Raw genomic sequence first — 57,671 nt, 5'->3', positions numbered from 1 at the left:
CGGTTCCTCGGGAATACGTTTATTCTCGTAAGCTTGCCTTTCTTTTAGGCTCCAAGTAAGATCCTGACTTCCGAGTTCATGTTGTCCAGCAGCAAGCTCAGGGTTGTCCTCTAATAACTTCCTGATTCGTTCCTTGCGGCGCCCTTTAATATTTGAATTCTGATCCATCGCTGCATCCCTCCGCGGGCTTGTTTTACTTCATTTTATGAGACAGGCAACTCTCTTTAGAACAAGCTCCCGCGGGGGTTAAACTACTTAGTGAAATAACGGGTATTAAAAAACCGCCCTATGGATAGACCATAGGACGGTTTATAACAGGGTTCTTAGCACGCTGTGTTTAGCTCATGCCGAAAAATTTCCTGAATTTCGTAAATGCTCCGGACTTCCGGTTCAATTGCATCAGCGGAACGGAATCTCCGAGAATCCGGCGGGCAATATTGCGGTAGGCAATAGCTGCAGACGAATCGGGATTCATGACGGTGGGTTCTCCTGCGTTAGCAGCCTTGATCACCAGTTCATCGTCTGGGACAATGCCAATAAGATCGATGTTGAGCACCTGCAGAATATCCTCGATATCAAGCATGTCTCCTGATTTCACCAGATTAGGCCGGATCCGATTTACAATAAGTTTTGGAGATTCAACCTGGGATTGCTCCAGCAGGCCGATAATGCGGTCGGCATCACGCACAGCAGCGTTCTCCGGTGTCGTAACCACGATCGCTTTGTCAGCACCGGCGATGGCATTCCTGAAACCATGCTCAATACCGGCGGGACAGTCTATCAAAATATACTCAAATTCTTTCTTGAGCTCGAGAATAATATCCTTTACCTGCTCGGGAGTGACGGATGTCTTATCCTTCGTCTGCGCAGCGGGCAGCATGAACAACTCATCGAAACGCTTATCCTTGACAAGCGCCTGATTCAGGCGGCATCTTCCTTCCGCGACATCCACCAGATCATAAATAATCCGATTTTCAAGTCCCATTACAACATCTAAATTACGCAGTCCGATATCCGTATCGACGAGACATACTTTTTTGCCCTGCAACGCAAGTGCGGTCCCAATATTGGCTGTTGTGGTCGTTTTGCCAACTCCGCCTTTACCCGAGGTAACGACTATCGCTTCTCCCATGAAGGCTACACCCCTTTAAACACATTTAAATCCTGGCGAAACTTAACGATATTGTGCATCTTATCAATCTGCATGGCGCCATTCAGTAAGTAGGCAAACTCCATGCTGCTCTCCCGGGTTCCCCATTCATCCGGAGGGCGGCTTATGATCTCTGCGATTCGCAGTTGGGTTGGAGACAAGAATGAAGCTGCAATAATGGCACCTTCTTCTCCTTCGACTCCCGCATGGGCCATCCCCCGGAGTGCTCCGAGAATATAAATATCCCCTGTGCAGGTAATCGTCCCCCCAGGATTAACATCACCCAAGAATAACAAATCCCCCTGATGGTGAAGCACTTGGCCGGAGCGGACGATACCACTCATCAATGAAAGCGGACTCCCTGTTTCATTCTTCGGAGCTTCCAGCGATTCAAAAGAACGGATGAGCAGATTGCCTTGGCCCTTCAGAATGCTTAGCACAGCTTCTTTCTCCTCAGGCGTCACTGACCGGCTGCCCAGCTTGACATCGACATGAACAATAGGTCCAGTCAAAATATTTTGATGGCTGTGTTCCAGCTTGAATCGGAGCTCGTTCAAAAGTTCTTCAAAGGGACATTTATCGTCTAGAAGGAATACAAGGCCGTCTTTCACGCCTTTTATCCTTACGTATTTGGATTTCACTGTCATATGTCTGTCCCCCTATCCTCATTCATTCGTGCCTGGGTCCTTAAGTTCCTGCTTTCCATGGAAGAAAATAGGCCGGCTCATGTTGTTTCTTCCTTCCGCTCCTCCTTTTTCAGTAATGCAAGCTGGCGGCGGAGTGGAATATACAAGATCAAGGCAACTGCAAAATGAAAAAGCATGGTGGGCAGCATATAATTCAGCAAAGCCCAATTATACGGTTGTTGATTAAGATTAAATACACTTTGAATCCCGAATAACATGCTATTCTCCAACAGGTTCCCGAGCAGAACTACAGTCATCATAAGCGGCAGCGGCGCACGGGGAATCTGAAAAATCAGTCCTATCAAATAAACTGACAAGCCCATGGCAAAAGAGTGAGCGCCTAAAATTCTGCCATAAAAAACGATGTCATGGATCATTCCAAAGGATAGGCCCAGCACTAGAGCCGTATGCCGGTGATGATAGATTGTAACAAATAAAAGAATAACTAGAACAAGATCGGGAATAATCCTAGTCTGCCAGGCGTCCGGAATGATCCACGGCAAAGCCGTTCCCTGCAGAATAAAGATCAGAAACAGCGACAGGATAAGCACGGATCGACGCATACTCACTCTCCGGCCGCCTCCGATGTGAACACTACAATTAATTCCTTCCAATCCTGAAACCCGGCTGCTGGTTTAATAATCGCAGTGCGCGTCAAACCGAATTCTCCCACTTCCACGCTTTGGACCGTACCGATCATCAGCGCGCGGGGATATAATCCGCCAATACCGGAAGAAATGATCACATCGTTCTCTTTGATTGGATCTTCCGGAGCGATCTTATTCATCTTGAGCATTTTGGTCTCCGGATCATAGCTTTCAATCATACCAAAGGTCTGGTTCTCTTTACCTTTGGCCGTCGCCGCAATAGCCGGCTGGGAGTTGGGATCGTTAACATTCAGCATCGTCATCAGCTTAACTGTTGAAGTGAAGTTACTGACCTCGCTGACTACGCCCACCAAACCATCTACGGAAATGACCGACATGTTAGGTTTCACACCGTTTTTGGCCCCCAGATTGATGACCAGCGTGCTGTTATTCGGCTCTGTACTCAAGCTGACAACTTGGGCAATATGATATTCATATTTGTACATTGCCTGTTGTTCTTTTGTAAATTTAAGTTCCTTCATTAGCTCTTCGTTGTGCGCCTGTATGAAATTATACTGGGCTTGCTCACGCGTATATTGGGCTACGGTGATTTTGAGTTGCTCATTCTCTTCGGCCAGCTTATTCAGATTGCCGATATCTTCAAAGAAGCCCGCTATATAACCAGCGGGCTTATAAATTAGATTTTGCACAAAACCTGTAGTATCCCGAAGAAAGTTCTCAGGCCAGGATAAAGACTTTCGTGGTCCCAGACTAAAGCCCATGACCACAATAAAGAGCACCAGCGTAATGAGCAGAATGAACAGACGTTTATTGCTTAACAGCTTAAACACTTTCAACACCCTCTAACAAGCATATTTCTCCCACATCAGGGGTTGACGTTCAGTAAGAACAGGTCAGTTATTACCGTTTGGCACGAAACGAGGAATTGCCACGGCTCTTGAACAAATGGATATTCTCCAATGCTTTTCCTGTACCGATAACCACACAGTCAAGCGGATTCTCAGCGACAATAACAGGCATTCCGGTTTCACGGGCCAGCAATTTGTCAAGGTTGCGCAGAAGCGCCCCGCCGCCGGTCAGTACAATACCACGGTCCATAATGTCTGCCGCAAGCTCAGGAGGACATTTCTCAAGGGTAACCTTCACGGCTTCAATCATTGCATTGACAGTATCACCCAGTGCCTCGCATACTTCGTCGGAAGTAATGGTGAGCGTTTTAGGGAGTCCAGTCACAAGGTCGCGGCCGCGGATTTCCATGGTTTCCGCTTTGTCCAGTGGCAAAGCCGAACCGAGCTCCAGCTTAAGTTGCTCCGAAGTACGTTCCCCGATCATCAAATTGTATTGGCGTTTGATGTACTGGATAATCGCTTCATCCATCTCGTCGCCGGCCACGCGCACAGAACGGCTTGTGACAATACCGCCGAGCGAAATAACAGCCACTTCGGTAGTACCTCCGCCAATATCAACTACCATGCTGCCTGTAGGTTCCCACACCGGCAGATCCGCACCGATCGCAGCTGCAAACGGCTCTTCGATAATATAGGCTTCACGAGCACCCGCCTGTTTGGTAGCATCTTCAACAGCCCGTTGTTCAACGGCAGTAATTCCGGACGGGACACATACCATCACGTTCGGATGACGCTGGAACATGGAGCGCTGCTTCTGAGCTTGGCGGATAAAATATTTAATCATGGTTGCTGTTGTGTCAAAATCAGCAATGACGCCATCCTTCATCGGACGAATTGCCCGGATATTCCCCGGTGTACGGCCGATCATTTTTTTGGCAGACTCTCCAACTGCTTCAATGGATTTAGTCTCTGTATTTATGGCTACCACGGAAGGTTCTCTTACTACAATCCCCTTGCCGCGAACATAGACGAGCGTATTTGCCGTCCCCAAGTCAATTCCCAAATCTTTCGTGAAACCACCTAACATGCTTGTATTCTCCTTTTCTTAAGTAAATCTAGGGCAGTTATATTACATAAATCCTTTTTCCTTCATACTTATAAAGCTGCTGTCTCCGATAATTAAATGATCCAGCACATCGATGCCTACGATCTCCCCCGCCTGTATCAGCCTCGTAGTCAATGCAATATCTTCCCGGCTGGGCGTAGGATCGCCGCTTGGATGGTTATGGGCGCATACGATGGAGGCACTGCTATTCTTAATGGCGGCCCTAAAGACCTCCCGCGGATGCACAATTGATGCGTTAAGACTTCCCATAGACAACGTTTCCTGCGCTATGACATGATTCTTAGTATTCAGAAAAAGACAGACAAAATGTTCCTTCTGCAAATAGCGGAGCTGCTCGGTCAGTATATCCGCCGCATCATGCGGACTGCGGATGATTACAGGCTCATTCAGCCGCGAATTGGCCATGCGTCTTCCAAGCTCTATACCAGCCTTTAATTGAACGGCCTTTGCAGGTCCGATTCCTTTAATGGAAGTCAGTTCTTTAATACTAAGATCTGCCAGTTGACGGATACCGCCTGACTGGCTCAGTATACGCTGCGCTATGCCGATTGCAGATTCCCTGCGTGTTCCTGTCCGCAGCAGAATGGCAAGCAACTCGGCTTGACTTAATGATTCAGCCCCATATTGCATCATGCGCTCTCTTGGTCGTTCATCATGGGGGAGGTCCCGCAGCATCAACAATCGCGACTCCATCCCGATCCCTCTTCTCTTTACTCCCCGCGGGCATTTAACACCTGGATGCCAAACCGTGAGAGCATATCTCCAAGCAGCGCCAAAGGCAAGCCAACCACATTGAAATAGCAGCCTTCAATCTTCTCCACCAAAGTGGAGCCAAGTCCTTGTATAGCATAAGAACCAGCTTTGTCCGCGGGCTCTCCGGTAGCCACATAGGCTTTAATCTCTTCAGGGCTTAACCCTCTCATTGTTACATTCGTGACCCGGTGCTCCACCGATATTATACCCTCAGGCATCCGGATACAAGCCACCCCGGTGTATACCTTGTGGGTGTTGCCTTGCAGTGCTGTGAGCGTGGCGATACTATCCTGCTCGTCCACCGGTTTACCGAGAATAAGATTATCATGGACCACTATAGTGTCGCTCCCGATAATAACGGCATTCCGTTCAGCATTCAAAGTCATTGTCGCTTCCGCCTTGCGCTGTGCAAGGACAGAGACAATCCGCTCCGGTGTCCATCCCGGCGGTGTGCTTTCGTCTGTATCTGTGACTGCCACTTCAAAGGGCAGACCCAGCAGAGATAACAGCTCTCTGCGACGAGGTGAACCTGAGGCTAGGATCAGAATGGGTGAGTTCGCATCATTCACGGGTTTAAACGCCCTTTCCTGGCTACAGCCTGCGGTACATCCATACGGCAGCAATAATACCGATCAGACTAAGCAGACATAACTTCATTTGAATGGTGATGTCATAAGTGAAAATATCCAAATCCGCTTGGGGTGACCACTTGATCATGGTCGATTTCGTTAAAAAGGAGAGAGCTTTTACGGGCTCCAGCAGCTTGGCGATCCACGCCCCGGCTAGCCAGCCCAGAATCAGAAATAACAGCAGTGTTCCTACATTTTTCTTCTTCATCTCAGTCTTCCCTCGCCATTTTTTGACACCCATATTATTATACGGTGAAACGGAGTTCAATACAAACGCAAAATCCGACCCCAAAAGTGGTAATCATTACCGGGTCGGATTTATTATTGATTTAATAGTCGGTAAGACCTATGTGTTATTGAAGGGCGGCAAGCAATTTTTTCTGGCCCGCCAGATAGTCCATCATTGAACCTTGAACCTCCCACAGCAGACCGTCCGATTTATTCTTGTTGTATTCATTTAGTGCGGAAATTCCCTGAGCCATCGACTTTTTAAGGTTAGCAGAAATCTCGAGCGCCGCCATCGGCAGCCCGCTTTCCAGCGCCTTGATCGCCTCGCTCCATTCCAGATGAAGATTGCTGACATCAGCAGTTTGGACCGTTGAGGTTCTGCTTAATAAAGAAGCGGATAAGGAACTAAGTTCTCCTAGTAATCTACCGCTAACGTCAAAATAATGATCAACACTCTCCGCAGTTCCATTATAATTCAGCTCTGCAGCAGCAGGTAGAGTGACCTCCCTGACATACAATTCGATCCCCTGCGCTTTCAGCCCATTGCTGAGCAGCTTGGCCTGCTCGCGGTCCGGGGAAATCCCAGCATATACCCGGTTACTCTCTGTCTGGTCCAGCCCGGCAGCAAGTCCGGCTGTCAGCAACTCCTCCTGTGCCTGAACCGCTCCCTCTGGTGTACTAAAAACACCATACTGCAGCAAATAGTAACTTTGACCTGCAACCTGTACAGAAATCAGGACTTTGCTCCCGCTGCCACTATCTGCAATCGGCAAGCCGGATGTTCCGGTTCCGGCGGGTTCCTGGGCAGCATTACCATTCTGTGCCCCGGCTTTGGCAGAGTTCACAGATTCATCAGCCAGTCCCCCCGGTAATCCGCCTCCATGAAAAAAAGAGAGTGCCACATATCCAAACAACAGCCCTATACCGATTGCTGCGACAACCGACGCCACAAATTTCCATAAATGCGAAGGACGGCGGGAGTGATAAGCACCATTGTTTTTTCCGTCAGTCAAACCAGGTTGTGGATCTACCTGCCACGGGTTTTCTTCGTCCTGATGAATCGAAGAGTCCTCCCACAGCTCAGGATAAACCTCAGTTTGAAAGAAGTTCTGCTGCACATCACGGCTATCCAGATACGCATAATAAGGGTCCTCAGTATCCTGACGTTGTTGTGCAGGATCAAATTCAACCACATTGTTATACCTTGCATCCGGCTTGTGATCCTCCAACGTATGCTTATCCTTCCCGGTATCGAAACGAAAAGTCATTTTTCCGTTACTCACAATACACACCTCACCTTGTCTCATCTATAAAGAAATATATGATAGACAATAGAGAGCTATGCAGCGTTGAGACAATATCCCTTTAGACAAGACTCAGCACCTTCTCCTTGACGCTTCCAGCTTCATAATGGGTCATCAACGTCTGCATGGCATGTCCGGCTACATGAACATTCAATTCGTAATCCTGAAACAGCCTGACCACTTTGTCTGCAAATTCCGCAGCATTATCAGCAATCATAATATCATAGGCATCTTCATACAGAAGTCCTTCGGCTCCCACAGAAGTCGAGACCACCGGGGTGTTCAGCGCCCAAGACTCCAATATTTTCAACCTGGTACCGCTTCCTTCCAGCAGAGGCGCGATGACAACCTTAGATCGTCGTATATAGTCAGCCACACTACTCACGTAACCTGTAATCACTATAGAGTCATCCAGTGCCGCCAGAGCTTCAACCTCCGGATGCACATCACGGCCTACGATATACCACTTCACTTCCGGGATCCGTGCTTTAACTAAGGGATAAATCTCCCTATAAAAATACTGCGCCGCATTCACATTGGGAAAATAGTTCATATTGCCCGGGAGTATAATCCAATTTTCTTTCACCGCTGGCTCCCCGCTGGTATACGCCGAAATAGAGATGAAATTAGGAATCACGTGCACCTTGCCGGAATTCCTTGGTGATAATCTTTTAAATGAAAGACCATCATTCTCGGAAGTTGTGAGCAGCAGATCGGTCTTATTCATCAGCTTTAGTTCATCTCTGCGGGTCCAAAGCACATTCAGCTTAAAATAAAGCCGCTGTATCCCCTTCTTCTTTCCGGCCAACTGCGCAGATAAGCCGCTTTCGTAATTATGGGCATCTGTGATGATATTCGCCTTTGGCAGCGCCGACTTCACAATATCAATGCAACTGCCTAGCAGACTATGGGAGATAAATACATTCCGGTATTTTTTGCTGCGGCAGAGCTCCCAGATTTTATTCTTCATATCCACATCGATGTGGCTCATGTAAGAGCAGTTACGCAGCTTGTAGAGTGAGCGCAGCATGGCTTTCCTATAGGTCATTGTCCGCTCTACCTCATGAACTATTGCCTTATCGACAGGGGCTGCAGGGGCAGCCGGCTTATCCCTCCTGTATGTAACCAGATCCACATCATACTTCGCTAGCAGTATATTCAAAATATTGCCTGTTCTCAGCTTCCCTCCACTATCCTGGGGAAAAGGATTCTCCGCAGAAATAAATAGCAGCTTCTCTTTCATTTCTCTTCTCCTCACCCGTGCGTATATTTCTATATTTATAGTTATATACCCAATTATCAGGTGATTATTGTAGATTTATGGATTTATCTAAAGAAAATTACAAATTATGCTTAAATAAAAAAAAGGCCATCCGATGATCGGAGGCCTGAAGGATATAGAAGATGCACTGGGGGAGCATCCTCTTATTCGAGATTGCTCTTTTACTAATATATTTAGCTTGTGTTAAGAGAGTAATAGACTAAGTTATATTCAGTGTTAAAGAATACATCAGTATTCCCGTAAAGAGATCTCTTGTTTCACGGTATCTGAGGGAACATGCTTTCCGAGGTAATAATCCGTATCGGCAGCCTTGATGAACTGGGGTCCAAGCAGCGGGTTGCATTCCACTGCCAGATTGAGCTTCCCGGCAATCATCGCTATTCCAATCAATCCCCGCCCTGTTCTTCGGAAGACGGCCGATATAAATATTCTCCGCCACCGTCAGATTGGCACAAAGATTAATCTCCTGATACACCGTGCTGATACCGGCATCCTGTGCATCCTGAGGGGAGCTGATTTGCAGTCTTTGCCCTGCCAGATAGGCACTTCCCTCATCCATCTCATATACACCGGTCAACACCTTAATCAGCGTAGACTTTCCTGCCCCGTTCTCTCCCATCAAGGCATGAATTTCACCCCGTCGCAGCGTGAAGCTCACCTCTCTAAGAGCCTTTACTACGGGAAAGGATTTACTGACATTCTCCATCCGCAGCAGTACTTCCTCACTCATGAACAGCACCTTCTTTCAATCCGTGGCGGCCTTTCAAAGACCGCAGAAATAGCCGTTGGTTCTGGCCTTCTTCTATATTGTAGGGTGCTGCTTGCTGATCGTATTTAGAGAGAAAAGCTTATTTTTGCGAAATTCGGACATTTAATAAGAAGCAACGGCTGCGGCGTCCTTACAGTGACGGCACCCGTTGCTCGTAAAAACACAAGGTAAAGGATAATGTGAACTACTACTTTCTTGTATTCTAAAAAAAGCCGCAAGCCTCCGGGCGATTCCCGAGACTTGCGGCTTTGCAATCATGCTAGTACTGCACCATGACTCTCATTACACAATTTCTGCCGTGCTTTTTGGCTTGATAAAGTGCCTTGTCGCATATTTTAAAAAGGGTATTTAGAGAAATCCGCTCTGTTGGGATTACAGTAACCACACCAATACTGACCGTATAGTTTATCTGCATTCCGTTAACATCCGCCTCTAGAATGGAGGTTCTCAGCCGCTCGGCAATCTCACCGCTGGCGGCTTCACCCGCGCGCGGCAAAAGCACGGCGAATTCCTCTCCGCCAAATCTGCCGAACAGATCCTCCCGGCCCAATACACGCTCCATGGCCGCCGTGAAATTACGCAGCACCTTATCTCCTGCATCATGTCCGTATGTGTCATTAACATTCTTGAAGTGGTCGATATCCAGCAGCAGAAAAGAATACGGCTGGCCCTCACCGGCGACTTCAGCAATTAAGGACCGCGAGCGCAGCATAAAGGACCTGCGATTTAAAATACCTGTGAGCTCATCATATGTAGCCACTCGTTCCAGCTCTATATAGGATTGTTCTCGGAGCAGCAGCATAAAGCCCGCAGAGCCCAGAAAGATGAACAGATAGGCCGCGATGTAAAACAGCGCGATTATCCTTTCAATAATAACCCTCTCCAGATTGTGCTCCGAAATGAACACCCCTGCCCGGATCATAAACACAACAATGATAAACATGTACATAAGCCCCATCAGTTTCTGGAGCGGAGATCCAATCCGATTCATCCAGAGCACATATGCCGGATACAGGAAAAACAGTACTCCTTGAAGAGAGAGGAACGCAAGCAGAAACCTCAGGTCGCTGCCAAAGAGATTCAGAATCACAGCCCCGGCACAACTAAATCCTGCCATGATGATATAGTTGACCTTCACTCTGTTGCTGTACATCCCTAAAATAAGGAGCTGTGAAACAGCTTCTAAAGCTCCGCCAGCACTAAAAATCACAATAGATAGCGTAAAGAGGTTCCGGTGATCCAAAATATGCGGATATATCAGCAGCAGCCAGAATACGGTTTGCAATCCTTTTGCCGCCACGAATACCATTGAAGTCATATCCTTGGGATAACGGGAACGGTAAGCAATGACCAGCAGTACTGTTAACAGATTACCCAGCATAAACGTGAGCAGCAGTGTTGGAACATCAAGAACAAAGTAAATAGTTTCACCACCCTAGTACATTAACGCAATATGTTTCACTATACTATTTTTACCTGGCAGGCGGAAGTTTTTATTTCCCATATTTCAAAAAATACTCCTGCCCGCCCAAGTAGCGTCAGGAGTATTCAGAGAGCTTTGATTCACATGTTCCCTACAGCCACCGGCCCCGTACGACACGGTTCCGCCCTTCCAGCTTCGCCCGGTAAAGCGCCTTGTCGCTGAGTTTATACAGCATGTCCAGCGGGGTTCGCCGATTGGGAACAAGCGTGACAACTCCAATACTGACAGTAACCTTCAGTGAAATGCCCGGAAAGACTACATCCATGACGGCCTTCCTCAGAAGCTCCGCCTTACGGTCGCACTCCACCTCATCCACAGCACCCAGCAGGATCGTAAATTCCTCGCCGCCGAACCTGCCGAACAAATCTCCCTGATCCAGATTCTGCTGTATTACCCTGGCAAAGTTGGTCAGCACCTTATCACCGGTATCATGACCATAGGTATCGTTCACCTGTTTGAAATGATCGATATCCAGAACCATCAGGGAGACACGCTCCATATTCTTGACCGCCGTCGTAATCTTCTGCTGCGCCTGGATAATGAACGATCTGCGGTTAAGGATACCCGTCAGCTCGTCATAGGTAGCCACTTTTTTCAAATCCTCATAGGACTGCTCTTTGGAGAGAAGAATGAAACCAGCCGTTCCAAGGATTAAGAACATGTACATGCCTATGTAATAGAGCTGTTGAACCACATTCGGAGTAAATACCGTCATCAGTCCGGAAGCTGTCAGCGCGGCGATTCCCCTCCCCAGCATGCTGAAGGCGATAATATAGTAAAGGCTGCCCATGATCTTTTGCAGAGGAGTTCCATGTTTGTCAGCACTTAAATGATAAGCCGGATACACAATAAATAGGGCTGTCCAAAACGAAGCAGAAGCAATCCTCAGGTTGGATTCGTTATTGAAGATAAAGATAATCCCATAAGTTAAGGTGCTGGCTGCAGCCAGGAATACATAATAGTGCTTGACCCTGCGCGTGAACATTCCCATCATCATTAACAGGGCAATAAGCTCAAGGCATCCCCCGGCAAGCATCAGTAAATTGACGAGTGGCAGGGACAGCCAGGAGGGCACCCCGGTGAGCAGAGTCAGACCGCTCCATGAAGCCGCTTGCAGCCATTTCGAGAGTACGAAAAATGAAGAGGCGGAGTCCTTAGGATAACGGAGGCGGTACGCAGAAATGAGAAGTACTATAAACAGATTTCCAAATATAAGCGAAAATAGCATGGTTCTGATATCGAAAGCAGGGTTCACCTTTACACCACCATAATATGCGCAGGAATTCCCGGCAATGGAATTGTCCTTATCCAACTATCAACAGTACCGTTTCTGCCCGAAATATACAAGAGCAACCTTATCCTGTATAAAAAAAGCGTGCTCCCGTTCGGTATCCGAAAACGGGAACACGCTTTCTATTTCTAATCCAAAGTGGTCCTATGGTAGCCTATCGTTTCTTTAAAATATCAGCAAGTGTGTGGCTTACTTTCCAGATATCGCCCGCACCCATAGTAATCACCAGATCGCCTGGAGCAATCCGGTCCTCCAAATCAGCCAGCACATCTTCCTTTTTAGGCAGATAACGCGCACCAGCATTGCTATTCTGCACGATGAGCTCGACAAGCTTCGCCGAGGTTACCCCCTCAATCTGCTTCTCGCCGGCAGGTGAATAAATATCCGTGATGATAACCTCGTCGGCCTCCGAGAAGGCACGACTAAATGCATCCAGCAGAAAAAAGGTCCGTGTGTAGCGCTGAGGCTGGAACACGGCAATAATTCGTTTGCCTGTTGCCTTCGCAGCGCTAATCGTCGCCTGGATTTCAGTTGGGTGATGAGCATAGTCATCAATAACAAGAATATCATTCACTTCACCAAGCACTTGAAACCGCCGCTTGGCACCATTAAATTTCACTATAGCCTCAGCAATTGAAGAGAAAGGAATGCCTGCTTTCAAACAAGCAATTACTGTAGCCATCGCGTTGTAGAGGTTATGCTGTCCGGGAACAGACAACTCAATCCGGCCCAGAGTCTCACCGTAACCACTCATGGTGAATGACAATTGGCGGTCTCCGAGCACAATATCGGAAGCCAGATAATCCGCTGACTGGGATTGAATGCCGTAAGTAATGACCTTGCCCTTAACTTCCGGCAGCAGGGAGATAACATTCTCATCATCCACACACACGATTGCGGTTCCGTCTTCCGCAAGATGATTCATAAATTGCACATAAGCTGCTTTTAAACGATTGAAATCACCACCATAATTCTCCAGGTGATCCGCTTCAATATTAGTCACAATGCCAAGCCAAGGGTGATACTGGAGGAAAGAGCCGTCGCTTTCATCGGCCTCGGCTACAACAAACTCCCCTTTTCCCGCTTTGGCGTTGGTACCTACGTTCATGATCTCTCCGCCGATAATGTATGTGGGATCCACACCACACTCTTCCATTACAAGTGCGATCATCGATGAGGTTGTTGTCTTGCCATGTGCACCAGCTACAGCTACCCCTTTACGCTCATTCAGCAAACGCGCCAGCATCTGCGAACGATGGATGATCGGGATATTAAGCCGCTCCGCTTCCACCCATTCTACATTGTCATTGGACAATGCCGTAGAATAGACAACAAGATCCGCACCTTTAACCTGCTCTGCCGTGTGCCCGATATACACCTTGGCACCTTTGGCAATTAATTTCTCCGTCAGTTCCTGAGCAGCCACGTCCGAGCCTGTGACGGTATAACCCATCTCCAGCATCACACGGGCAATAGCGCTCATCCCGTAACCGCCAATCCCTATAAAATGAACACGTTCCGTATTATCCAACAGTTGTCACCAGCCTTTTTCAGAATCGGGTTGCTGCAAAATTGCGCCGCGCACATCTGCGATTAAATACAGCGTTCCGGAAACGACCGCCAAATCGTCCTCTGACGTCCGCGCCTTCAGCAGTTGCAGCGCCTTACCCCAATCATGCTCTACTATAATTTCCAAATGCTCTTTTGCATATTTCTTCCGCAGACTCTCCACGATTCCACGCAGGTTCTCCGCGTCCATTTTCTTCCGGAAATCCGGTTCGGTCAGGATGAGCGTATCCACTATAGGCAGTATATGCTTCAAATATGATTCATGATGCTTGTTTGAGAGCATGCCCATAAGCAAATTTAATTTGCGGTACGTGTAGAACTGTGGAAGACTTCTGGCCAGGCTTTCGGCGCCTTCCGGATTATGAGCCCCGTCCAGCACAATTCTTGGAGAAGTACTGACCTCTTCCAGTCTTCCCGCCCAGAACGTATCACGAAAGCCCTTCAATACATCTTCATCATCAAGAATAAACGCCATATACTGGCGGAGTACCTCCAGTGCCATCATGGCTCCGGCGGCATTCGCGATTTGATGGTCGCCTTTCATGGCAATTTCTATATTGATGCTGCGGAACGGCCCCTTAAAGGTGAAAGCTTGTACGCCGCTGCCGATGCCATTGCTTTCATAGGTGAAATCTTCTCCTGCCAGATATAGCGTACTCCGGCATTCAGCCGCTTTGTTCTTTAGCACGGCTAAAGCTTCCGGTTGGTTCACACAACTGACCACAGGTACTCCTGGTTTGATAATACCCGCTTTCTCCGTTGCAATCAGCTCCAGTGTATCGCCAAGCACATCTGTATGGTCGTAACCCACATTAGTAATCACCGACACAATTGGCGTAACAATATTCGTTACATCCAGCCTTCCCCCAAGCCCTGTCTCCCATACGACCACATCAGGATAACATTCCTGCGCGTAATACAGAAGAGCAAGCACTGTTGCCACCTCGAACATGGTAGGGGAACCAAGTTCAGTCGCTGCTATTTCTTCCACCAGCGGAAGAAGAATATTAGCCAGTTTAGTCAGTATCTCCTCCGGTATATCCTCACCATTATACTGAAACCGGTTCGTGAATTTCGTAATATAGGGGGACGTAAATGTCCCCACGGTATACCCGCTTTGCAGCAGAACACTTGTCAAAAAAGCACAGGTCGAGCCTTTGCCGTTCGTCCCGGCTACATGAATGAACTTCAGTCTACGCTCGGGATGTCCCAGACGCTCCATCAGCAAGTCAACCCGTTCGAGACCTGGACGGATGCCAAACGGGATGAGGCTGTTGATCCAGTCTACAGCCTCACTATAAGTCCCTAAAGGGGCGGTTCTGCCGCCCCCAAGTATATCTTCCATGTTCTTTATCCTCTCAGCTCTGCGATGCGGGCAAGAACTTTCTCTCGTTTGGCGGAGTAATCCGCCTGCTTGGACCGTTCCTCTTCGATGACTTTGGCCGGTGCCTTGGCTACAAAGCCCTCGTTGCCCAGCTTCTTATCCACACGCTCCACTTCACTGTTCAGAACCTGTACTTCCTTCTCCAGACGGGCAATTTCCTGATCGATGTCGATCAGACCCGATAATGGTAAAAGAAGCTCAGCTCCTGTAACGACAGCGGACATAACCTTCTCCGGCGTTTCCGGATTTAGTCCCGCCGCGAAGGACGATGTGTTGCAGAAACGGCTGATATAGCTGTCATTGCGGGTGATGATACCCAAAGTAGCTTCATCCGCAGCTTTGACGATCAGATCTACCTTCTTACTCATCGGCACATTTACCTCAGCGCGGATATTACGCACAGCCCGAATCATGTCCATCAGCAGGTTCATCTCCGCAACCGCTTCGGCATTCTCCAGGGCAGCGTCGTACTCAGGCCAAGCCGCAAGTGTGATGGTCTCACCCTCATGCGGCAGATGCTGCCAGATTTCCTCTGAAATAAACGGCATAAACGGATGAATCAGGCGCAGCGTGCGATCCAGCGTATAGGCCAATACAGACTGTGTCTTAGCTTTGGCATCGGCATCCGAACCGTAAAGCGACAGCTTCGCGAACTCGATATACCAGTCGCACAGATCATCCCAGATGAAATTGTACAGCTGGCGGCCGATCTCGCCAAATTCGTATGTGTCCATTAGACGCGTAATTTCGCGGGAAGTTTCGTTCAGGCGGTGCAGAATCCAGCGGTCAGCCGTTCCGAGATTGCCCGTAATATCGATATCCCCAAAGTTCACACCTTCCAGATTCATGAGTGCAAAGCGTGAGGCATTCCAGATCTTGTTCGCGAAATTCCGCGCCTGCTCTACCTTCTCCCAGCGGAACCGCAGGTCCTGACCGGCGGTGCTGCCGGTAGAAATCATATAGCGCATCGCATCAGCACCATATTTCTCGATAACCTCAAGCGGATCTACGCCATTGCCCAGCGACTTGGACATTTTCTGCCCTTCGGCATCCCGCACAAGTCCATGCATTAATACATCGGCAAAAGGCTTCTCCCCAGTGAATTCCAGAGCGGTAAAGATCATGCGCGCCACCCAGAAATAGATGATGTCATAGCCGGTCACAAGGACATTGTTCGGATAAAAACGCTCATAGTCCTTGCTCGTCTCATCCGGCCAACCCATTGTCGAGAAAGGCCAGAGAGCGGAGCTGAACCAGGTATCCAGTACATCCTCGTCCTGTTTCAAATCATCCAGGCCGCTGATTCTGCGTGCTTCTTCCTCATCACGGGCCACAACAATCTCACCAGTAGATTCGGAATACCAGGCCGGAATACGGTGACCCCACCACAGTTGACGGGAGATACACCAGTCACGGACATTTTCGATCCAGTTCAGATAGGTCTTCTCAAAACGTTCAGGTACAAAATTAATGCCATTGCCGCTCTTCTGTGCGGAGATTGCCGCTTCAGCCAGCGGTTGCATTTTAACGAACCATTGTGTGGACAGATAAGGTTCTACTACGGCGCCGGAACGCTCGCTGTGTCCTACCTGATGCACATGATCTTCAATAGAGATCAGAACACCCTGTTCCTTCAGATCGGCTGTAATCGCCTTACGGCAGTCACTGCGGTCCAATCCCTTATATGGTCCGGCTTCATCATTCATTGTGCCGCTTTCATCCATTACGTTGATCTGCGGAAGATTGTGGCGCAAACCTACCTCAAAGTCATTGGGGTCATGTGCCGGGGTAATTTTAACCGCTCCGCTGCCAAACTCTTTGTCTACATACTCGTCAGCAATTACCGGGATTTCACGGCCGATAATCGGCAGCACCAGCATTTTACCGATCAAGTGTTTATACCGGTCATCTTCTGGATGAACTGCCACCGCTGTATCGCCCAGCATTGTCTCCGGGCGGGTGGTGGCAACTGTAATCGAACCGCTTCCGTCTTTGAGCGGATAACGCAGATGATACAGATGACCATTAACTTCCTTGTATTCTACCTCAATATCCGACAAAGCCGTACGGGCTGCAGGGTCCCAGTTGATAATACGTTTACCGCGGTAAATCAGGCCCTTCTCGTACAATTTAACAAATACTTCACGAACCGCTTTGGACAGACCATCGTCCAGGGTGAAACGCTCGCGTGAGTAATCAAGAGAGAGGCCCATCTTGGCCCATTGCTCGTGAATCGTTGCCGCATATTGATCTTTCCAGTCCCAGACCTGCTCCAGGAACTTCTCACGGCCGAGGTCATGTCGTGAGATCCCCTGTTGGCGGAGCTTCTGCTCTACCTTCGTCTGGGTAGCAATTCCCGCGTGATCCGTACCAGGCAGCCATAATGTATCAAAGCCCTGCATCCGCTTGGTGCGGATCAAGATATCCTGAAGTGTGAAATCAAGCGCATGTCCGATATGAAGCATCCCTGTTACGTTGGGAGGAGGAATCACAATGCTGTAAGGCTGTGCATCCGGGCGCTGGCCCGCACGGAAATATCCACCCTCGCTCCAATAGGGATACCATTTCTGCTCCGCTGCTTTGGGATCATAGGTTGTAGGCATACTGTTCTTTGAAGCTTGTGCCTCTGTGTGTTCCTCCGTCATATCCTGCTGGCCCGCCAAATCTGCCTGCGTCAGGTTGTTATGTTCAGCCATAGTTCTGATACCTCCGTTAATGTCAAGATCCTTGTATTTAAATACAAAAAGGCCCTCGTCTCAAAGGACGAAAGCCATTCTTTCGCGGTACCACCTTTGTTTCGCGTTAAGAAAAAGAAACACCACTCCGGCTTGATTCATCTCCCCGGCGGCTTAACGCGACACTTATGCAGATAACGGCTGCTGCCGGCCACGTCCTACACTGCTTCACTATAGTGAAGACAGATTCAGACAGGCGACTCCGGGGCGACTTCGGCTGGCATGCATCCTGCGGAATTTCACAGCTGTTACTAATTCCGCTCTCTGAAGGGCTGACCGCCTACTCTTCCCGTTCCCAGTCTTTGACCAGATATTGCTTACTCCATAATACCTGTAGAGTCAAGCTTTAGTCAACCTGGGATACGTACAAAGCCTTAAGGGATATACAAAACCTGGCCTTCCTCAACATTCTGTCCGGAGAGGCGGTTATACATTCCCAGCTCGCGGGCACTCAGATGATATTTCTCGGCTATGGTATCCAAAGTATCTTCACGCTGGACGATGCAGAGACGTACCTTGCGGAATAAATCGGCACCTTCCACACCGCCGATGAATCTGCTCTTCCATTCGGTATCTCTGGCTGAACTAATTGCAGCTGCAGCCGGAGCAGCCTCCAGAGCCTGTGCTTCCTCCAGCTCTTTACGGGAGCGGCTGGAGTTCAACAGAGCGGAGAATGTCATCGGCTTATGGTCTTCTGCCTTGGCTGCCTTTTTGCTGCCCAAAGCAATTTTCACATCCGGTTTCTCTTCTTGTACAGGGGGAGCTTCTTCTGCAATAACTTCCTCCTCAGCAGGAAAAGGCATCAGTTCTGGAGCATTTTCAAGATTTTCGATCTTCTCTGGATAGACATCTTCAATGTAGGTCTCATTGCTCACCTCAGAAGCAGCGGGCTCCTCACTGCGTTCATTGACGTATGCCCCCAAATTCCAGATCTCTGCTGCCGGCCGGACACTCTCTGGCTCCGCGTCATCCTTCTGTTCATTCGTTAAGCTGTGAGTATGGACGATAAGCCCCTCGGCGGATTCATCCACTTCACCTTCTCCAAAGGTCCATAGCGAATTCTCATACAAGGCATCACTTTCTTGCTCACCAGCAGCATTAATACCTTTTAGCCGTTCTTCCTCTGGACTGTAGGCAACTGTGTACTCTTCCTGCTGCCAGACCGGCAGCGATTCCGCTCCTCCGATTCCCCGGAGGGAGAGTACCCCTGTTATGTTCACACTGCGCATTGTAAGAAGATCAATATCGAAATTCTCAATCTCCACCCCTATGTCTTCAATCGAGCTGACGCGGGTCAGCGGTACTGTAATCTCAACAGGAATGGCGTGTTCCAGGCGCTGTGTTCTGTCATCTTCACTCCGGTAGAGGCCGGTCAGCAGCAGCTGTCCATACAGCTCTGCCCGGTCCTCCCGCTGAATGACCTGGATTTCCGGGATCAGTTCAACCTCTTCCAGCTCAGCGATTCCCGGGAGCTCCTGAGGGAGATGAACGCGTTCATAAATATCAAACCGCAAGCCGTGGGACTGGTCAAACACGGGAATTGTCCTCCTTCTTGGCATAATCTAACCCTAAGACAAACTCAGAGTATGGGCCCAAACTGTTACTCCCCTCATGTATATGCATAAAAAATGGACACATGACAATTTTGCGGTGTCCTAATGCACTGACACAGGCCCATTCTCTGAGGGATACCATGATATCTAGCGTAAGATAGGTGCGCACCCTGCTCCTGCTTGTTCTGCGTACACATTGAGATCAATACCCCAAGCTCCTCCATACGGCTGAAATAGCTCCAGACCGGTCCTGCAGCCTCAAGTAAGCCTCACCTGCCTCAAAGCCGTATCGCCCCAGTTCAAACTGCGAGATTCCATATTCCTGATGCTATCTTCTCCCTCTATTCAAATTGCGGACTTCTGTAAGCTGCAAACAATAACGTATTATATGTCAGACCGGAATATGAGGACATGGATAGATGTTTCTATTCCAACACTTTGGGCTTATCATTCACCCACACGACAAAAAGGACCCCTACCGCTATTCGGTTAGGGTCCTTTGATATTAAAGATGTCTATAAGTGAGATTCTCCGCTTGCCCGATATTGATTGCACAGAGTAACCATATCTTCTGGCAGCGGGTCCTGAATCTCCAGCTGTTCTCCGCTCCATGGATGCCTGAATGCCAGCGAAACACCGTGCAGAGCTTGGCGGTTGAAATGCTCAACCTTTAGCTTTGGCGTGCTCTCCCCATAAAGGGGATCGCCAAGTAGCGGATGCCCCATATGGCTGAGATGGACACGAATCTGATGGGTGCGGCCTGTCTCCAGCATTACGTGCAGCAGGCTCGCCCGTTCCCACACCTCGCAGCTGATGATTCTGGTAACCGCCGGCTGACCCCCAGGTGATACCCTTCTGCGGGCCGAATGATGGCGGTCCTTACCGATCGGCAGATCAATAACCTTTAGAGACGGGAGCACTTTCCCCTGTACAACTGCAGCATACAGCCGGGATATGGCCTTGGCCCGCATCGCTTCGTCCAGCACAAGTTGGGCGAATTCGTTCTTAGCATAGAGCACTGGGCCTGTGGTGTCCTTGTCCAGACGATGAACATGGCGGACGGCTGTCGCCTCACCGGAAGATGTGTAATGGGCTGCTACCAGATGATCAAGCGTAACAGCCCCTCCACTTCCGTCGGGATGAACAGCCACCCCCGCCGGCTTATGAACGACAAGGCAGAAATCATCCTCATACAGAACCTCTAAGGGTTCCCATACCGGTTCAATACCAGTCTCCCTTTCAGGGAACAGGGCGATCCGAAGGCGGTCACCTTGCATGGCAATTCCGCCTTCCTTACGCAGGCGTAAAAGCAGCTTCTCCGGCATACCTACCGTCTCCAGCAGCCACCGGTCCACTGCAGCATCTTTGTCTTCCGCTCCGGTTAGTATTTTGCCGGGAGTAACCTCCAGCCATTTACCGCGTCTAGCCCAGCGGCCTCCGCCCAATGCTTCCAAGGTCATCATAAAGCCTTAAGCGCCTGGCGATGTGCTTCTATTGTATCGTCTATATCCTGAATGCTATGCACCGCTGATACAAACATGCCTTCGAACTGGGAAGGCGGTACGCTGATGCCGCGGTTCAGCATTTCACCGAAGTAACGGCGGAACGTATCCAGGCTGCTGCTCTTGGCCGTATCATAATTAATAACCGGACCTTCTGTGAAGAAAGGGCACACCATGGAGCCGACCCGATTAATGGTCAACGGCACCCCAGCTTCAATGGCATTCTGTCTCAATCCATCCTCCAGCCGGCTTCCCATCTGTTCCAGGCGTTCATAGACTTCCGGCGTCAGCAGCTTCAATGTAGTAAGACCCGCTGCCATCGCAAGTGGATTGCCGCTGAGCGTACCCGCTTGATAGATCGGTCCTGTTGGCGCAATGCTCTCCATAATTTCTCTGCGGCCGCCATAAGCTCCTACAGGCAGTCCTCCGCCGATCACTTTACCGAAACAAGTCAAATCGGGAGTAATGCCGTACAAACCCTGAGCACAATTCAGGCCGACACGGAAGCCAGTCATTACCTCATCACAGATGAGAAGTGCACCGTACCCCGTAGTTAACGTGCGCAAGCCTTCGAGGAATCCAGGCTGCGGTGGAACCACACCCATATTCCCGGCAATCGGCTCCACGATAATGGCAGCAATCTCACTGCCATACCGTTCAAAGGCAACTTTGACCGCTTCCAGATCATTATAAGGAACTGTGATGGTGTTAACTGCTACGCCTTCAGGTACACCGGGACTATCCGGAAGACCCAGTGTCGCTACACCGGAACCTGCCTTGATCAGCAGGCTGTCTGCATGCCCATGATAGGAGCCCTCGAACTTAAGAATTTTACTGCGGCCTGTGTAGCCGCGGGCCAACCGGATAGCACTCATCGTAGCTTCCGTTCCGGAGTTAACCATCCGCACGATATCCACCGACGGTACACGCTCGACAACCGTCTTAGCCATTTCTGTCTCTAGCAGCGTTGGTGCTCCAAAACTGGTCCCTTTCACTGCCGTCTCCTGCAGCGCCTTCACGACTTCAGGATGTGCATGTCCCATAATGAGCGGTCCCCAGGAGCATACATAGTCAATAAAGGTATTTCCGTCAATATCGTATATTCTTGAGCCTTCGCCCCTGTCGACATATACCGGGGTCAGACCTACGGATTTAAACGCCCGTACCGGACTGTTCACCCCGCCGGGAATATATTTCTTCGCCTCTTCAAAAGCGTTCCGGGAAGCTTCTTCCCGGCGCGCGGCATATTTCATATTCATGTACTTGTCCACTCCTCTCTGTTATTCACGCAGCCAGCGGGCAGCGTCCTTCGAGAAATAAGTAATAATGATGTCTGCACCCGCACGCTTCATGCCGGTGAGCATCTCCATAACGATTTTTTTCTCATCGATCCAGCCTTGCAGCGCTGCAGCCTTCACCATGGAGTATTCACCACTGACGTTGTAGGCAACCAGCGGAAGATCGAATTGATCCCGGATCGTCCGGATCACATCCAGATAAGCAAGCGCCGGTTTGACCATCAGCATGTCCGCACCCTCCAGCACATCACTCTCCGCCTCACGAATGGCCTCCCGCAGATTGGCAGGGTCCATCTGATAAGTCTTGCGGTCTCCGAATTGTGGCGCGGAGTCAGCGGCTTCACGGAATGGCCCGTAGAAAGCCGAAGCATATTTCACCGAATACGACATAATCGGCACATGCTCATAACCCGCATCATCCAGTCCGGCACGAATGGCAGCGACAAAACCATCCATCATATTAGAAGGCGCGATGATATCCGCCCCGGCTTTTGCCTGAGAAACTGCCGTACGTGTAAGTAGCTCCAAGGATGCGTCATTGATAACATCCCCATGCAGCACACCGTCCACCGTATGGGTATGTACCATACCGCAGTGTCCATGGTCAGTGAACTCGCACAGACAGGTATCTGCAACCACCAGCAGCTCAGGATACCACTGCTTGATGAGCCTTGTTGCTTCCTGTACGATACCGTCCTCAGCATAGCCGGATGAGCCGACAGCGTCCTTCGTTTCCGGGATTCCGAACAGTAAAACCGCAGGGATTCCGAGTGCCGCTATCTCGTCCACTTCTTCCTTCAGGGTATCCAGAGAGAAGTGATAAACACCGGGCATTGACGAAATTTCACTCTTCACTCCGGTGCCATAAGTTACAAATATAGGCTGGATCAAATCCAGCACATTTAGCACGGTTTCGCGTACCATCCCGCGAATGCCGGCAGATCCGCGCAAACGGCGGTGTCGTGTAATAGGGAAAACCATGGTTGCTCTTCCTCCTATAAATGTCTTGGATTAATATGTGAATGTATATATAAGTCTTATGACTTGCTATCCGCATTCCAGCGGCACAGTTCTGCTAATAGACCCGATATCGTGGCCTCTGCCGGCAGAAGTCCCGGGGTAAGCCCCGCGTCAACAGCCGTCTTCTCGGTTACTGGACCGATACAAGCAATCTTAACATTCGCCAGCAGCGGAAGCGGATCTTCAAGTCCCATTCGCTGCAATATCTGCAGGAAATTGCGTACGGTTGATGAACTCGTGAAGGTAACGGCATGGATCCGCCCCTCCTGGAGCAGCTTCAGCAGTTCATCATCATCCTCACCAGTTACTACGGTCTCATAGGTATCTGCTACCGTTACCTGGAGTCCCAGCTCCTTCAGCTTGTCCGGTAGCCAGTCGCGGGCAAGATCGCCGCGGGGCAAGAGCACCTTCTGGCCCGGGAGAAGATCTGCTCCCAACGCATCGATGAGTCCTTCCGCCTGGAAACGGGCAGGAAGTTCTTCAGGAATTAATCCTCTGTCCGCAAGTGCAGCCGCTGTAGCCGGTCCCACTGCAGCAATCCGTGCATGGAACATACTGCGGACGTCCACACCCAGTTCTCGAAGATGGCGGAAAAAGAAGTCCACTCCATTGGCGCTCGTGAAGAATACCCAGTCGTAACTGTCCAGCACCGATAGCGCAGCAGCAATTTCGGCCTTCTGTTCTTCCCCATTCGGCATAACCGTCTCAATGACCGGGAATTCATAGGCTTCCCCGCCCAGCTCATCAATGGCATCGGTCAATTCACTTGCCTGACTTCGTGCACGCGTCACAACTATACGCTTGCCGAATAGCGGCAGCGATTCGGCCCACATGAGCTTCTCTCTCTGCAGGACAACATCACCGACAACAATAACCGCAGGGGATTGGAAATCCGCCTGTCTCACCTTGTCCTCAATATCGAGTAGCGTACCCGTTAAGGTCTCCTGCTCTGCGCGGGTTCCCCAGCGCACAAGCGCCACCGGTGTTTCCGGCGGCCGACCATGTTTCATCAGCTGATCTGCGATATAGCCGATTTTGGCTACCCCCATCAGAAACACCAGCGTACCCGTGGCATTCGTCACCTTATCCCAATGGATGGACTGATCAAGCTTCTCGGGACTTTCATGTCCGGTTATGATAGACAGAGATGAAGCTAGATCACGGTGTGTTACCGGAATGCCGGCATAAGCCGGTACGCTGATCGCGGATGTAATACCCGGAACAATCTCGTAAGCAATACCGTTTCTCCGCAACAGCTCAGCTTCCTCGCCTACACGCCCGAAGATTGTCGGATCTCCGCCCTTTAACCTCACCACCGTCTTCCCCTGAAGGGCAAGATCCACGAGCAGCTGGTTAATCTCCTCCTGTTTCATCGTATGGCGGTCAGGAAGCTTACCTACGTATATTTTCTCAGCACCCGGCTTTCTCGCTTTCAGCAGTCTGGGACTTGCAAGCCGGTCATACACAACCACATCACATTTCTGGATGCATTCCAGCCCCTTCACCGTAATGAGCTTGGCATCCCCGGGACCTGCACCTACCAAATACACTTTCCCTATCATGTCCTCATCCCCTTGCATCCGCCAAAATCTTCTCTGCTCCGTTAGCAATCAGTTTCTCCGCCACCGCCTGACCAAGCGCAACCGGATCTTCCCCAGTACAGGTCTCCTTCAAAATGGTCTCCCCGTCCGGGGTTCCCACCATTCCGGTTAATGTGAGCATCGCTGCTTTCGAAGCCTTCGCAGCATCTGAATTCGCTTCACTGTTCAATACGGCATAAGCTCCGATTGGTACCTGACACCCGCCATTAAGCACCCCTAAAAAGGTACGTTCCGCCATGACCCTAAGGGATGTAACCTCGTCATTATAGAGGGCGAGCAGACTACGAAGCTCCTCGTCATCTTCTCTGCACTCGATTCCAAGCGCTCCCTGCCCTACGGCAGGCAGACAGATTTCCGGCGACAGATATTCAGTCACCCGGTCCTCCCAGCCCATACGGGCAAGACCCGCCGCTGCCAGCAGAATAGCATCATATTCTCCGCTCTCCAGCTTGCGCAGACGAGAGTCAATATTGCCGCGCACCGGTTCGATCACAAGATCAGGACGCAGCGCAGCAAGTTGGCTTGCCCGGCGCAGGCTGCTGGTGCCGACACGGGAACCTTGCGGAAGATCACTCAAAGGAACCCCTTTTGCTGAGATCAGGCAGTCCCTGGGATCTTTGCGTTTCGGTACGGCTCCATTAATCAGTCCTTCCGGCAGTTCGGAAGGCATATCCTTCATACTATGCACAGCCATGTCGATCACTTTATCCAGCATGGCCTGCTCAATCTCCTTGACGAACAGTCCTTTTCCGCCGACTTTGGACAATGTGACGTCCAGAATCCGGTCACCTTTAGTTATGATTTTATGAATCCCGAACGTAAACTGAAATCCATGCTCCCGGCAAAGGGACTCCAGATCGGCAATCACTTGGCCCGTCTGTGTTAACGCCAAGGCACTTTGTCTGCTCCCGACCATAATCATCCGCATATTTATTCCTCCCGATGTTGGGCAATCCAGGTGTCAACCGACTCCTGACTCCACTCTATAAAGGTACCTTCTCTGATCTCCTTCAACACGTTAAGGCTGGTTAAACTCCCGAGAAGCCTGCTTCGGATCTCCGGCGAGCTCTCGCGTTTCTTGATCTCTGTACGCATACGATGCAAGAAATCCAAATACGGCGCGTATTCTTCTCCGAGTGTTTCATCCAGCAAATCACGTATGGCCATTACAGCCCCCGGACCGGCTCCAGAAGCCGATACCGCCACTGTCAACCGTCCGCGGCGGACAACGCCCGGCGTAATAAAGCTGCCTTCTTCAGCATGGCTCGCTACATTCACCGGAATGCCCAGAGTAAGCGCTTCTGCCGCCACTTCACGGTTCACTTCAGAATGATTGCTGGCAGCATATATGAGGAAAGCCCCGCGGGTATCTCCGGGAGCAAATTCACGGCAGTGCCAGTTCACGCGCTTGCTTGCAGCAAGTTCAGCCAGTGTCTGGTTCAATGCTGGACTAATGACGACAACCTCCGCTCCTGCTTCAAGCAGACCGTCAATCTTCCGCTGCGCCACATTACCTCCACCCACAACCAGGCATCGCTGCCCGGAGCAGTCCAGCATAATAGGCAGATATACCGTCATACGTATCACTCTCCACTCCAGCTGTGAAACTCCGACCATGAATTCAGCAGGAAATTTAAAATAATAAAGGCATAACCGACTGCAGCCAGCCGTGCCATGACCACCCCGCTCCGGCGGGCAGACCATTTCAATATAAGATATGTTATGTAAATAGCAAGCCCGGCAAACGTAGTAAGCACTTTTAAATCCTGAAACAGCGGCAGCCGTCCCTCAATGATAATCGAAATGCCGGCTACAGCGAGTGATACTGCTAACAGAGGGGTCCCCACGAGCACTGATAAAAAGGAATACTTATCTAGTGTCTCGAGACTTGGCAGACGGCGAACCCGGTCATTCCATTGTTTACTCTTCAGCCTGCTGTGCAGGAAGAGATACATTAATGCAAATACAGTTCCCAGTGTCAAAGCAGCAAAACTTAGATTCGCTAAAATAACATGCATGGCCAACCAGCCGTGCACCGCACTCCAGCTCTGGAGTGAATGATCACTTGCCGTCAGCCATACACGGTTAAGCAAAAACACACTAAATCCGGCGACACTCAGCAGCAGAACTGTAAATTCCCCTCTGCGAGTATACGCTAAAATAAGCGAAATCAGCACAATGCTGAAGGCAAACCAAAACAGGAAATCGTACGGAGTAAATAAAGGCAGTCCCTGCTCCTGGACAAACCGGATGCCCAGTCCAAGAGCCTGCAGTAAGCCTACAACAAGAAGAAGCCCCGTGCCAAACCGCTTTGCGTCCGAACTCCGTGTAAGGCAGTCCGAGAAATAAAACAGCAGGCTCAGGGCATAAAGCAGCAGGGCGGCATCGTATATTCCGTTAAGTGCATTCATAGGTTATCCGCCCAAGCTTGCCGGCGCAAAGGATGTTTTGGGAAGAAAATCGCTTTTTGGGGGAACTTTCTCCCCGGCCCGAAGGCCGTGCAGACCCGCTGCCCCAGCTTCACTCCCATTATCGGAATCCTCATCCAGCTGATCTTGCAGCGCAAAGATCTGGGAGAAATAGTCAAGGGCCTCATTTCCTTTTTTGCCCCCGGACATCTCCTTAATGACATTGATCGGATCATGCAGCATCTGGTTCACAATACTTTTAGTCAGGCGGCGGATCACCTTACGCTGATGCTCGTCCAGCTCCGGCAGCTTGTTAAAGAGACTCTCCATAGTATCTTCATGGATTGCATTGGACTTATCTTGAAGCGCACGAATGACCGGTCTAACCCCCAGTGTCTTCAGCCATAATTGGAATTCATCGATTTCTGTACCAATCATAACCTCTATCTTGGCAGCTTCGCTCCGGCGCATCTCCAGGTTATTCTCCACAATTCCTTCCAGATCATCGATATCGTAAAGAAACACATCCGGTACATTAGCAGCAGCCGGATCAATGTCCCGGGGAACAGCGATATCGATCATAAAAAGCGGACGATTCGGACGCTGGCTCATCCCTTCAGCGATTTGCTGGGCGGTCACCACGTAACCTTCTGATCCGGTCGAGCTGATGACAATATCAACCTCATTCAGATGCTTTAAAGCTTCCTCTATCGTACTCGGCTTACCCGAGAACTTCTCCGCCAGCTCCACGGCACGCGAAAGGGTACGGTTGGCGACGATGACCTCAGCCGCTCCACTGCTGTACAGATGCTTAACGGTCAACTCGCTCATCTTTCCGGCGCCAAGGATCAGCACCTTTTTACCTGTAAACATCCCGAAGATCCGTTTCCCCAGCTCAACTGCTGCATAACTTACGGAAACGGCAGTTTCTCCAATAGAAGTTTCACTGTGAGCTCGTTTGCCGAGCGTCACGGCCTGTTTAAAGAGACGGTTAAACCAGGTGCCGGTAGCACCTTCAGCCTGTGCCGTTAAAAAAGCATTGCGGACCTGTCCCAGAATCTGTGTCTCTCCGATCACCATCGAATCCAGACCGCAAGTCACACGGAATAAATGGGCGATGGCCTGTTCATCTTCATATATATACATATGCTGCGTAAATTGCTCACTTTTAATTCCAAACCACTGCTCGATGAAGCTGCGGATGAAATATCCGCACATATGAAGCCGGTCTACGACCACATAAATTTCCGTACGGTTGCAGGTAGCCACAACTACCCCTTCCAGCACGCTTTTTGTCTGCAACAGTTGGTGAAGTGCTGCCGGAATATCCTTCTCCGCAAAAGCGAACTGCTCCCTTACTGCGACAGGGGCTGTACGGTAATTCAGGCCAACGACGACGATATGCATGCCATGTTCACCATCCTAGTCTCATTTCATTGCTGTAGACACTGTAATAGATCATTATTATATTCATTAGATCCCAAATCCACAAAAACCGTGATCTCTATGTAAAGTATATCACACAGCATGGTGACTTCTTGACTATTATTTGAACGGTTTATGAACGCAGATGATAACTATTATAAATAAGAAGAAACGGTTTCGCCATCCATTGTTGGACGCTTTCCGTTTCTTGGAGAAAAAAACCATGGAATTCTCCATGGTTATCTTCGGTTATATAGGATGAATTCATTAATTTCGGCGGTTCATGCATAAGATTGAAACTGCTATTCCGCCATTTCTTCGTCACTGTCCTGAGCAGCCCCATCTTGTAGCTCCGGCGACTCCTCATCAGCAGCTTCATGCGATAAAGAGTAACTTTCAATCAAGGACCACAATTCATCCTTGCCGAGGCCAATCTCCGAAGAGAAAGGAATGAAATTATCTCCTGGAAGAACCCCAAGCTCCTGCTTCATGGCCTTGATGTGCTTCGGCCAGCGGGTCTTTGGAATCTTATCGGCCTTGGTAGCAACCACGCAAAGCGGAAGATCATAATGCTTGAGCCAGTCAAACATCATCTTATCATCGCTTGAAGGCGGATGCCGAAGGTCTACAATCAGCAATACCAGCTTCAGTGTTTCACGCTCAGCCAAGTATTTCTCGACCATTTTGCCCCAAACCGCCCGTTGCGATTTGGAGACTTTGGCATAGCCATAGCCGGGAAAATCGACAAGATAGAGCAATTGGTTAATCCGGTAATAGTTCATATGCTGCGTCTTCCCCGGTGTGGAGCTTGTCCGGGCCAGATTCTTACGGTCAATCATGCGGTTAATGAGGGAGGACTTCCCTACATTGGAGCGCCCTGCCAGAGCAATCTCCGGCAAGGCATCATCAGGGTATTGATCAGGGCCAACGGCACTGATCACAAATTCGGATTGGGTAACTTTCATAAGTCTTCCTTTCTAATGCATACTGCCAGGCGGCTCTGTACTAACTTCAATATTAGGATTCACGAGTGCATGCAGCAGCACCTGATCCATATGGGATACCGGTACAAACTCCACGTCGTTCTTCACACTTTCCGGAAGCTCTTTAAGATCCCGTTCATTATCTTTCGGAAGCAGGATTTTTTTGTATCCGGCCCGATGGGCAGCCAGCGACTTTTCCTTAAGCCCACCGATAGGGAGTACACGTCCGCGAAGCGTAATCTCACCAGTCATGGCTACATCCTTCGACACATACCGTTTGGTTAGTGCCGAGATTAAAGCTGTAGCGATCGTAATGCCGGCAGACGGACCATCCTTTGGAATCGCACCTTCCGGTATGTGAATATGAATATCATTTTTTTCGTAGAAATCAGGCTGCAGCCCCAGCTCTTCCGCTTTGGAACGGGTATAACTGAAGGCGGCTTGGGCGGATTCTTTCATAACATCACCGAGCTGTCCGGTCAGAATGAGCTTTCCGGTCCCCGGTACAACCGTTACCTCGATCAGCAGCGTATCGCCTCCAACCTCGGTCCAGGCTAAGCCCGTTACTGTTCCAATTTGATCGCTCAGCTCAGCCATACCATAGCGATATTTAGCCGTTCCGAGGTATTCCTTCACATCCTCCGGCTGCAGGCTCACAGCACCGTTCTCGTGAGATACGATCTTCTTGGCGGCCTTACGGCACAAAGCTGCGATCTGCTGTTCCAGATTCCGCACTCCGGATTCCCGTGTGTATTCCCGGATAATAAGCAGCAGTACCTCGTCATCAATGCTAAGCTGATCGTCTTCCAGACCGTGGTTCTTCTTCTGCTTCGGCAGTAGGTAACGGCTCGCGATCTGCAGCTTCTCAATCTCTGTATACCCAGGAATATAGAGCATTTCCATCCGGTCCAGTAAAGGACGCGGGATGTTGTGTACCGCATTGGCTGTAGTCACAAACATTACGTTGGATAAATCAAAAGGAAGCTCAACAAAATGATCACTGAACGTATTATTTTGCTCCGGATCCAGTACCTCCAGCAGCGCTGCCGAAGGGTCGCCGCGGAAGTCCGCAGCCATTTTGTCAATCTCATCAAGCAGGAACACCGGGTTGCTTGTGCCAGCGGTCTTCATGCCCTGAATAATCCGTCCAGGCATTGCGCCGACATAAGTACGGCGGTGGCCGCGGATTTCTGCTTCATCCCGTACGCCGCCCAGCGAAATGCGGACGAACTTGCGGTTCAATGAACGGGCAATGGATCTCGCAAGTGAGGTTTTACCTACACCTGGAGGACCCACCAGACAAAGAATAGGACCTTTCAGCTTCTTAACCAGCTTCTGCACGGCCAGATACTCCAGTACGCGTTCCTTCGGTTTCTCCAGCCCATAGTGATCCTCGTCAAGCACCCGTTCCGCCTTTAAGATATCCAGTTCATCTACAGTGACTTCATTCCATGGCAGTCCAAGCAGCCAATCCACATAGTTGCGGATCACGCCGCCCTCAGCGGAGCTTGCAGGCATTTTCTCCAGACGGTCGATCTCTTTCTCCGCCTTCTCTTTCACACGTTCAGGAAGATCCTTCTCTTCGAGCAGGGCACGCAATTCGTCAGCTTCACCGGCACGGCCCTCTTTGTCTCCGAGCTCCTTCTGGATCGCTTTCATCTGTTCTCTCAGATAATATTCCTTCTGCGTCTTCTCCATCTGCTTCTTCACACGCTGGTTGATCTTGCGCTCCAGTTCCAGCACTTCACGCTCATTATTAAGAATATCGAGCAGTTTCTCCAGACGCTTGCGGACATCTATTGTCTCGAGAATCTCCTGTTTCTCCTTAATTTTCAGAGCCAAGTGGCTTGTAATCACGTCAGCAAGACGGCCCGGCTCCTCAATATCAGATACAGCGGCAAGTGTCTCCGGCGTAACTTTTTTGGACAAGGTTATATAATGTTCGAACTGATTCAGGACCGTACGCATCAGCGCATCGCTCTCCTGATCCCCGTCTTCTTCTTCGGGCAGTTCTCGCGCTATAACCTCATAATATTCCTCGTTATCCGTGTACTGAATGATTTCAGCCCGCTCTACACCTTCCACCAGCACACGAATCGTACCGTTGGGCAGCTTCAGCATTTGCCGCACATTCGCGACAGTACCGATGCGGAATATATCCTCTTGTCCTGGCTCCTCGATATTGACTTCCGACTGGGAACAAAGCAGGATCAGATTATCTTCAACCATAGCCTTCTCTAACGCTCTGACTGACTTCTCGCGCCCCACATCCAGGTGAAGAACCATGCTTGGGTAAACAAGAAGACCTCTAAGCGGTAATAAAGGAAAACGACGACCTTTTGATTTATTGGGTATCATCGCCTTCGCACCTCCAATGGCTCTCAAGTAGTGGCATATGCTTCATTCTAACAAATGCAGGATAAAAACACCAACGGGCCGCTAAATTTGCGGCCTGTAGTGGACAGCTTTTATATAGGATGTTCCTCTCTGAGGAGACTAATTCAGAGGAATTATAGATTTGCTCCCTCACCGGCAGCATCTGCTTTCAGCAAAGAAGTTGAGGGAGAGAACGTCTCACCCGATACCGCCGGCAGTCTCACATCTGCAGTCTGAGCACCAAAGAGATGGCGGAAGACCTCTTCAACCGTCTCTATCGGAATTACGCGCAGCGGCGCGAGGTCCGCAAATAACGATTGCCAGTTATCTTTTGGAATCAGCACAGTGGTTGCCCCAGCCTGAAAAGCAGCTTCAACCTTGGCGATTACACCACCGACTGGTTTGACTCGTCCATGGATGCCTATCTCTCCCGTTATAGCAACCGTATTGTCTACCGGAAGTCCACGAATAGCCGAGACGATCGCAACGGCCATGGCAACACCGGCTGAAGGACCGTCCACAGGTGTGCCCCCGGGAAAATTGACATGAAGATCATAACGATCCGGCGCGAGATTCATGGTTCGCAGTACGGTCAGCACATTCTCTACCGACCCACGGGCCATGCTTTTACGCCGGATGGTCCGGGATCCGCCGCCAATTTCTTCTTCATCTACAACGCCTGTAATGTTCAACCTGCCCTGGCTGCCAGCGGCAGGCGCAGCAGTGACTTCGATTTCAAGCAGGGTTCCCATGCCCGGACCGGACACCGCAAGCCCATTTACCAAACCCACCTGCGGAACTGAAGGAATTCTTCGTTCCGTTCGCAACGGCAGCTGGCTGCTGCCTGCCACCCATTCTACATCAGCGGCATTCAATACATCCCGTTGCTCCGTTAAGGCCAGACCAGCCGCTAGCTGAATCATATTAACCGCTTCTCTACCGTTGGTAGCATACTGTTTCACAATGTTAACCGCTTCCGGACTCGGTTTCAGGCCGATCTTTTGGATTGCATCCCGGCTGATAACCTCAATTTCATCCGGCAGCAGCGGCCGAAAATAAATCTCCATGCAGCGAGACCGCAGAGCAGGAGAGATTTCATCCGGGGAGCGCGTCGTGGCACCTACCAGACGAAAATCCGCCGGAAGACCATTTTGAAAAATATCATGGATATACGCAGGCGTATTGTTATCCTCCGAGTTATAATAAGCGCTCTCCAGCAGCACCTTTCGGTCTTCAAGTACCTTCAGGAGTTTGTTCATCTGAATGGGGTGAAGCTCACCAATTTCATCGAGGAACAAAATACCGCCATGAGCTTTAGTGACCGCCCCAGGCTTTGGCTGTGGAACTCCTGCCACACCCATTGCACCCGCTCCCTGATAAATCGGATCGTGAACCGAACCAATCAGCGGATCGGCAATCCCCCGCTCATCAAAACGCGCAGTAGTAGCATCAATCTCCGTGAATTTCGCATCACTTTTAAAAGGGGACTGCGGATTCCTCTTCGCTTCCTCCATCACAACACGCGCCGCTGCGGTTTTACCAACACCGGGCGGCCCATAAATAATTACGTGCTGCGGATTGGCACTGCAAAGCGCCGCCTTTAAAGCCCGGAGTCCGTCCTTCTGACCGACAATATCACCAATGGAAGCAGGGCGCGTCTTCTCGGATAGCGGCTTGGTCAGTGAAATCATCCGCATTTTACGAAGCTTGTCCAGCTCCTTGCGCGATTCCCGGTCTACCGCCGTTTTATTGGTCTTCTGGCCCCGCAGCAAATTCCAGAAATATACGCCGATAACCAGCGCGAAAAAGAGCTGCACGACCATTACTATTATGCTTAACTCCATAAGGCATCCTCCTGTTTCTATTGACTCTTTCTCAAGGCAACGAACTGCTACTAGGTAGTATAGCCTTTTCAATCATCAATAAACGCAGTAGAACGGATTTTACTTGAGACTTGCTTATAGCTCTATACATACAAAAACATCCCCGTCTGATAAAAGCCGGGGATGTCCATAAACTTACCGGAACTCGTGCAGAAACAGATTAGTATTATGCCAGATTGCCTTTTCCTGAAGTTGCTGTCTGTACTGGTGGGGCCAGATTCGCATGGCTGCGTCCAGGAATCTCTCCCGTAGCTTCGTAAGCAACTACTATCGCGTCGATCTCCTTCTTCAGCTCATTGACCAGATCAGCTTCAGGAACCTTGCGGATCATCTTACCGTAGCGGAACAATAGCCCTTCGCCACGTGCTCCGGCAATCCCGATATCGGCCTCGCGCGCTTCACCAGGGCCGTTAACCGCACATCCAAGTACAGATACCTTGATCGGCACCTTAAGCTTCGAAATATATTCCTCTACCTCATTGGCGATGGAGAAGAGATCAATATCAAGCCGTCCGCAGGTAGGGCAGGAGATTAGTGTAGCCGCATTGGAGATTAGGCCAAATGTCTTCAGCAGCTCACGCGCTACTTTAACTTCTTCTACCGGATCGGCACTAAGCGATATACGGAGCGTGCTGCCAATACCCATCGACAGTAAAGCGCCAATACCCGCCGAGCTCTTGACGGTTCCGGCGAACAAGGTGCCCGACTCGGTAATACCCAGATGCAGTGGATAAGGGATAACTTCCGCCGCTTGACGGTAAGCTTCAATTGCCATGGGAACATCGGAAGCCTTTAGAGATACGATGATATCATGAAAATCCAGTTCTTCCAGTATGCCTATATGAAACAGTGCACTTTCAACCATAGCCTCCGGCGTCGGATAGCCGTATTTCTCTAGAAGATGATTCTCCAGCGAACCCGCATTCACACCGATCCGAATAGGAATACCTTTCTCTTTACAGGCTTTGACTACCGCCTCTACCTTCTCGCGCCGGCCAATATTGCCCGGATTAATCCGTACTTTATCAATGCCGTTCTCTATCGCAATTAACGCGAGCTTATAATTGAAGTGGATATCAGCCACGAGCGGAATGTGAATCTGCTTCTTGATCTCCTTGATGGCTGCAGCAGCTTCTTCATTGTTGACGGTCACACGTACCAGCTGACAGCCGGCTTCTTCCAGCCGCAGTATTTCAGCTACGGTAGCCTCGACATCGGCTGTTTTGGTTGTACACATGCTTTGAATGGCAACCTCGTTGTTTCCCCCAATAATGAGTCCGCCCACATTGACAGGACGGGTCTGGTGTCTCAAGAACATGGCTTTCTCCCCCATAACGCCAAAGCTCCACCCCTTCGCCCCCGCTAAGCAACGGGATGTGCGGAAGAAAGGTGGAGACGATGACTTGTATTGTTAAGGAACGCCGGCTTACGCGCTTTCCTCTTGTTTCTTGTCTTTCTTGAGCTTCAATTCAGGCAATGCTTTCTCTTGAACAACCTTCTCGGTAATGACACAATCCTTGATATCATCTCGCGAAGGCACTTCATACATGACATCGAGCATAATGCTCTCGATAATCGCACGAAGTCCACGTGCACCCGTGTTGCGTTTGATCGCTTCCTTGGCAATGGCTTCAAGTGCAAGCGGCTCAAATTTAAGCGCTACATTGTCCATCTCCAGCAGCTTCACGTACTGTTTGGTGAGCGCGTTCTTAGGTTCTGAAAGAATGCGCACCAGCGTCTTCTCATCTAGCGGCTCCAACGTGGAAATGATCGGCAGACGACCGACAAATTCAGGAATCAATCCGAATTTAAGCAAATCCTCAGGCAATACCATGGACAGGTATTCGCCAGTCTTCAAATCCTTCTGGCCTTCTACTGCCGAATTGAAGCCGATGACTTTTTTGCCGATACGGCGTTTGATCATTTGCTCCAGCCCATCAAAGGCACCGCCCACGATAAACAAGATATTCGTGGTATCAATCTGAATAAATTCCTGATGAGGGTGCTTACGTCCGCCTTGCGGAGGCACGGAAGCCACCGTTCCTTCCAGAATCTTCAGTAATGCCTGCTGTACACCTTCACCGGATACGTCGCGGGTAATTGAAGGATTCTCTGATTTGCGCGCTACTTTATCAATCTCATCAATATAGATAATGCCGCGTTCTGCTTTCTCCACGTCATAATCAGCCGCCTGAATCAGCTTCAGCAGAATATTCTCAACATCCTCACCCACGTAACCGGCTTCCGTTAGGGAAGTCGCATCCGCAATGGCGAAAGGAACATTGATAATCTTGGCCATGGTTTGTGCCAGTAGTGTTTTACCGGAGCCTGTAGGACCGAGCAGAAGGATGTTGCTCTTTGTCAGCTCTACATCTTCGATTTTACTGTGGCTATTCACCCGTTTGTAGTGGTTATATACAGCTACAGACAGTGATTTCTTAGCTTGCTCCTGACCAATTACATATTGATCAAGAATATCCCGGATTTCCTTCGGCTTCGGAATATCTTTCAGATCCAGCTCTTCCTCATGGCCGAGCTCCTCTTCCACGATTTCCGTACACAGTTCTATGCACTCGTCGCATATATAAACGCCCGGTCCCGCAACTAACTTGCGTACCTGCTCCTGTGATTTGCCGCAAAAGGAACACTTTAATTGCCCTTTTTCATCATTAAATTTAAACATGTAGCCACCCCTTTAAGATTTGATCGGTGAAGTGAGAACCTCGTCAATCAGGCCGTACGCCTTCGCTTCTTCCGCGCTCATGAAATTATCGCGGTCTGTATCCCGTTCGATTTTGTCAAGGGGCTGACCTGTGCGATCCACATAAATCTGATTCAGCTTCTGTTTTGTTTTGAGGATCCAATCCGTGTGAATCCAGATATCGGATGCCTGGCCTTGAACGCCGCCGAGCGGTTGATGAATCATTACCTCACTGTTCGTGAGAGCATATCGTTTACCCGGTGCGCCTGCCGTAAGCAACAGTGACCCCATACTCGCTGCCATCCCCACACAAATGGTGGAAACATCCGGTTTAATGTATTGCATTGTATCATATATACCCATGCCGGCTGTTACAGAACCACCTGGCGAGTTGATGTACAAGTGAATGTCCTTTTCGGGGTCATCTGCCGCTAAAAACAGCAGTTGGGCGATAACCAGATTGGCGACATCATCGTCAATTGCATTGCTCAGGAATATGATGCGATCCTTCAGCAATCTGGAATAGATATCGTATGAGCGTTCTCCCCGATTTGTGGATTCCACAACCATTGGTACCAGACTCATGTCACCAACCTCTTTTCTATATATAGAGTAGTCTTACCTGTTCAAAAATATTTTAACACGTTCAAAGCCCTATGTCATTTTTTCACTTTACAGCTTGATTATATCCCGAAAACAATCGATTCATAACCGCCTGCTATGTAATCCCTAAATATAACTTTGGTACTCACAAGTTCTAATATCGGATATTACAAAAAATAAGGCACGTAACAAATACCGTGCCTTATCTCATGTATATGGAGACCGAATCCGGCCACTCTAGTGAGTCTAAGTTGAATTACTCTGCGTTTACTTCTTCTGCTGCAGGCGCTTCTACTTCTTTGCTGTTCTCAACAAGGAATTCGATTGTCTTGCGCAGGGAAATTTCTTCATTCAGGCTGTTCAAGGAACCGTTAGCTGCAAGAATGCTGCGGATTTCCTCAGGAGTGCGTTTGTAAGCTTCAGCCATAGTAGCCAGCTCTTCTGCAATCTCTTCATCGGAAACTTCGATTTTCTCCTGTTTCGCAATAACTTCCAGAACCAGGTTGTTGCGGACGCGCTTCTCAGCATCGCCTTTCATTTGGTCCTGAAGATCTTCACGGGTTTGACCGGAGAAGCTAAGGAACATATCCATGTTCATGCCTTGTTGGCGCAGACGGCTGTCGAAATCACGAACCATGTTTTGTACTTCGCTGTCGATCATAGCTGCAGGAATATCCACTTCAGCATTAGCAGCAGCTAAATCAACGACTGCATTCTCACGAACGCCTTTGAGTTCCGTCAATTTGCGTGCTTCAAGCTGTTGTTTCAGGTCCGATTTGTATTCTTCCAAGGTATCAAATTCGCTTACATCTTTAGCGAACTCATCATCCAATGCAGGAAGCTGTTTACGTTTGATTTCATGCAATTTCACTTTGAATACAGCCGCTTTGCCTGCAAGATGTTCTGCATGGTAAGTTTCAGGGAAAGTCACTTCTACATCTTTAGAATCGCCTGTGCCCATACCTACAACCTGCTCTTCAAAGCCAGGGATGAAGGAGTTGCTGCCCAGCTCAAGGGAATGACGCTCAGCTTGTCCGCCTTCGAATGGTACTCCATCAACAGATCCATCAAAGTCAATAACTGTGATATCGCCGTTCACTGCTGTTTCGTCTTCGATCACTACCAGCTCAGCATGACGCTGTTGCAGACGGGAAAGTTCTGCTGCCAGTTCTTCCTCGGAAACTTCTGCTTTTTGTACTGGAACTTCCAGACCTTTGTATTCGCCAAGCTTCACTTCAGGCTTAACCGTAATTTTCGCTTTGAAGATAAACGGTTGGCCTTTCGCAAATTGCTCAACGTCCACTTCAGGACGGTCTACCGGGAAAATGTCAGCTTCTTCGACAGCTTCGCCGTAAACTTCAGGAAGCAGAATGTCGATAGCGTCTTGATACAGGCTTTCTACACCGAAACGGGATTCAAAAATCGCCCGCGGCACTTTACCTTTACGGAAGCCAGGTACGTTTGCTTTCTTAACTACTTTATTAAAAGCTTTGTCGAGTGCTGCAGCTACACGTTCAGCTTCAACCTCTACTTGAAGAACGCCCAGGTTCTTCTCTATTTTCTCCCAAGTTGCTTTCATAATATACTTTCCCCTCCAAGATAGGTTCACATGTTAATGTACAATTTCCACGCGCAGAATAACCATTATATTATATACAACATTACTTTTTTAATCAAGTATGCTAACAACGGTAATTGCTGTCCGGCTCAGTATTGAAGCCCGTTCTGCACAAATCCCTTCAGAGAACGGTACGCCTGCTCAAATTGAAACCGCATCGTATCCGTGATTCCATACATCGCCCGCGTCTCTTCCTCATTCCGTGAACCGTTCAGGCTTTCCGATACGATCTGATGTAGCGAGCCCGCCCAAATATCAAGAAGCATGTCGTCTGCAGTCAAAAGCGCGCGGTAATCTGGCGTACCATAAATCGACATAATAAACTGTGCCCAAAGCTCCTGAGCAAAATAATACAACGTCGGTTCATGAACTTCTGCCTGTATCGCCACTCTCTCGAGCACCTGATTCACCTGGACTGGAAAATCCTCGGTCTGAAGCGGCACATCTTCGATGTCGCATACGGCAATGTTCAGGACGCGTTCCAACTTGACCGTTCCCTGAGCCCCCCGCCTGCGGAGCGTCTGCAGTGCACGGAACTGCAGCAGCGGATGGGCTTTGCCTGTCTCCAGCCAGGCCGTAATGGCCTCGTCAATACCTTCACCTTGAATGTAAGATAGCTGCTCCAGAGCAAGCACTGTGCTCTCCGCGAGAGGTTCGTTCATAATTTTAAAAAGCAGTCTGTTCGCGTAGTCCGGATCATCATTCTGCTTCGTCTGAGCCAGCATTCGCGCCATATCGATTTCACTCTGCTCCTCATCATCTCCAGCAGGGATTGCTTCCGTGCCTGCTTGACCTGCCTCATAGGGGAAGGCTGCCTCTAGCCACTCCAGCAGGGATTGCCATTCAGCATAGTGCCGCTCTTCCTGTCCCTGGCATTGGAGTAAAAAGCGGAGTAGTTCCATAGCTTCCCCGTATCGTTCACTTTCCAGCATAACCGTCAACTGGATCTGGTAATAATCGAGTGTCTTCGGAAACAGCACAATATTCTCTTTGGCAGGGGAATTCATATTTTTAATGAGGGCACCTCCTTGCAACCATCTCGTTCAATTATTAATCCTGCTCAGTATAGCATACCCTTTACCTGATTTTAAAAAACAGGTTGTAAAAGCTTTCTATGTATGATAACATAATTTTTGCTTGCTTTTCAGTCATCCTNGGGGAATTCATATTTTTAATGAGGGCACCTCCTTGCAACCATCTCGTTCAATTATTAATCCTGCTCAGTATAGCATACCCTTTACCTGATTTTAAAAAACAGGTTGTAAAAGCTTTCTATGTATGATAACATAATTTTTGCTTGCTTTTCAGTCATCCTATCATGTCCCGGTAGCTCAGCCGGATAGAGCATGCGCCTTCTAAGCGCACGGTCGGGGGTTCGAATCCCTTCCGGGACGTCACACAAAGCCTTCCTTCGGGAAGGCTTTTGTGCGTTCCGGGGGGAGAACCCCCGTTGGGTTCGTTGGAGCATACGCTACGTTAGCAACTACTTCGCAATCCGCCCGAAAGGGCGGTATCCCTTCCGGGACGTCACACAAAGCCTTCCTTCGGGAAGGCTTTTGTGCGTTCCGGGGGGGAGAACCCCCGTTGGGTTCGTTGGAGCATACGCTACGTTAGCAACTACTTCGCAATCCGCCCTTTAGGGCGGTATCCCTTCCGGGACGTCCTTGGGTTCGTTGGATTAGGATTTAAGTAAGTAGGGTCTGGGCGGCCGCTCCGTGAACGGAACGTTGCTTCGATCGCTGTTGTGTCCGGATTTTTTTGAATTATACCCAGAGGTATAAATCCGGACAAGCATATGCTTTCGATGCAAGCTTTCCTACCGAAAGCTTTCGAGGCGACCGCTACCGCTTCTACGCAATCGTTCCGCCCCTTCCGCTGCATCCAGCGGGACCCGTGAAAAATCAAGAGTGACTAGCCCAATAACAAGCAGGAAACACGATAGTTCTAACAAATGAGCACCGCTCTAAGTCGAATCACCTCCTTATAGCTCATGCCTATACCTTGAGATAGACAACATAATGGAGACCCTGGATTACATCATTTCTGTACGCATATTTCTAATAGTAATCTGTCCTTTAAACAGTACTTAAATCGATACGAACTATAAGCAAAGACCAGCCAGTCACCTTTGAGGAGACTGGCTGGTCTTTGCCGTTATTTTCCAAAAGATTACCTCTGAAACCAGCGGAGCGGACGGACGATTGCGGAAAAGCGATTGTAGCAACAGTCCGTTCGCGAAGCGCTCAATTTCAGACAAGGGGCACCGAGGCTTTATGTTCTTTTCAACGCCATATTCTGTACGGTGTCACGGTCGAAAACTACGTTCTCTACTGGTTCATCAATATCTGTAGTGTATCGGTCAACGGTGACCTTGCCCAGATACATTTTACGGACACTTACGCTCTGTTTCGCCTTAAGAAAGGACTGTGCCCCGCTCTCCCCGCCGACAAAACCTGCCGAAATCTTCCCCCCAGCCTCCAGATGCGATCCTCGGCACATCGAAGTCGATCTGACAAACGTGATATTACCGGAAGAAAATAGATCACTATGCACAATTCCGTTCCGGTAGATTGTAATGTCACCGTTTGATTTGATCGTGGTGTTCTGGCATTTGCCGATCGCCACTTCAACCTTGACCTCCTGCAACCGGGCCACGCCGGAATGAAGCTCCTGCAGCGCATTGGTAAACCCGATTAATGAAGACTCATTCACGTAATCAACGAGCAATACCGGATTAAGAAAGACGTTCAGAACATGCATCACTTTATCGAGATCATGCTGAAATCCCTCCTGTACCTGCGTAAGCACAGTTAGCAGCTCTTTGGTGACCTGTGGAATCTTCTTGAATTTGCTCTCCAGCAGCAGCAGAACCGCATGACCATATTTAACCGACTGCTTCCGGTTTTCTACAGCATGAGACAGCATGCTCACGGCTTTCTGCAGCTGTTTAAGCTCTTCAATTAGAATCTCGGACGCATTATAGATCCGGTTATACATAACGCCAAAATATCCAGAATACAGCTTGCTGTTCGTCGCATTACCTTTGATCAGAATACTGCCGGTAGCCGTAATCGTAGAATTGTGGACGTTACCGGCGACGTACACGTTACCAAGCGATTCGATAAGCATGTTATCCTCAACATCGCCGTGGACCAAAATATCACCTGAGAAGACAATATTTCCCGTCTTAATATTGACATTGCCCGGAACAATATAGGAGGTGCAGATATCGAAATACTTAATCTTGTCTCCTGTCATTCTCGGTCTGCCTTCACGAAGAGCACGAATTTCGTTGTTGACGAGCAGCACGGTTTGATTCTTGGCAATGATAATGATATCCACAGGCTGCGCGGGATATAAAACCTCACCGTACACATCATAACCCGTTATTCCCTCCACAAGCGGGATCTTTCGGGCGATAACCTCTCCTCTTACGGCAGATGGAATCCTCAGATGGCTACGGTAGTCAACTTGTCCTTCTATTTCACTAAACTCACTTTCAATGGTCTCTGCGAAATAGATTTCCAGCCGCGCATCCTCTCCCGGTACGGGGGCACGCCCCATGGCCACAGGAAAAGGGTGAAAGGTTGGATTCATCAGTTCGGCATGAATACCGGAAATGTTCAGGTTTTGTGTGATCGATTTCTTCTCAAAATCGGTAATTATTTTATTTAAGCTCAGCTGTCCATGCTCAACTTCCGTGTTCATCGTTGCCGTCACTTCCAGCCAAGCCGCCGGACTGTGGTTATTAAGATTCCAGGCAAACCGCTTGGAAGAATACAGTGTAAAGACCGCCTGAAGCTTGTCCTCCGAAACTGTGATGGAGTATAAAGGCGGCTCTGAGATCTCCCAGTTGATGGTGTCATCGCTGGTTACCTCAGTAGGACCCGAAATTTTCTCATCATTAACATAAATAACAACAGGAAGCACGGCAGAAATAACCGCAGACGAGCCTCCGGGCGGAGGATTCAGGACAAATATTTTATTGGCACGGACATACACTCTTCCGTAATTATCATCAGTAGTATTCACATCTATAAAAAAAGTGCTAGATTCCTGGGAGTCATCTGCCGTGGGTTCCATATTCAATTGATTAATGAGCAGATATAGTTCTTTCTCCGACATCCGATCAGGCATAGGCTTACGCCTCCCTATTTTTGTACTTATCTATATTCTAATCCCAAAAAGACAAAAAGACCATATTACGATTGAGGGCGGAATACACACTCCAATTGATAAAAAAAAGAAGCCGACCGGGACGAAAAACCCGTCCCTATCTGCCTCTATTTATACCCCGTTTATATGATGCAGGGCCATTGAATGCGAATAGATCAACGCCCTTGGTTGCGTTTGCCTAACCACAGAGGCAGGCGGAACGCAAGGTTAATGAACAATACGATGAATACGAGCACGGCAGCGGATTTATCGGCAATTTCCCGGGCGTCCATAACGATAGCCTCCGATTGCACATACCACAAGTGAACAGCCAGTGTTTCACCTGGTGAGAATAAATTGAAATCCCACATCTCTCCGGACGTGCTGAGTCCTGCAGTCAGGATAATTACCGCGGATTCTCCGAATGCGCGTCCTGCGACAAGACAAATACCTGTAATAATCGCTGGAAGAGCTGCCGGAAGTACAATTTTGCGGATGACATGAAACTTCGTTGTACCCAGCGCAAGACCCGCTTCTCTCAGTTCATCAGGAACAGCACGCACGGCTTCTTCAGTGACCCGAGCAAGCATCGGCAAGTTAAGCATCGCTAGACTCACACCCCCGCCGAGGATGGTCAGACCAACCCCGAAATACTCGGCAAATATCGCAAGTCCGAGCAACCCGAACACGATGGAAGGCACCGAGGAAAGGGCTTCTACCGCCATACGCAAGCCGCTGGTAAATTTATTGTCAGGTGCATATTCAGCCATGTAAATGCCTGCTCCAACTCCTAGAGGAATGGAAACAAACAATGAAATAAATAGAATATAGAAGGAATTGAACAAAACAGGTCCAATCCCACCACCCTCATCGATCTCTTCAGGCTGCTTAATGAGAAAATCAGGCCGAATATGAGGCAGGCCTTTAGCCAATATGGTAAAGAGCAACCAAAACACAAGCAGCATGACTAAGGCTCCGAGTCCATAAAAGGCGATATTCGCTAATTTATCGCGACGTTTCGCACGTGCGGTATGCCGTGTACGTGTAAATCCGCTCATGAGGCATCTCTCCTCTTTCTTCCCAAAATACGTATGATCACAATCAACACAAACGAGATTAACAGCAGCAAGAAAGCCATCATATGCAAGGCATAGTTCCAGGTAGAATCAAATTCCACATTGGAAATCTGCATTACGATATTGCTGGTCAATACCGAGGAAGGTGTGAACAGCGTTTTTGCAAGCTGCGGAGTATTACCGATAACCATCACTACAGCCATCGTCTCGCCGATAGCCCGGGTCATCCCGAGAATGATAGCGGAGATTACACCTCTGCTGGCTGCAGGCAAAACCACCCGCATCGTAACCTGCAGCCGGGTGGATCCCAGCGCATAAGCGGCATCGCGGTATTTGCGAGGAACCGCAACCAGTGCATCATCACTGATACGTGTAATGGTTGGAAGCACCATCAGTGCCAGGATAAGTGCAGCCGCCAGCACTCCGTCTCCCAGACCTTCTCCACTGACTCTGCGGAGAAAAGGTAGCAGTACCGTAAGCCCGAGATAGCCATAAACGATGGAAGGAATGCCTACCAGCAAATCCAGTACCGGACGGATAATATTCTTCATCCATTTCGGAGCAATCTCGGCACATAATACTGCCATTCCTACGGATATCGGAACCGAAATGAGCAACGTAAGTGCGGTCAATGACAATGTATTTACAATGAAGGCTGCGGCTCCGAAGGCCTCTTCTTCCGGCGTCCAGTTAAAAGAAAGGAAGAATTCTGCCGGAGAAATATGAGCAAAGAGAAGCAGCGCTGTTTTACCGATGAATAAAATTACGAGACCCAGCACAAAACAAAGCGCCAAGATACTGAACAAGAAATAATATCTGAAAAAAATGTTGCCGGCCATGTGCCGCTTATGGCGCTTCTGAGCTGCCAAATCTTCTTTGGCACTCCCGTTCGCCCGGGCTGCCAGACTGTGAACCGGTGACCCCATGACTTTCCCTCCTGTGAGCGGCCACTCCCTTAGAATCCGGGACTGGCCGCTGCTGCCGTTCAGTATAGAATTGGATAGCTGTATTATTTCATAGCCGAAATCGGAATGAATTTAAGCTTTTTCAGTGAACCTTGTTGGAACTTCTTGCTTTGGATATAAGAGATAAATTCTTTAGTTGCACCTGTTGGCTGGCCTTTAGTCATAAAGTAACCGTATGCCCAGATCTTGTATGTTCCGTTAATAACATTATCCGTAGTAGCAGCAACACCATTGAATTTCACGGCTTTCACATCACCGCTAACATATACAAGGTCAATGTATCCGATGGAGTTCGGAGTTGTGCTTACAGCAGTCTTCATATCACCGCTCGATCCGGTTTCTTTATAGTTCTTCTCTTTCTTCACGATATCGCCGCCGCCAAGGGCTTTAGCCTGGTAGTTAACGCGGGTACCGGATCCAAATGCGCGGGTAATGACAACGATATCGGCATCCGAACCGCCTACCTCTTTCCAGTTCGTGATTTTGCCGGAGAAGATGCCTCTAAGCTGCTCAGTAGTCAAGTTGTCTACACCTACGTTCTTGTTAACGATTGTTGCAAAAGGAATGACAGCCACTTTATTCGCAACCTGACCATCAAAAGCTTTGAAGCCTGGAACGTCAATGCTCGCATCCCAGTCGCAAGCACCAATGTCAGCAATCCCTTTCTTTACGGCTTGCGGCCCAGTAACGGAACCCTTACCGGAAGCGGCGATTTTCACTTTTGGATGAAGCTTTTGAAATTCTTTAGCGGCTTGAAGCGTCAACGGCAGAAGTGCCGTTGAGCCATTGACCGTAATTTTACCGCTTAATGAATCCGCTGCTGCTGCAAACCCCGCAAACGAAGCTGTTGCTGCGATAACGGCTGTGAGTGCTGTTACCGTGAATTTTCTAAAAATATTCATTTAATGAATCTCCTCTCGGCTGTCGTGCCGTATTTTTGTAATGGTATATCCGTTGTTTAGGAACGTTCTTATTTCGAAAGCTGTACAGCTTTGGCATTCTGGATGACCGAAAGCTTACCTTCAATAACTACCGCCAATTTGCTGCCGTCCTGGGATACTGCGATTTCATCGATGCCCGTTGTAGTGCGGTACAGTTCTGTTTTCACTCCAGCTGGTGTAAGGGCATAAATCCGTGTGCTGCCGTCAGTAGCTGTGCCAGCAACAACCAGGCCGCTGCTAACTTTTGCGGACCAGACCACCTCGATATCAAGACTCCAGTCAGCGAGTGTTCCATCCGTTTTTACAGTCTTCAATGTGTTGAGGACCTTACCATCTGGATCAGCACTCAGGTATACCACGCTGTTGTCTGCCAGGATTTCCGGATACAGCTTGTTATCCGCAAGGGTAGTCAATGCTGCCGGTTTCGCATCCTTAGTGGCAAGATCCAGCTTAAAGAGTTGTCCGCCTGCCTTACTGAAGTCAACAGACAGGGAATCCTCTGTGCTATCAGCATCATTTTTAGCAACCCCGGTTACATTGACAATATATACTGCTGTTTTGCCGTCAGCGGAAATCCGCAAGTCGGATTTATTCTCTACTTTGTCAACCAGCAACTCAGTTACCGTCCCGCTGGCAACCGCAATTTGTGAAATTTTCTCTTGCTTGTCTCCTTGGACGAAGTAAATTATTGTTCCGTCCTGGGACCATACAAGGTCAGTCTTTACCGAAGTGTCGCTGCCAAGAACCTTAATGATACCGGAGGAGAGATCAATGAGATTCAGATGACCTGTATCATCGGTGAAAGCGCCCCATTGTTGGTCTGGAGATACTGTGAAATCAACAGCACGTGCGTCGGTTGAGAATGTATCATAGTAACCCGGAGTTGTAGTGAATTTGACAAGCTGCAGAGCCTCGGAATCCTCACGGTTCGCAATGATGCTGCCATCGGCAGTCCAGTGGAGGGTATCGAATTCACCGGCAAGTCGAGCAGGGTTTGTGATGGCATTAGGCTTCACTTGCACTTCACCACCAAGGCCGTTCACCAGCTTGGTCAGCTCAACATACGTTTTACCTTTATATACTACTGGCGCTACAGTGAAGGTTCCTTGAACACCGTCTGCCTGAAAGCTTTTGGAGCCTATTTTTAATTGAAGGGTATGTAATCCTCTGATATCGCTCAGTTCGATGCCGGTTGCTCCAACTGTTAAGGAAGCTCCCAGTTTGCCCGCTACCTGGCTCAGCGAATACAACTTGTAACCGCCGCTGTCAATGGTATTGAAGGTGGCGGATGCTCCGTTAACTGTCCAAGAAACGGAACCTTCCTTGATTGCAACAGCAGATATCGTTGTTTTACTGTTAGCCGAAGTTTTCGCACTGCCACTAACACTTGCTGCTGATGCACTGGCTGCTCCTGCTGTAACGAGAAGTGCGGAAGCCAAAGCTGTGCTTAACCATTTACTGTTTTTCAATATATTCACCCTTTTCATCTAGGTAACTGCTTCTCTTATTTTCAGCTACAATTGTCAAAGGCGTTGCAGAGGAATGTAATGGAAATATTAACTTATTATTTTTATGCGGATTTATTTACATTAAGGATAAAATACGTTATATTATGAGTGAGTACTCACTCATTTTAAGAATCGAGGAGATTATGATGATAAACGCTGCTCCGGTCATTAAGGCAGATCATGTCGGCAAATCATTTGGCAGCAAAGTAGTACTAGATCAAATTTCGCTTCAAGTAGAACAAGCTGAAACCTTTGGCATTCTGGGCCCCTCTGGCTCCGGCAAAACAACACTCGTTAAGCTTCTGACAGGTATTGATGTTGCTTCCTCAGGTGAGATCCATGTTCTGGGAGTCCAAATCCCCAAACTGGCTATGCTTCAGCAAATGGGTTACATGGCACAGTCGGATGCACTGTACACCGAGCTTAGCGCTAAAGAAAACTTGGAGTTTTTCGCATCCCTGTATGGTTTAAAGGGGGCTAAGCGGACACAACGGATTCAGGAAGTCATGGAGCTTGTAAATCTGCAGGATCATTTACGTAAAGGTGTCGGTCAATACTCAGGAGGAATGAAACGCCGCCTCTCACTGGCCATTGCCCTGCTGCACGAACCTCCGCTCTTGATTCTGGACGAACCGACTGTCGGGATTGATCCGGTACTTCGCAAATCCATCTGGGATGAGCTGAGAGCACTCAATAAGAGAGGAACTACGATTGTGCTGACTACACATGTAATGGATGAAGCGGAGAAATGTGACCGGCTTGCTATGATCCGGGACGGCAAACTTCTAGCAGTGGATACTCCGCAGGGATTATTACAGGCTACAGGGACAACTTCGATTGAAGAGGCCTTTCTATATTATGGAGGTGTACGTTCATGAGAATCCGGGCTATTACCCTTCGTATCCTTCAGCAATTTATTCATGATAAAAGAACGATGGCGCTGATGTTCATCGCTCCCCTGCTAGTCCTGAGTCTAATGAGCCTCGTCTTTAATGGTAATGCTTATGAACCGAACATTGGCGTGTCCGGAGGAGCAGCTAAACTTACCGCATCGCTCGAAAGCTATGACGCTAACGTAACGGATTATTCCACGGCTGAGCTTGGTTCTAAAGCCTTGCAGAACGGGGATATTGATGCCCTAATCACGATGGACGGAGTTTCGCCGAAAGTCCTGCTGGAAGGCAGCAACCCGACGGCGAACCGCGCAGTTATGCAGACGCTTGAACAGGCCTCTCAGGATCTTATCCCCTCTTCCCAAGGTAAGGTTCAGCCGGTCATCGACTATCTTTATGGATCTGCGGATATGAAGACCATCGACCGTTTTGGCCCTATTATGATCGGAGTTTTCGTCTTCTTCTTCGTCTTCCTGATTGCCGGTGTATCCTTCCTGCGCGAACGAACAACGGGTACATTGGAACGCTTGCTGTCTACACCTCTAAAGAGATGGGAGATTGTAATCGGCTATGTCTGCGGTTTCGGGATCTTCACCGTATTTCAGGCATTATTGATCTCCTGGTTCTCCATTCAGGTGCTTGGTATCCTAATGACCGGAAGCTTCGGTTATGTACTGCTAATGACGTTGCTATTGTCCATGACGGCCCTTACTCTGGGAACCTTACTGTCCGCATTCGCAGCTAATGAGCTGCAGATGATCCAGTTCATCCCGCTGATTATTGTTCCACAGATCTTCCTCAGCGGCCTGTTCCCGATGGACACCTTACCGCTGTGGCTGCAACGGGTTGGTCTGGCGACACCTCTATATTATGGGGCCGAGGCACTAACGAATGTTATGGTTCGCGGCAAAGGCTGGGATGCCATTGCACTCAATGTCTACGTGTTAATTGGCTTCTCCCTGCTGTTTATGATGCTGAACGTACTGGCCCTGAGAAAGCACCGCAAAATGTAAACTTGTCTCGGGCTGTGGTAATATAACAGAGCAGAAAGATGTCTGGAGGGTTGCCGTATGGCCGAGCAACATGTGAATAAATACGATAAGAATACAGAAGATGCATGGATCGAAGAGCTTATATCCATCGGCAAAGAAGAGAAAATGACCGAAAAGCAGATGTCCATCATGCAGGCGGCAATCGAGGTTTTTTCCGAAAAAGGATTCTCAGCTGCGGCTACAAGTGAAATCGCCCAGAAGGCCGGCGTCGCAGAAGGGACTATATTCCGATACTACAAAACGAAAAAAGACCTGCTGCTGTCGATCATCGGACCCACCATGAGCCGGATGATTGCCCCTTTCGTTATGAGGAACTTCAACGGGATTCTGGAAATGCCTTTTGACAGCTACGAGGACTTCCTGCGTGCCTTTACGATTAACCGGCTTGAATTTGCCCGCAAGAACTTTAAAATCATCAAGATCCTGATTCAGGAGATCCCTTTCCAGCCTGTACTGCGGGAACATTTTATGGAGCACATACTTAGCAAAGTGGTGGAGAGGGTCGAGGAGATTGTCGAGCATTTTAAGGAAAAAGGTGCGGTTATCGATGTACCGACGTCTGCCGTCATCCGCTTCTCCGTTTCCTCCATTGTCGGCTTCCTACTTGCCCGGCTGCTGCTGCTGCCCGAGAAGGACTGGGATGACGAGAAGGAAATTGAGCTTACCATACAGTTCATTATGCACGGCATCAGTGCTCCAGGGATTGAACGCCTTAAATAAATTATCGCAGTATCGTTTCTTGTATTTCCATTAAAAATAGGGTGTTCCTGCAGCCGCTTCGAACGGCTTGGGAAACACCCTTTGTTAATTAAGCAGCCTTGCCCAGCAGGAAGCTAATAATGAGAATACAGAAGACGATTAATGTAATTCCTACATATAAATAGTCTTTTTCTTTAAGGAAGACCACCAGAGACGAAGCGACCCGCAGCACCGGGGTTAAGATAAGCAGGAATAATCCGCTCTGCATAATGGCTACAGCCTTGAAATCAGCCACTCCTTGTAGCATCCCGCCGAGCGTTACCGGATACGTCCCTTCAGGATATCCTCCTACTCCGGTCACCAGCAGCTTCAGCAGGCCTAACAGAATAACCGAGGCACTGATCAATACGCCAATCCGCAGCACCTTGCTCACGATGAGCTCCACTTCGCCAATCCGGCTAACCGCGGTTTCTTTTACACCCTCCATTATAATCTCACTCCCTGTACGATCATTTGCACCGCTACATAAATCAGCACCGGTATAAATAGCTTACGGATCGTCTGATTCTTGAGGCGCTGCATAATCTTTGATCCAAGCGTAGCTCCGAGAAGAACGCCCAAAGCTACAGGAGCCGAGATTACCGGGTCAATATCACCGCGCAGCATATATATTCCCGCGCTCGCCGCCGCTGTGACACCCATCATAAAATTGCTGGTCGCCGTCGAAACTTTCATTGGCAGCTTCATAAACATATCCATCGCCATCACCTTGAAACTTCCGCTCCCAATGCCGAGCAGACCCGAAATCACACCCGCTCCGTACATCACGCCAAAACCTCCATAAACATTTCCTACATTATAGGAAATCTCCCGTTTATGGGCCTTATCATAATAACTTCCCGCGAGCTTCAGCTTCTGTGATGCCGGATGCATCTCTACACCCTCCGGCAGCTCGCTGTTTCGGTTCTTGAGCATGTTCAGTGCCGAATAGAGCAGCAAGACAGCGAAGACGATATACAAAACCTGCGGGGCAAATATTCCGCCCAGGAATGCTCCGGTTATCGCCCCGGTCGTTGTAGCTATCTCCAGGAACATTCCGGCACGCACATTCGTGATTTTATCCCGGATATACGCAACTGCCGCTCCGCTCGATGTAGCGATTACGGAAATCAGGCTTGCCCCGATCGCAAATTTAATATCTACCCCGAAGAGCAGCGTTAATGCAGGAGTAACGATAATCCCCCCGCCCAGCCCCAAAACGGAACCGATGATTCCCGCTGAAATAGCGATTAAAAAGATACTTAATGTTGTAAGTGCCATAATTTCATTCTCCGCTTCATGATTGTCAATTGCGTATCCGCACAAGATGTTGTCCCTGCGCTTTTCCGTTCAAAATACTATGCCTATCCCGGCATTTTGTCAACGGGCTCCGGAATTGACTTACCCATTAGAAGTGCTATATTGATTTAGTATTCTCCACCCCCCATTGAGCGAGATCATTATAGTGTTGAACCAAAAGAGTCTGCCGATGATCAGGAAATGGAGAATTACATGAGGACAAGCTTTACATGCTTCCGGCGTTAATGTATAGAGTTACAGGTGCTGATAAAACGCTATACAAGCCGGATGTACATGAGATTATAAATTAAAGGATGGGTCATGTTATGGGCTTCAGTGTCTCGGAAAGGGTTATTAAGCTGCTGTGCGGCAACATTGCTTTTGACAAAGGCCTCGCTTATTATCAGGCCGGAAGAGTAACAGTGCTGTATGCCGATACGGATGAGATTTCTGAACCTTCGCGTTACGAAGCCGATGTCCTGGGGGAGAGCTGCTACAATGTTCGGGCTGTGATCGATAGCGATGGAGATGTAAGGGCCGCCTGCACGTGTCCTGACTATTATCAGGGAGGTCCTTTCTGCACCCATATTGCAGCTCTCCTGATTACCGTTCTCGACCTGCAGAACAGTGAAAAAGGAGAAGGCCAGACTGCTAGCTCTAATGCAGGCTTTTCACGCGATCAACACCTGGTAGACGGTATGCTGGGCATGTTCGGAACCAGCCGGCCGCGTCCCAGCGGGACCGGAACTTTTGTCGATAATCGGGAACCCCTTTCTGTGGCATGGACTTGCAAGCCTTTTACATTAGAATCCGGTAACCGCATGTTTGGCATAGAATTCAAAATCGGGCTGAAACGCTCCTACATTGTGCCTAAAATCCGTGCCTTCCTCCTGAGTGTCCAGCGCGGGGAAGCCTATGAATTCTCTAAGCAATTTGTCTATGAACCTTCCATGCACAGCTTTGCTAAAGAGGACAATGACATACTCCAGAAGCTGATCGAAATCGTAGTCAACGAGCAAATGTACCGTTACAGCTTCGGCGCCAACTTCGGATCTGCTGTACCAGGAGGTGAGCGGTTGCTGCCGGTGCCTCCGTATTTCTGGGATTCTTTACTCCCGGCGCTTACTAGGGCACCTCTTACTTATATACAGCAAGGTGATAAATGGGTTGAAGGTATTCAGGTGACTGCGAAGAAACCTCCGGTCCGCTTTCAGCTTAAGTCTGCCGAGTATGCAGAAGCTGGATATCATCTGGATGTTGAGGGATTGGACGCCATGGTAATCATGACGGATTACGGATTTATTGTATCCGATGGTCAACTGCTGAAACTGCCGCAAGAAGATTGCAGGCGTCTTGCCGGAGTGCAGGCTATGCTGGAGAATTCCCGTAGGGATGGCATCGGCATCATGCCTGAGCAGATGGAATCTTTTATGGATAAGGTGGTTCCCGGTCTTAAACAGATCGGGCATGTCACGATATCGGACAGTATTTCTAAGCGTATCATTCAATCTCCATTGACGGCGCGGCTCTATCTCGACCGTTTGAAGGACCGGCTACTGGCTGGACTTGAGTTCCAATATGGTGATATTGTGATCAATCCTCTCGACGAGAAAAGACAGTCACGTGAAAATTCGTTAATTCTTGTGCGGGATACAGACAAGGAGCGACGGATTCTGGATCTGATGGAGCAAGACACCATCGTACAGACGGAAGGCGGATATTATTTGAGCGGCGAAGACGCCGAATATGACTTCCTGTACCATACGGTTCCGCTACTTGAACCACATCTTGATGTTTATGCGACCACTGCTGTAAAAGCACGATTCTATAAAGGTTCATCTCCTCCGACAGCTACCCTGAGCTGGAACGAGAAAACAGACTGGCTGGAATTCAAATTCGACATCGTCGGTATTCCCGAATCCGAAATCCAGAAGGTCCTGAAATCCCTCCAGGAAAAACGCAGATACTATCGGCTTCCGGATGGGGCGCTCCTGCCTCTGGATACGGAAGAATTCCTGGAAATCATCTCGTTCATGAATGAAGTAGGCATCCATAGAAACGAGATCACCGGCAAGCAGTTTTCTCTGCCTCTGTCCCGGGGATTACATCTGGCAGCCGATGCTGCAAGAGGGGATGCCGTAACCATCGGCAAAAGCCTGCGCAGACTTCTCGATAACATGCAGGATCCGGGCCGGTTGGATTTCCCTGTGCCGGACAGCCTTGCCCCTGTGCTCAGGGACTATCAGGAGTATGGCTTCCAGTGGATGAAGACTTTGGCGAATTACCGGTTTGGAGGGATTCTGGCGGATGATATGGGCCTGGGAAAAACAATGCAGAGTATCGCCTTCCTGCTCTCTGAGCTTCCGGCCATCCGGAAAGATGGCGTTCCCGCGCTTATTGTGGCGCCTGCTTCTGTGGTCTATAACTGGCTAAACGAGCTGCACAAGTTCACACCTGAGATTAAGGCGGTTATTGCCGACGGAAGCGCTGCGGACCGGGGAAAGATTCTTCAGAATGCCGCAAGGGCAGATATCATCATTACTTCTTATCCCCTGCTCCGGCGGGATATCGCAATATATGCCAAGAAATTGTTCCATACACTTATTCTGGACGAAGCGCAGACGATCAAGAACCACGTCACACAAACGGCCCAATCCGTCAAATTACTCCAGGCCCGCTATCGCTTTGCCCTAACCGGGACACCGGTAGAAAACGCCCTTGAAGATATCTGGTCTATCTATGGCGTTGTATTTCCTAACCTGCTTCCCGGCAAAAAAGAATTCCACGATCTGCCGAGAGAAACGGTCGCCCGAAAAATCCGTCCCTTCCTGCTGCGCAGACTGAAGCGGGATGTCCTGAAGGAACTTCCGGACAAGATCGAATCGCTTCAAGCTTCCGAACTGCTTCCGGAACAGAAGAAGCTGTACGTAGCTTATCTTGCCAGACTTAAAAAGGAAGCACTCCGCCATTTAAACAGCGAGGATGCAGGGAGCAACCGGATCAAAATCCTGGCCGGCCTGACCCGTCTTCGCCAACTATGCTGCCATCCTTCTTTGTTCGTAGAAGGATATACGGGCAGTTCAGCGAAAATGGAACAGCTGCTGGAGATTATTGAGGAATGCCGCAGTGCGGGTAAAAGGATGCTTGTTTTTTCACAATTCACCGGAATGTTGGAATTGATCGGACAGGAACTCACACTTCAGGATATTCCTTATTTCTATCTGGACGGACAGACACCTGCCCCTAAGAGGGTGGAACTGTGCAACCAATTTAATGCAGGTGAACGTGACCTGTTCCTTATCTCGTTAAAAGCGGGCGGAACCGGACTAAATCTGACCGGAGCGGACACGGTAATTCTCTACGATTTGTGGTGGAATCCTGCCGTCGAACAACAGGCTGCGGACCGGGCCCACCGGATCGGGCAGAAAAATGTCGTGCAGGTGATCCGCCTTGTCACCCGTGGCACTGTCGAGGATAAAATGTTCGAGCTGCAGCAGAAGAAGATCAATCTGATCGATGAAGTGATCCAGCCGGGTCAGGAAGCCTTATCCAGCTTAACCGAGCAGGATATCAGGGAGATTCTAGGTATATAACGGTGTAGGACTGACGGTGTGGACATAAGGAGTGCGGGTGGAATCTTTTTACTAGAACAACTATTAAGAGATTCGGGCTGCTATTGATTTCTCCGTAAAATTAGCTATACTAGAAAAAATATATACAATCGATGATCGGGAGAGTAATTGCGGGGATCCAGTCTACAGCGAGCCGGAAGAGTGAAAGCCGGTACGGACCAACGCAGTGAAGCGCACCCGGGAGATGGGCTTCTGAACCTCAGTAGGAAGCTCCGGCAGAGGGCCGTTAACCCGTAGAGTGGCTAAGCTTCCCCGTTTAGCAACGAGAGTGGTACCGCGAGCGTTAGCAGCCTCGTCTCTTTGGAGACGGGGCTTTTTTGCATTTTAAAGGAGGTCTTTTCAATGATCGGTCAACGGATTAGAAACCAATTAGAGCAAAGCGTGCATACCGTACTGACGAATCTGGACATCCCGGAAATCAGCAATATTAGAGTGCTTATCGAACAGCCGGCTAATGCCGAAAATGGTGATTATTCCAGCAGCATCGCCATGCAGCTCGCGAAATCTATTCGCAAGTCCCCCCTAGTTGTCGCTGGTCTGATTCAGTCTGAGCTTCAGCAGAAGGGATTGATCGGCGGCCTTATTCAAAAGGTTGAAGTTGCGGCTCCTGGGTTTATCAATCTGTTCGTGAACTGGCGGGTATGGGCCGAGAGCACCTTCGAACTGCCGGATCATTCCGGAGAAAAAATCGTTATCGAGCATACTTCAGTGAACCCGAACAAATCGATGCACATAGGCCATCTGAGAAATTCTTGTATCGGAGACACACTGGTGCAGATTTTGAAAAGAACGGGGTATGACGTAGAGGTTCATAATTATATTGACGATTTGGGCAATCAACTGGCTGACACGGTAGTTGGGCTGCTGCATGTGGACCTTCAGGGTGAACATGAACGTTTTGGCGATTATTGCTGGGACCTTTATTCCAGTGTCAATAAGGTGTACGCGGCAGATCCGGGTATGACCGTCAAGCGTGTAGATATTCTTCATGGGCTTGAAAACGGCGGCGGCAACGAAGCCTGGCTCGGGACCCTTGTCGCCGAAAGAATCGTAAAAGAGCATGTCGAGGAAATGAAAGGATTTGGTATCAATTATGATCTGCTGGTATGGGAGAGCAGCATCGTAAGGGAAGGATTTTGGGAATCTGCTTTTGAGCTGCTGCAGCAATTACCTGTGTTTGTGCAGGAACAGGAAGGAAAGCTGGCTGGCTGCTGGGTGCTGAAACAGGCGGTCACAGAGACCCGTGGAGAAACAGATACTGATGAGCACAACGCGGATAAAGTGCTGGTACGGTCGAATGGCATTTTAACGTATACCGCCAAGGATATCGCTTATCATCTATGGAAATTCGGACTGCTGGATAAAGACTTTTTGTACAACGAATTCACAGCGGGCTTATGGACTACAGGAAAGGAAGGGCTTAAGCAGGCTTTTGGCCAGGCGGATAAGGTTATTAATGTCATTGATTACAGACAGGAATACCCCCAGCAGATGGTGAAGATGGCCTTAGGAGCGCTTGGATATACTTGTCAGGCAGAGCAACTGAACCATGTAAGCTATGGTGTGGTTTCGCTGAGTCCAGCTTCCGCCGCAGAACTAGGCATTGATACCTCTGACGGCAAAAGCTCCTATGCCATGTCGGGGCGGCAAGGTATAGGCGTTAAAGTAACCGATCTCGTGCAGCTCATGGAACAGGTTATTGAAGATACACGTCCTGATAAAAGCGGGCTATCCAGCCGGCTGATCGCTACTGCGGCCATCCGCTACTATCTGCTCCGGTTCAATCTGGGAACCGAAATTATTTTTGATTTCAGACAGGCTACAGAAATATCCGGGAACACGGGTGTGTATTTACTGTATACCTATGCGCGTGCGAAAAGTGTATTGACTAAAACAGATTTTCCCGGACATACCAAACTCCCGTTATTCCCGCAGGAACTGGATAAAGCAGAAGCTGCGCTTTTAAGACATTTAAGCACATGGCAGGATACGCTCTTTTTGGCAGGCAAAGAACTGACGCCAGGCTCAATCTGCAATTATGCTTTTACACTTGCCTCCTTGTTCAATCATTTCTATTCCCAATGTCCGATTCTCAAAGGGAAGTCCGAAAGCGTGGATTTCAGGATCTGGCTGACATATACATTCTCTGAAACTCTGGGTGATGCGCTCCAGGTGCTTGGTCTGCCGCTGCCGGACCGGATGTAGACTGTTCCCTCCGGAACGCACAAAGCCTTCCGAAAGGAAGGCTTTGTGTGACGTCCCGGAAGGGATACCGCCCTTTCGGGCGGATTGCGAAGTAGTTGCTAACGATGCTTATGCTCCAACGAACCCGCGGGGTTTCTCTCCCCCGGAACGCACAAAAGCCTTCCGAAAGGAAGGCTTTGTGTGACGTCCCGGAAGGGATACCGCCCTTTCGGGCGGATTGCGAAGTAGTTGCTAACGATGCTTATGCTCCAACGAACCCGCGGGGGTTCTCCCCCTCCGGAACGCACAAAAGCCTTCCCGAAGGAAGGCTTTGTGTGACGTCCCGGAAGGGATACCGCCCTTTCGGGCGGATTGCGAAGTAGTTGCTAACGATGCTTATGCTCCAACGAAC

Annotated in this window: 46 protein-coding genes, 1 tRNA gene and 2 other annotated features (1 of these 49 only partly in view); of the genes, 6 read left to right on the top strand and 41 right to left on the bottom strand. The window is 49.2% G+C overall.

Annotation, left to right across the window (positions count from 1 at the left end):
* The 34 genes from ACAN55_RS08645 to ACAN55_RS08480 form a co-directional block, all read right to left on the bottom strand.
* A protein-coding gene (locus ACAN55_RS08645) for a peptidoglycan DD-metalloendopeptidase family protein (RefSeq protein ID WP_379130858.1) crosses the window boundary here: on the bottom strand, positions 1-168 show its 5' end (the start). The gene continues 687 nt to the left of window position 1, outside the view; the window shows 168 of its 855 coding nt (coding positions 1-168); its start codon is at positions 166-168; the stop codon falls past the left edge of the window.
* A 169-nt stretch (positions 169-337) separates the two neighbouring features.
* Positions 338-1,132, bottom strand: a complete 795-nt coding sequence (gene minD / locus ACAN55_RS08640; protein ID WP_379130855.1) for a septum site-determining protein MinD — start codon at positions 1,130-1,132, stop codon at positions 338-340.
* A 5-nt stretch (positions 1,133-1,137) separates the two neighbouring features.
* Entirely contained in the window at positions 1,138-1,797 is a 660-nt protein-coding gene (minC, locus tag ACAN55_RS08635) for a septum site-determining protein MinC (protein WP_379130852.1), read from the bottom strand.
* A gap of 77 nt (positions 1,798-1,874) precedes the next feature.
* Complete coding sequence (gene mreD / locus ACAN55_RS08630) at positions 1,875-2,405, bottom strand: rod shape-determining protein MreD (RefSeq protein WP_379130850.1); 531 nt, start codon at positions 2,403-2,405, stop codon at positions 1,875-1,877.
* A complete protein-coding gene (gene mreC / locus ACAN55_RS08625; RefSeq protein ID WP_379130847.1) occupies positions 2,402-3,283 on the bottom strand; it encodes a rod shape-determining protein MreC in 882 nt (293 codons plus the stop codon). Before mreC ends, mreD begins: the two co-directional genes overlap by 4 nt.
* Positions 3,284-3,344: 61 nt before the next feature.
* Entirely contained in the window at positions 3,345-4,379 is a 1,035-nt protein-coding gene (locus ACAN55_RS08620) for a rod shape-determining protein (RefSeq protein ID WP_379130843.1), read from the bottom strand.
* A gap of 42 nt (positions 4,380-4,421) precedes the next feature.
* A complete protein-coding gene (gene radC, locus ACAN55_RS08615; protein WP_379130841.1) occupies positions 4,422-5,111 on the bottom strand; it encodes a RadC family protein in 690 nt (229 codons plus the stop codon).
* Positions 5,112-5,128: 17 nt separating this feature from the next.
* A complete protein-coding gene (locus ACAN55_RS08610) occupies positions 5,129-5,740 on the bottom strand; it encodes a Maf family protein (RefSeq protein ID WP_379130839.1) in 612 nt (203 codons plus the stop codon).
* A 22-nt stretch (positions 5,741-5,762) separates the two neighbouring features.
* Positions 5,763-6,008, bottom strand: coding sequence for a DUF4321 domain-containing protein (locus ACAN55_RS08605; protein ID WP_379130837.1), 246 nt, complete (start codon positions 6,006-6,008; stop codon positions 5,763-5,765).
* Between the two features lie 145 nt (positions 6,009-6,153).
* Positions 6,154-7,311: an SPOR domain-containing protein gene (locus ACAN55_RS08600; protein WP_379130835.1), complete on the bottom strand. Its 1,158-nt coding sequence runs from the start codon at positions 7,309-7,311 to the stop codon at positions 6,154-6,156.
* A gap of 82 nt (positions 7,312-7,393) precedes the next feature.
* The gene (locus tag ACAN55_RS08595; protein WP_379130833.1) at positions 7,394-8,575 is read right to left on the bottom strand and encodes a glycosyltransferase family 4 protein; all 1,182 of its coding nucleotides are present in this window, start codon (positions 8,573-8,575) and stop codon (positions 7,394-7,396) included.
* A 238-nt stretch (positions 8,576-8,813) separates the two neighbouring features.
* A complete protein-coding gene (locus ACAN55_RS08590) occupies positions 8,814-9,344 on the bottom strand; it encodes an ATP-binding cassette domain-containing protein (protein WP_379130831.1) in 531 nt (176 codons plus the stop codon).
* Between the two features lie 298 nt (positions 9,345-9,642).
* Positions 9,643-10,764: a GGDEF domain-containing protein gene (locus ACAN55_RS08585; RefSeq protein ID WP_379130829.1), complete on the bottom strand. Its 1,122-nt coding sequence runs from the start codon at positions 10,762-10,764 to the stop codon at positions 9,643-9,645.
* A 193-nt stretch (positions 10,765-10,957) separates the two neighbouring features.
* Positions 10,958-12,178, bottom strand: coding sequence for a GGDEF domain-containing protein (locus ACAN55_RS08580; protein WP_379130827.1), 1,221 nt, complete (start codon positions 12,176-12,178; stop codon positions 10,958-10,960).
* A 133-nt stretch (positions 12,179-12,311) separates the two neighbouring features.
* Entirely contained in the window at positions 12,312-13,688 is a 1,377-nt protein-coding gene (gene murC, locus ACAN55_RS08575) for a UDP-N-acetylmuramate--L-alanine ligase (RefSeq protein WP_379130825.1), read from the bottom strand.
* A 6-nt stretch (positions 13,689-13,694) separates the two neighbouring features.
* Positions 13,695-15,071, bottom strand: a complete 1,377-nt coding sequence (locus ACAN55_RS08570; protein ID WP_379130823.1) for a bifunctional folylpolyglutamate synthase/dihydrofolate synthase — start codon at positions 15,069-15,071, stop codon at positions 13,695-13,697.
* A gap of 5 nt (positions 15,072-15,076) precedes the next feature.
* Positions 15,077-17,755: a valine--tRNA ligase gene (locus tag ACAN55_RS08565; RefSeq protein ID WP_379130912.1), complete on the bottom strand. Its 2,679-nt coding sequence runs from the start codon at positions 17,753-17,755 to the stop codon at positions 15,077-15,079.
* A 111-nt stretch (positions 17,756-17,866) separates the two neighbouring features.
* Positions 17,867-18,151, bottom strand: a binding site (T-box leader).
* Between the two features lie 68 nt (positions 18,152-18,219).
* Complete coding sequence (locus ACAN55_RS08560; RefSeq protein ID WP_379130820.1) at positions 18,220-19,380, bottom strand: LysM peptidoglycan-binding domain-containing protein; 1,161 nt, start codon at positions 19,378-19,380, stop codon at positions 18,220-18,222.
* A 533-nt stretch (positions 19,381-19,913) separates the two neighbouring features.
* Positions 19,914-20,861: an RluA family pseudouridine synthase gene (locus ACAN55_RS08555; RefSeq protein ID WP_379130817.1), complete on the bottom strand. Its 948-nt coding sequence runs from the start codon at positions 20,859-20,861 to the stop codon at positions 19,914-19,916.
* The gene (gene hemL / locus ACAN55_RS08550) at positions 20,858-22,159 is read right to left on the bottom strand and encodes a glutamate-1-semialdehyde 2,1-aminomutase (protein WP_379130815.1); all 1,302 of its coding nucleotides are present in this window, start codon (positions 22,157-22,159) and stop codon (positions 20,858-20,860) included. The genes ACAN55_RS08555 and hemL overlap by 4 nt, the downstream gene beginning before the upstream one ends.
* Positions 22,160-22,180: 21 nt before the next feature.
* The gene (gene hemB / locus ACAN55_RS08545) at positions 22,181-23,179 is read right to left on the bottom strand and encodes a porphobilinogen synthase (RefSeq protein ID WP_379130813.1); all 999 of its coding nucleotides are present in this window, start codon (positions 23,177-23,179) and stop codon (positions 22,181-22,183) included.
* 56 nt (positions 23,180-23,235) lie between these two features.
* Complete coding sequence (gene cobA / locus ACAN55_RS08540) at positions 23,236-24,780, bottom strand: uroporphyrinogen-III C-methyltransferase (RefSeq protein WP_379130810.1); 1,545 nt, start codon at positions 24,778-24,780, stop codon at positions 23,236-23,238.
* Positions 24,781-24,784: 4 nt separating this feature from the next.
* Positions 24,785-25,747, bottom strand: coding sequence for a hydroxymethylbilane synthase (gene hemC, locus ACAN55_RS08535; RefSeq protein WP_379130808.1), 963 nt, complete (start codon positions 25,745-25,747; stop codon positions 24,785-24,787).
* A 2-nt stretch (positions 25,748-25,749) separates the two neighbouring features.
* Positions 25,750-26,397 carry a precorrin-2 dehydrogenase/sirohydrochlorin ferrochelatase family protein gene (locus ACAN55_RS08530; protein ID WP_379130805.1) on the bottom strand — a complete coding sequence of 216 codons (648 nt, stop codon included), beginning with the start codon at positions 26,395-26,397 and terminating at the stop codon, positions 25,750-25,752.
* A 5-nt stretch (positions 26,398-26,402) separates the two neighbouring features.
* A complete protein-coding gene (gene ccsA / locus ACAN55_RS08525; protein ID WP_379130802.1) occupies positions 26,403-27,230 on the bottom strand; it encodes a cytochrome c biogenesis protein CcsA in 828 nt (275 codons plus the stop codon).
* 3 nt (positions 27,231-27,233) lie between these two features.
* Positions 27,234-28,634, bottom strand: a complete 1,401-nt coding sequence (gene hemA / locus ACAN55_RS08520; protein WP_379130800.1) for a glutamyl-tRNA reductase — start codon at positions 28,632-28,634, stop codon at positions 27,234-27,236.
* Between the two features lie 320 nt (positions 28,635-28,954).
* Entirely contained in the window at positions 28,955-29,617 is a 663-nt protein-coding gene (gene yihA, locus ACAN55_RS08515) for a ribosome biogenesis GTP-binding protein YihA/YsxC (protein ID WP_379130797.1), read from the bottom strand.
* 12 nt (positions 29,618-29,629) lie between these two features.
* Entirely contained in the window at positions 29,630-31,993 is a 2,364-nt protein-coding gene (gene lon, locus ACAN55_RS08510; RefSeq protein WP_379130794.1) for an endopeptidase La, read from the bottom strand.
* A 152-nt stretch (positions 31,994-32,145) separates the two neighbouring features.
* A complete protein-coding gene (gene lonB / locus ACAN55_RS08505) occupies positions 32,146-33,855 on the bottom strand; it encodes an ATP-dependent protease LonB (protein WP_379130791.1) in 1,710 nt (569 codons plus the stop codon).
* Between the two features lie 205 nt (positions 33,856-34,060).
* Positions 34,061-35,212, bottom strand: a complete 1,152-nt coding sequence (gene ispG, locus ACAN55_RS08500) for a flavodoxin-dependent (E)-4-hydroxy-3-methylbut-2-enyl-diphosphate synthase (protein WP_379130788.1) — start codon at positions 35,210-35,212, stop codon at positions 34,061-34,063.
* Positions 35,213-35,320: 108 nt separating this feature from the next.
* A complete protein-coding gene (gene clpX / locus ACAN55_RS08495) occupies positions 35,321-36,577 on the bottom strand; it encodes an ATP-dependent Clp protease ATP-binding subunit ClpX (protein WP_379130785.1) in 1,257 nt (418 codons plus the stop codon).
* Between the two features lie 12 nt (positions 36,578-36,589).
* Entirely contained in the window at positions 36,590-37,180 is a 591-nt protein-coding gene (gene clpP / locus ACAN55_RS08490; RefSeq protein WP_379130783.1) for an ATP-dependent Clp endopeptidase proteolytic subunit ClpP, read from the bottom strand.
* 274 nt (positions 37,181-37,454) lie between these two features.
* Positions 37,455-38,777: a trigger factor gene (tig, locus tag ACAN55_RS08485; RefSeq protein ID WP_379130780.1), complete on the bottom strand. Its 1,323-nt coding sequence runs from the start codon at positions 38,775-38,777 to the stop codon at positions 37,455-37,457.
* Positions 38,778-38,905: 128 nt separating this feature from the next.
* Positions 38,906-39,823: a hypothetical protein gene (locus ACAN55_RS08480; RefSeq protein ID WP_379130777.1), complete on the bottom strand. Its 918-nt coding sequence runs from the start codon at positions 39,821-39,823 to the stop codon at positions 38,906-38,908.
* A 313-nt stretch (positions 39,824-40,136) separates the two neighbouring features.
* Here ACAN55_RS08480 and ACAN55_RS08475 point away from each other — a divergent pair.
* Positions 40,137-40,210 (top strand) — tRNA-Arg (locus ACAN55_RS08475).
* A gap of 877 nt (positions 40,211-41,087) precedes the next feature.
* Here ACAN55_RS08475 and ACAN55_RS08470 read toward each other — a convergent pair.
* The 5 genes from ACAN55_RS08470 to ACAN55_RS08450 all read right to left on the bottom strand — a co-directional run bounded on the left by ACAN55_RS08470 (position 41,088) and on the right by ACAN55_RS08450 (position 47,422).
* The gene (locus ACAN55_RS08470; protein WP_379130775.1) at positions 41,088-42,953 is read right to left on the bottom strand and encodes a flagellar assembly protein A; all 1,866 of its coding nucleotides are present in this window, start codon (positions 42,951-42,953) and stop codon (positions 41,088-41,090) included.
* 194 nt (positions 42,954-43,147) lie between these two features.
* On the bottom strand, positions 43,148-44,029 hold the full coding sequence (gene pstA / locus ACAN55_RS08465; protein ID WP_379130773.1) for a phosphate ABC transporter permease PstA: 882 nt from the start codon (positions 44,027-44,029) through the stop codon (positions 43,148-43,150).
* Complete coding sequence (gene pstC / locus ACAN55_RS08460) at positions 44,026-44,973, bottom strand: phosphate ABC transporter permease subunit PstC (protein ID WP_379130770.1); 948 nt, start codon at positions 44,971-44,973, stop codon at positions 44,026-44,028. The genes pstA and pstC overlap by 4 nt, the downstream gene beginning before the upstream one ends.
* 83 nt (positions 44,974-45,056) lie before the next feature.
* Entirely contained in the window at positions 45,057-45,914 is an 858-nt protein-coding gene (locus ACAN55_RS08455) for a phosphate ABC transporter substrate-binding protein (protein WP_379130768.1), read from the bottom strand.
* 68 nt (positions 45,915-45,982) lie between these two features.
* Entirely contained in the window at positions 45,983-47,422 is a 1,440-nt protein-coding gene (locus tag ACAN55_RS08450; RefSeq protein ID WP_379130766.1) for a TolB family protein, read from the bottom strand.
* Positions 47,423-47,607: 185 nt separating this feature from the next.
* Here ACAN55_RS08450 and ACAN55_RS08445 point away from each other — a divergent pair, with 185 nt between their 5' ends.
* Genes ACAN55_RS08445 through ACAN55_RS08435 form a run of 3 tightly spaced genes read left to right on the top strand, consistent with a single transcriptional unit; the run spans position 47,608 to position 50,126 of the window.
* Positions 47,608-48,339, top strand: coding sequence for an ABC transporter ATP-binding protein (locus ACAN55_RS08445; protein WP_379130910.1), 732 nt, complete (start codon positions 47,608-47,610; stop codon positions 48,337-48,339).
* Positions 48,336-49,367, top strand: coding sequence for an ABC transporter permease (locus tag ACAN55_RS08440; RefSeq protein ID WP_379130764.1), 1,032 nt, complete (start codon positions 48,336-48,338; stop codon positions 49,365-49,367). The genes ACAN55_RS08445 and ACAN55_RS08440 overlap by 4 nt, the downstream gene beginning before the upstream one ends.
* Before the next feature lie 57 nt (positions 49,368-49,424).
* Positions 49,425-50,126, top strand: coding sequence for a TetR/AcrR family transcriptional regulator (locus ACAN55_RS08435; RefSeq protein ID WP_379130762.1), 702 nt, complete (start codon positions 49,425-49,427; stop codon positions 50,124-50,126).
* An 88-nt stretch (positions 50,127-50,214) separates the two neighbouring features.
* Here ACAN55_RS08435 and ACAN55_RS08430 read toward each other — a convergent pair whose 3' ends face one another.
* Together ACAN55_RS08430 and ACAN55_RS08425 are read right to left on the bottom strand one after the other, a co-directional pair.
* On the bottom strand, positions 50,215-50,592 hold the full coding sequence (locus ACAN55_RS08430) for a DUF1634 domain-containing protein (RefSeq protein ID WP_379130760.1): 378 nt from the start codon (positions 50,590-50,592) through the stop codon (positions 50,215-50,217).
* The gene (locus ACAN55_RS08425) at positions 50,592-51,425 is read right to left on the bottom strand and encodes a sulfite exporter TauE/SafE family protein (protein ID WP_379130757.1); all 834 of its coding nucleotides are present in this window, start codon (positions 51,423-51,425) and stop codon (positions 50,592-50,594) included. Before ACAN55_RS08425 ends, ACAN55_RS08430 begins: the two co-directional genes overlap by 1 nt.
* A gap of 344 nt (positions 51,426-51,769) precedes the next feature.
* On the opposite strand from ACAN55_RS08425, the gene ACAN55_RS08420 reads away from it, so the two are divergent.
* Together ACAN55_RS08420 and ACAN55_RS08415 are read left to right on the top strand one after the other, a co-directional pair.
* Positions 51,770-55,036, top strand: a complete 3,267-nt coding sequence (locus tag ACAN55_RS08420) for a DEAD/DEAH box helicase (protein ID WP_379130755.1) — start codon at positions 51,770-51,772, stop codon at positions 55,034-55,036.
* Between the two features lie 122 nt (positions 55,037-55,158).
* Positions 55,159-55,378: a binding site (T-box leader), on the top strand.
* Between the two features lie 39 nt (positions 55,379-55,417).
* On the top strand, positions 55,418-57,280 hold the full coding sequence (locus ACAN55_RS08415) for an arginine--tRNA ligase (RefSeq protein WP_379130752.1): 1,863 nt from the start codon (positions 55,418-55,420) through the stop codon (positions 57,278-57,280).
* Positions 57,281-57,671 lie beyond the last annotated feature (391 nt).

This window comes from Paenibacillus oryziterrae (assembly GCF_042610485.1).
Lineage (GTDB): Bacteria > Bacillota > Bacilli > Paenibacillales > Paenibacillaceae > Paenibacillus_AQ.
This window is presented reverse-complemented; position numbering and strand designations above follow the sequence as displayed.

Bases quoted from the DNA above. Each gene is read 5' to 3' on its own strand.
- ACAN55_RS08585 (WP_379130829.1), bottom strand. From the start codon at position 10,764: ATGCTGGGTAATCTGTTAACAGTACTGCTGGTCATTGCTTACCGTTCC.
- ACAN55_RS08570 (WP_379130823.1), bottom strand. From the start codon at position 15,071: ATGGAAGATATACTTGGGGGCGGCAGAACCGCCCCTTTAGGGACTTAT.
- lonB (WP_379130791.1), bottom strand. From the start codon at position 33,855: ATGGAGTTAAGCATAATAGTAATGGTCGTGCAGCTCTTTTTCGCGCTG.
- ACAN55_RS08420 (WP_379130755.1), top strand. From the start codon at position 51,770: ATGGGCTTCAGTGTCTCGGAAAGGGTTATTAAGCTGCTGTGCGGCAAC.
- ACAN55_RS08480 (WP_379130777.1), bottom strand. From the start codon at position 39,823: ATGAATTCCCCTGCCAAAGAGAATATTGTGCTGTTTCCGAAGACACTC.
- ACAN55_RS08470 (WP_379130775.1), bottom strand. From the start codon at position 42,953: ATGCCTGATCGGATGTCGGAGAAAGAACTATATCTGCTCATTAATCAA.
- ACAN55_RS08445 (WP_379130910.1), top strand. From the start codon at position 47,608: ATGATAAACGCTGCTCCGGTCATTAAGGCAGATCATGTCGGCAAATCA.
- ACAN55_RS08455 (WP_379130768.1), bottom strand. From the start codon at position 45,914: ATGAATATTTTTAGAAAATTCACGGTAACAGCACTCACAGCCGTTATC.
- cobA (WP_379130810.1), bottom strand. From the start codon at position 24,780: ATGATAGGGAAAGTGTATTTGGTAGGTGCAGGTCCCGGGGATGCCAAG.
- ACAN55_RS08555 (WP_379130817.1), bottom strand. From the start codon at position 20,861: ATGATGACCTTGGAAGCATTGGGCGGAGGCCGCTGGGCTAGACGCGGT.
- hemB (WP_379130813.1), bottom strand. From the start codon at position 23,179: ATGGTTTTCCCTATTACACGACACCGCCGTTTGCGCGGATCTGCCGGC.
- ACAN55_RS08595 (WP_379130833.1), bottom strand. From the start codon at position 8,575: ATGAAAGAGAAGCTGCTATTTATTTCTGCGGAGAATCCTTTTCCCCAG.
- tig (WP_379130780.1), bottom strand. From the start codon at position 38,777: ATGAAAGCAACTTGGGAGAAAATAGAGAAGAACCTGGGCGTTCTTCAA.
- ACAN55_RS08590 (WP_379130831.1), bottom strand. From the start codon at position 9,344: ATGAGTGAGGAAGTACTGCTGCGGATGGAGAATGTCAGTAAATCCTTT.
- ispG (WP_379130788.1), bottom strand. From the start codon at position 35,212: ATGTTCTTGAGACACCAGACCCGTCCTGTCAATGTGGGCGGACTCATT.
- lon (WP_379130794.1), bottom strand. From the start codon at position 31,993: ATGATACCCAATAAATCAAAAGGTCGTCGTTTTCCTTTATTACCGCTT.
- ACAN55_RS08435 (WP_379130762.1), top strand. From the start codon at position 49,425: ATGGCCGAGCAACATGTGAATAAATACGATAAGAATACAGAAGATGCA.
- pstC (WP_379130770.1), bottom strand. From the start codon at position 44,973: ATGGGGTCACCGGTTCACAGTCTGGCAGCCCGGGCGAACGGGAGTGCC.
- ACAN55_RS08605 (WP_379130837.1), bottom strand. From the start codon at position 6,008: ATGAAGAAGAAAAATGTAGGAACACTGCTGTTATTTCTGATTCTGGGC.
- clpX (WP_379130785.1), bottom strand. From the start codon at position 36,577: ATGTTTAAATTTAATGATGAAAAAGGGCAATTAAAGTGTTCCTTTTGC.
- minC (WP_379130852.1), bottom strand. From the start codon at position 1,797: ATGACAGTGAAATCCAAATACGTAAGGATAAAAGGCGTGAAAGACGGC.
- radC (WP_379130841.1), bottom strand. From the start codon at position 5,111: ATGGAGTCGCGATTGTTGATGCTGCGGGACCTCCCCCATGATGAACGA.
- ccsA (WP_379130802.1), bottom strand. From the start codon at position 27,230: ATGAATGCACTTAACGGAATATACGATGCCGCCCTGCTGCTTTATGCC.
- hemL (WP_379130815.1), bottom strand. From the start codon at position 22,159: ATGAATATGAAATATGCCGCGCGCCGGGAAGAAGCTTCCCGGAACGCT.
- ACAN55_RS08530 (WP_379130805.1), bottom strand. From the start codon at position 26,397: ATGACGGTATATCTGCCTATTATGCTGGACTGCTCCGGGCAGCGATGC.
- ACAN55_RS08415 (WP_379130752.1), top strand. From the start codon at position 55,418: ATGATCGGTCAACGGATTAGAAACCAATTAGAGCAAAGCGTGCATACC.
- clpP (WP_379130783.1), bottom strand. From the start codon at position 37,180: ATGAGTCTGGTACCAATGGTTGTGGAATCCACAAATCGGGGAGAACGC.
- pstA (WP_379130773.1), bottom strand. From the start codon at position 44,029: ATGAGCGGATTTACACGTACACGGCATACCGCACGTGCGAAACGTCGC.
- minD (WP_379130855.1), bottom strand. From the start codon at position 1,132: ATGGGAGAAGCGATAGTCGTTACCTCGGGTAAAGGCGGAGTTGGCAAA.
- yihA (WP_379130797.1), bottom strand. From the start codon at position 29,617: ATGAAAGTTACCCAATCCGAATTTGTGATCAGTGCCGTTGGCCCTGAT.
- ACAN55_RS08620 (WP_379130843.1), bottom strand. From the start codon at position 4,379: ATGTTAGGTGGTTTCACGAAAGATTTGGGAATTGACTTGGGGACGGCA.
- ACAN55_RS08430 (WP_379130760.1), bottom strand. From the start codon at position 50,592: ATGGAGGGTGTAAAAGAAACCGCGGTTAGCCGGATTGGCGAAGTGGAG.
- hemC (WP_379130808.1), bottom strand. From the start codon at position 25,747: ATGCGGATGATTATGGTCGGGAGCAGACAAAGTGCCTTGGCGTTAACA.
- ACAN55_RS08565 (WP_379130912.1), bottom strand. From the start codon at position 17,755: ATGACGGAGGAACACACAGAGGCACAAGCTTCAAAGAACAGTATGCCT.
- ACAN55_RS08425 (WP_379130757.1), bottom strand. From the start codon at position 51,425: ATGGCACTTACAACATTAAGTATCTTTTTAATCGCTATTTCAGCGGGA.
- ACAN55_RS08440 (WP_379130764.1), top strand. From the start codon at position 48,336: ATGAGAATCCGGGCTATTACCCTTCGTATCCTTCAGCAATTTATTCAT.
- hemA (WP_379130800.1), bottom strand. From the start codon at position 28,634: ATGCATATCGTCGTCGTTGGCCTGAATTACCGTACAGCCCCTGTCGCA.